Source organism: Streptomyces sp. NBC_01089, assembly GCF_045162975.1.
Taxonomy (GTDB): Bacteria; Actinomycetota; Actinomycetes; order Streptomycetales; family Streptomycetaceae; genus Streptomyces.
The window spans coordinates 5,933,583-5,990,143 of record NZ_CP108660.1 but is presented as its reverse complement, the minus strand read 5'-3'; the positions used below and the strand labels follow the sequence as shown (position 1 = coordinate 5,990,143).

The following is a 56,561-nucleotide window of genomic DNA, read 5'->3' as shown; positions in this document are numbered from 1 at the left end:
GGGTGCCTGGCGTGTGCGTGCACCACCACGGTCCACGGGGCGGCCTGCGGATGGGCGGGGTTCTTCACGTACATGGTCGCCGCCATCTCCCAGGCGCCGGAGTCCCGTTGGTAGATGTTGGTGTTGATGACGGCCGTCGTCCGTGACCCGTACCGCTTCGCGGCCCGCACCAGGGCGGGCCCCGGCGTCACCCTGACCTTCTTGCCGGCCGTGCAGTGCGCGGTGGTCCCGGTCGGGCAGTCGAGCAGTGCCTTGGTGGTCCCGGAGAAGTACTGGCTGCCGCCGCGGTAGGGCGCGGCCCGGTGGATGGGATAGGGGTCGGAGAAGTAGACCCCCTTGTCCTTCGACCCGGGGTCCGTCAGGGGCCGGATGCCGCCGTCCGTGGCCGGGGCCGTCGATGTCCCCTTCGGGGCGCCGGACGAGGTGTGGTGCGGGGTGCCGGACGAGGTGCATCCGATGGCGGCCAGCGCGACGGCCGCGAGTACGGCGGTCAGCCGGAGCCGCGGGCCGGACCGGCCGCAGGTGCGGGCGGTCGCTGGGGGTAGGTGCTGCACTGTGTGCGCCTCCTGGTGTCGGCGGGCGTCGACCGCCCGGGGCGTGCGCCGTGACCGCCCGCGAGCCGCTCGCTCACACCAGGGCCCCGGGTCAGTCCTTCGCCCGGTGTGCTGCGCTGAGACCGCTGAACAGCCAGTGCACGGCGTCGCCGTAGAGATTCTCGGGGACCAGCTCCGGATCCATCCGGCGGAGCTGGACAAGTCCTTGGAACAGAGCCATCACGACCGTGGCGACGCCGTCGAACGGGACATCGCCGGACTGGCCGCGCTCCTTGGCCCGGTCGGCCAGGACCGTGCTCAACGCGTCCCGGTTGGCGCGGAACTGCGCGGCCATGCGCTCCTGGAACTCGGGGCGGCGGATCGCGTACAGCCAGAACTCCGCCTGGAGCGGGGCCAGATCCATGTCCTCGCCCGCGACGTCGACCAGCAGACGGGACAGCAGTGCCTGCTCGTCCTCGACACTGCCGCTCCGGTCGGACACGATCTCGGCGGCCTCGGCGAGACGGCTGCCGCTTCGCTTCGAGAGCAGCTCGACGAACAACTCGTCCTTACTGGCGAAGTTCGAGTACAGCGCCCCGGTGGAGAAGCCCGCGCTCTCCGCGATGTCGTCGACCGACGCTCCCGCGAAGCCCTTGCGGGCGAACACCTGCGCGGCGGCCTCCAGCAGCAGGGCCCTGGTACGCGCCTTGGTCTCCGCCCGGGTCAGGCGTCTCGGACGCTCGTCTTCGTCTCTCATATAGCGAACTCTATCGAAATAGCAAGAATTACGTCAATTGTCCCGGCGTGGACCTCGCGGGCGCGGACGGCGCAAGGCGAGTGAAGTAGTGCCGGTCCCCCAGCGGGCCGAGCAGCATGACCGCGAGCCCGAGGCCGGCCGCGACGACGAGCGAGGCGTTGCCGACCGTATCCATCAGCTGATCCTCGACCACGGCCGCGATCACGACCAGGACGGCCTTCGAGGCAACCAGGGGCACCAGGTGCACCTCGACGCCCCTGCGCTTGAGCCGGGACCTGAGCAGGAACATCACCACGGCGAAGACGGCGATGGTACGCAGCGCCTCCTCCCATACCGGCCTGCCCCGGTTGAGGTACCAGAACCCGCCGATCAGCAGACCGCCGAGCACATAGCGGATGACTTTCGACGAAGACGTCATTTCTTCACTCCGAGAGAGGTGTGGAGCCGCAGCGGCTTTCATATAGGCAACGCTATTCGGATAGCGACTCCTATGTCAAACGCCGGGCGCCGGGCGCCGGGGCGGGCAACGGGCGGGGCGGGCAACGCAGAGACCCCGGCCGCGGGGCCGGGGTCTCTGCGGTCGGGGTGGGGCTGCTGGGTGGGGCTGTTGGGTGGCGCTAGACCTCGACCAAGGTGATCTCGGTGGCCTTGACGCTGGTCCACACCGGTACGCCGTCCGCGAGGCCGAGTTCGAGCGCGGCCTGCGGGGTGATCTCCGCGACCAGGTCGGGCGCTTCGGCCGAGGTGATGAGGACGCGGAGCCTGCTGCCGGCCGAGGTGATCTCGCGTACGGTGCCGGGCCAGACGTTGCGCGGGCTGCCCGACGGCCGGTCCCGGTGCACGGACACGGCTTCGGGCGCGATGATCGCCAGCGCCTTCGCGCCCTCGTCGAGCCGGTCGGCGACGACGAGCCGGCCACCGCCGGTGAGGGTGAGGCCGTCGCCCGACGCGGTGCCGGTCCAGGCGTTGCGGCCGAGCATCCGGGCCACCCACGGCGACCGCGGGTGCAGGGTGACCTCGGCGGGCGGGGCGTCCTGGAGCGTACGGCCGTCGTCCAGTACGAGGACCCGGTCGGCCAGCGAGACCGCCTCCACCGGGTCGTGGGTGACGATCAGACAGACACCGGCGAAACCGCTGAGATGCGAGCGCAGGGTGTGCCGTACATGGGCCCGGGTGGTCTGGTCGAGGGCGGCGAGCGGCTCGTCGAGAAGCAGCAGCCGGGGGCGGGCGGCCAGCGCCCTGGCGAGGGCGACGCGCTGGGCCTGGCCGCCGGAGAGCTGGGAGGGCTTGCGGGCGGCGAGGTGACCGACGCCGAGCCGCTCCAGCCACTGGGCCGCCTCCCGGCGTGCCTCGGCGCGCGGCACCCGGCGCGAGCGCAGCCCGTAGGCGGTGTTGGTGAGCGCGCTGAGGTGCGGGAAGAGCGCCCCGTCCTGCGGGACCCAGGCCACCCCGCGGCGGTGCGGCGGCAGCGGGCTGACGTCGGTGTCGCCCAGGCGCAGGTCGGCGTGGGCGCGCGGGGTCAGGCCGAGGAGGGCGCGCAGCAGGGTGGTCTTGCCCGCGCCGTTGGGGCCGACGACCGCGATGGTGGTGCCGGGCTCCGCTTCGAGGGTCAGCTCGTTGAAACCGGTGACCACCGCGTGCAGCGGCCAGCGCTCCTGCGGGGCCGGGGACTTGGGCGCGCGGCCGGTCCCGTCCGCGTCGGGTGCGCCGTCGGCCGGGGAGTCGGCGGGACCGAAGCCGGGGCCCGGCTGGTCGGTGTCGTCGGCCGGTGGCGCGGGTTTCGCGGTGCGCTCGGCCGTCCCGCCGGTCCAGCGCCCGCGCAGGGCCACCAGGACCGCCATCGCGATGACGAGGAGCAGGAGCGAGACGGACGTCGCCGCCTCGGGTGAGTCCTGGAGCAGGAGATAGACCTGGAGCGGCAGCGTCTGGGTGGTGCCGGGCAGATTCCCGGCGAAGGTGATGGTCGCCCCGAACTCACCGAGCGCACGCGCCCAGGTCAGCGCGGCACCCGCGGCGAGACCCGGCGCGACCATGGGCAGCGTGACGGTGCAGAACACCCGGACCGGCGAGGCCCCGAGCGAGGCCGCTGTCTCCTCGTAGCGGGGGCGCAGCCCGGCGAGGGTGCCCTCCAGGCTGATGACCAGGAACGGCATCGCCACGAAGGTCGCCGCGACGACCGCCCCCGAGGTGTGGAAGGGCAGGACGATGCCGAAGGTGTTCTCCAGCCAGGGCCCGAGCAGCCCCCGCCGCCCGAACCCGAGCAGCAGCGCCACACCCCCGACGGTGGGCGGCAGGACCATCGGCAGCAGCACGAGGGAGCGTACGAGCGTCTTGCCGGGGAAGTCGACCCGCGCCAGCAGCCAGGCCAGCGGCACCCCCAGGAGGAGTGAGAGGCCCAGCGCCCAGAAGGAGACCAGCAGCGAGAGCCGCAGCGCCTGGGTCGTGTCCGGACTGGTCAGATGGGTCCCCAGCTCGCCCCACGAGGTGCGGGCCAGGATGCCGATCAGCGGCATCAGCAGGAACGCGATCGCGATCAGCGCGGGCAGCGCGAGGGCGAAGGGGGCGCCGGTGCGCGGCGTACGGGCGCGTATGCGGATGCTTCTCATCGGGGTTCCTGTGATCGGGGTTCCTGTGATCGGCATGCCGGCGGCCGGGGTGCCGGAGCCGTGGCCGCGGAGCCGTACAAGGCGAAACCGTACGGGGCTGTCCACCGTCAGCATGGCAAGGACAGCCCCGTACGGGGAAGTTGGCCCGTGTTACGGCGAACGTCTCGCTTAACACGGGAGGTTGGGCCGCGTTACGGCTTCTGGAAGCCCGCGCCCTGAAGGATCTTCTGCGCCTCGGGGCTGTCCAGCCACTTCACGAACGCGGCGGCCGCAACCGCGTGCTTCGAGCCCTTGACGGTCGCCGCCGGGTAGGAGGCGACGGCGTTCTGCGCGTCGGGGATGTCGACCGCCTGGACCTTGCCGGGCGCGGTGGCCGCGTCCGTCTTGTAGACGATGCCCGCGTCGGCCTCGCCCAGCTCGACCTTGGACAGGACGGCGCGGACGTTGACCTCCTGCGAGACCGGCTTCACCTTGATCTTCTGGGCGTCGAGCACCTGCTTGCTGTAGTTGCCGACGGGCACCTGGGGCGCCGCGAGGACGACCTTCAGCTTGCTGTTGGCGAGGTCCTTCAGGGTGTGGACCTTGTCCGGGTTGCCCTTGCCGGTGACGATGACGAGGCGGTTCTTGGCGATGATCTCCGGCGTGCCGACGTCGGACTTCAGACCGTCCATGGTCTTGGTGTCCGCCGTGACCAGCGCGTCGGCCGGGGAGCCCTGCTTCACCTGGGTGGCCAGCTCCTGGGACCCGGCGAACGAGTAGGTGATCTTCGTGCCCGGGTGCTCCTTCTCGTACACCTTCTTCGCGGCGCCGAACACATCGGTCAGCGAGGAGGCCGCGAGGACCGTCAGATCGGCCTTCGGCGTGCCCGATGCCGAAGCCTGGGCGCCGGTGTCCTTCTTGCTGTCGTCCTTGCCGCCACAGGCGGCCAGCGGCAGCAGCAGGGCTGCGGTCACGATCGCGGTGGCGGTACGGCGGCGGGTGAGGATACGAGACATGAGGGTGGAACTCCTTGAGGGACGGGCGGCACTGTTGCTGCCCGAGCGGATGGGGACGAGCCACGCCGAATGGGGGCCTCCCGGCTCGGGTTGGTCCGAGGGTGCGGGGAAGGGCGACGCCGCTGGGTTGGGGAGCTGCTTGCGGGAGCGGGCACCCGACGGGCTCTGGGCCGGCACGGGGCTCAGGTCCGGTCGATGTGCACGCTGGTCGACTTGACGCGGGCGGTGGCCTGCATGCCGACCTCCAGGCCGAGCTCTTCGACGGCCTCCCTGGTGAGGAGGGAGACCAGCCGGTGCGGGCCTGCCTGGATTTCCACCTGGGCCGCCACATCGCCGAGTTTCACGGCGGTGACGATGCCGGGGAAAGCGTTGCGCGCCGAGGTGTAGGACGCGTCGTCCTCGCCTGCCGCGCTCTGTCCGATCTCGATCGAGAAGGCGGCCAGATCACGTCCGTCGATGAGCCGGCGGCCGGCTTCGTCGCGGTGGGTCGCGACCCTGCCGGCGTCCGCCCAACGGCGAGCGGTGTCGGGGCTGACGCCGAGCAGACGAGCCGCCTGACCGATCGTGTAGGACTGCATATGCGGAAAGATATGCCCAGTTGGCTCGCATTTGCAATTCATCAGTCGAAGCTATATGGCAGATGCCGCTCCCCTTGGAGGAAGACCCGAAGCACCGTCCGGTGACAGCGGGCGCGCACGCGGGACTTGGGACGTAATATCGCAAACCCGACATCCCACTCCGTGTGCGAGGTTCCTCCATGTCTCTGAGCATCCGCAACCAGCTCCCCGGCACCGTCACCGGCGTCACCGACGGAGCGGTCATGGCGACCGTCAAGGTCCACCTCGGCGGCGGCCAGGAGGTCACCGCCGCGATCACCCTGGAGGCCGCGCGGGAGCTAGGCATCACCGAAGGCGTCGCCGTACGGGCCCTGATCAAGTCCACCGAGATCTCCCTGGCGACCGGCGCGGTCGCCGGGCTGAGCATCCGCAACCGGCTTCCGGGCACGGTCACCGACGTCACGACGGGCGGAGCCATGGCGAGCGTCAAGGTCTCCGTCGAGGGAGCGGAGCTGACGGCGGCCATCACCAAGGAGTCGGCCACCGAGCTGGGTCTCGCGCCCGGCGTGTCCGTCGTCGCACTCATCAAGTCCACCGAGGTCTCCCTCGCCACCGTCTGACGGCGGACCGGTCCGCCGCCGCGACGGCGGCGGACCCGGCGGCCCAGCCGTGCGGGAAAGCCCCTAGGCCCCGGCGAAGGCGCAGGTGCCGACCCAGACGCTTGTGATCGCGCTGATGTAGCGCGCCCCGCAGCGGTCGGACGGGACCACCAGCTGACTGCCCGCCATGTCCAGACCGCGCCCGTCCAGAGCGGTGGCCAGCAGGATCGGCGAGTCCGCGAAGTCCGCGTCGATCTCCGCCCAGGACAGCACCGTGCGGTGCCCGTCCCCGCCGGTGACGGCCAGCAGATAGCGGGAGCGGTCCTTGCGCCGCGCCGGGTCGAAGGCCGGCCGCGCGTCGCTGAGGACATCGCGCAGCAGCGGCCCTTCGAAGGTGTGGTGCTGCGGCCCGTTCTTCGCGCAGTCGAAGACCACCTCCGCACGGCGCTGCCGCCACCTGGCCCGCAGATCCGCGACCGTCAGCGCGACGGGCCGGATCAACTCGCCCTTGAGCACGAGGCTTCTGGGCGCCGGAGAGACCGCACGGACGGTACGGGACGGTGCGCTGACTCCACTCACAGGGTTCCCCCTCCAGGCGGGCCACTCGGCGTCCGCCGTTGCCTGGAGCCCATGATGCCCACCGGATCAGCGCCTGAACCACACATGCGGGTCGATTCGGCCCATCATGCTCGCTGATAGGAGTGAAAAGAACTGCCGAAGGCGGCATACGCGAGATTCCCGGCGGACCTGCGCTGCCTGCGGTGCCCGCGGTGCCTGCGGTGCCCGCGGTGCTACGCATCCACGCCCCTCGCCCGCCGGTCCATGGCGCGCCATACGCGGTCGCGGGTGACGGGGAGTTCGGTGAAGCGGATACCGGTGGCGTCCCGCAGCGCGTTCGCCAGGGCCGGGGCCACCGGGTTGAACGGGGACTCGCTCATGGACTTCGCCCCCAGCGGCCCGATCGTGTCCTCGGTCTCCATGAAGTGCACCTCGGTACGGGGCACATCGGCGTAGGCGGGCAGCCGGTACATACGGAAGGCCGGCGTGGTCACCTGGCCGCGGTCACCGACCCGTACGTTCTCGAAGAGCGTCGCCCCCAGCGCCTGCGCCACTCCCCCCTCGACCTGGCCGCGGCACTGCATCGGGTTCATCACCTTGCCCGCGTCCGCCGCGTGCACACTGCGCAGGATGCGGATCTCGCCGCTGCCCGGGTCGACGGCGATACGGAACCACTGCGCGTTGAAGGCCACCGAGCGTGGGGTGCCGCCGAAGTACCCGTCCTCGGCGAGTTCCCGGCCCGCCGTCCGCGCGGCGGCGTACACCTCCTTGAGCAACAGTCTGCGGTCGCCGCACTCGACGGCCTCCTCGACCAGTCGGCAGTCGTCGGGCGGCACACCGAGATGGGCGGCGGCGAAGCTCAGCAGCGATGCCGCGAGGGCCGCCGCCGCCCGCAGCGTCGCCTTGCCCGCCACCACGGTGCCGGTCGAGCCGAAGGCGCCCGTGTCGTGGCGTACCACGTCCGTGTCCGACTGCCGGACGGTGATCCGGCCGACGGTGGTGCCGAGTTCGCCCGCCGCGACCTGGCGGTGCACGGTGGTGGTGCCGTTGCCGAACTCGGCCGTACCGACGGCGAGGTCGAAGGTGCCGTCCTCCAGCAGCGAGATACGGGCGTCGGCGACGTGGCCGCCGGGCGGCCCGGTGGCGATCATCGACAGGGCCGAGCCCTCGCCGACGAGCCAGCCTTCGGGCACGTCCAGGGACGCGGCCGCCGGGTTCCGCTCCGCCTTCTCGCTCTCCTCCTGCTGGGCGTCGCGGACGATCCCGAGGCACTGGTCGAGCCCGTAGCTCGCGATGTGCAGGTCCTCCTCCTCACCGTCGGCGGTGAGCATGGGCTCGCCCGCCTTGATGATGTTGCGGGCCTTCAGCTCCATCGGGTCCATGTCCAGCTGCCTGGCCAGCTCGTCGAGCACGGACTCCATGCCGAAGACGACCTGCCCGAGCCCGTACCCGCGGAACGCGCCCGCCGGGACGGTATGGGTGTAGACCGAGTAGCCGTCCGCCTTCTTGTTGGGGCAGCGGTACACCGACAGGGACTCGCCGCAGGCGTGGAACATCACCGCGGGGCCGTGGTTCCCGTACGCGCCGGTGTTGGAGACCACCCGCAGCTGGAGCGCGGTGAGCGTGCCGTCCCGGCGGGCGCCCGCCTTGATACGGATACGGAACGGGTGGCGGGTGGTGGCGCCGTAGAACTGCTCGGCCCGGGTGTACTCCAGCTTGACCGGGCGGCCCGTCCGCATCGCGGCGAGCGCGACGATGTCCTCGACGATCATCTCCTGCTTGCCGCCGAACCCGCCGCCGACCCGGCCCGCGACCACGCGCACCTTCTCCAGGGGCAGTTCGAAGAGAACGCAGAGGGCGCGCCGGGTCAGGAACGGGGTCTGGCTGCTCGTCCGTACAAGCAGCCGTTGCCCCTCGGGCGGAGCGGGAATCCCGTCGGTGCGGCGGACGTTGCCCGGCGCTTCTCCCTCCGGCGCATCTCCCCCCGGCCCTGCCGGCTTTTCTGCCTCTGCCGGCTTCTGCGCCTCTTCCGTCCCGTCCGTCTCGCCGGCCCTGCTCACGCGGTCGACCCCGACGGCGGAGCCCACCTCGCCGCCCAGGCCCTCGTCCATGTCCTCGAACCAGGCGACCGCGCCGTGCGTCTCCAGGCTGGCGTGCTGCACCCGCTGGGTCTGGAAGTCCTGCTCGTAGACCACATCGGCCTCGGCGAAACCGGCCTCGACGTCGCCGATCTCCCCGTGCGTCTCACCGACCACGTTGTCCTGCGGGCGGCTGATCCTGGCCTGCTTCCCGTCCTTGGCGTGGACGACGGGAGCGCCCGGGAGCATCGCCTCCTCGGGGTCGAGCACGGCGGGCAGTACGTCGTACGTGACCTCGATCCGGCGGCAGCCCTCCTCGGCCGCCCCCTCGCTGTCGGCGACGACCGCGGCGACGCGCTGGCCGACGTAGCGCACCGTGTCGTCGAGCAGCCGGGTGTCGTCCGGGTCCTCCTCCGGGTGTTCGTGGCGCGCCGTCGAGTAGAGCCGTTCCGGTGCGTCGTAGTGGGTCAGGACCAGGTGCACGCCGGGCACCCGCAGCGCGGCCGCGGTGTCGATGGAGACGATCCGGGCGTGCGCGTGCGGGGAGCGCAGCAGCTTCATGTGCAGCAGGCCCGGCACATTGATGTCGAAGGTGTAGCGCGCGGTGCCGGTGACCACCTGCGGCCCGGCCGGGGCGGGCAGGCTGCGGCCGACGGCCTGGCCCGCGCCGGGCTCCTCGGCGTGCTTGACCCCGCGGATGGAGTCCTCGATCGCCCGGTAGCCCGTGCAGCGGCACAGGTTTCCCTTGAGGGACCTGGGCAGGTCGGTCAGCTGGTCGTCGTCGAGCGCCGCGGTGGTCATCAGGAACCCTGCGGTGCAGAAGCCGCACTGGAAGCCCTGGGCGTCGAGGAACTTCTGCTGTACGGGGTGGAGTTCGCCGTCCTGCGCCGCCAGACCCTCCACCGTGGTGACCGAACGGCCGTCGGCCCGTACGGCGGGGTAGAGACAGCTGTGCACGGGCTCACCGTCCACATGCACCGTGCAGGCTCCGCAGTCCCCCGCGTCGCACCCCTTCTTCACACCGAACCAGCCGCGGTCCCGCAGATAGGTGCGCAGACACTGCCCCGGGCGGGGCTCCGTGTCGAGCTTCCGCTGGTTCACTTCGATCTCGTAGCTCATCGGGCACCGCCATCGGTGAGTTCGGAACGGATCTCTTCGGCGAGCCGCAGCGCCATGTGGCGGCGCCACTCGGGGAGTCCGTGGATGTCGTCGAACCAGTCGTCGTCCTCGACCTCCCGCAGGATCGCGGCGCGCAGTTCGGCCGCCGACGGCGGCAGCGGGAACCAGAACCGGAAGGGCCGTACGGTCGCGGCCGTCACCGTGATCGCCATCGAGCCGTCCAGCGGGTCGAGCGTGCCGATGACCAGGGCGCCCGAGCGGCCGAGCCCGTAGAGGGACGCCTGGCGGAATGCCGTACGACAGGCGAGCGCGCGGGCGGGCAGGGTGACCGAGCGCAGCAGCTCACCCTGGCCAAGGTTCTTGACGCCGGCCCCGAGGATGAAGTCCGTGACCGGGAGCCGGCGCAGCGATCCGTCCTGCGCCCGGAGCAGGCAGACGCCGTCGAGCGCGGCGGTGAGCGAGATCATCGGGCCGGCCGGCAGGCCGTTGCAGAGGTTCCCGCCGATGGTCGCCATGTTCCAGATCTTGAACGAGGCGAGGAACGCGCGGCAGCACTGTTCGACGAGGGGCGCAGCCGGGACCCGCCATGCCTTGCCGAACCGGGAGAGCTGCGCGACCGTGCAGGTCGCCGCGATCTCCAGTGCGCCGTCGGGCAGCTCCGTCAGCGGCTCCCAGCCCATCCGGCTGAGGTCGATCAGCCGCCGCAGCTGGGGCTGGGGCTCGGAGAAGAGGTAGGTGCCGCCGCCCAGCCAGTAGTCGCCGGGGCGCCAGACCGGCCCGGTGCGCGGATCGCACACCTCGGCCACCGTATTGAGATCCATACCGCTCCCCCTTGTTCCTTCTCCGGGCGCTGCGCGCTCCCGGCTCGTGCCGCTCGGGGTTTCCGCTGCTCGGGGCTCCACCGGCCGGGGATTCCGCCGCCCGGGGTTCCGCTGGCTCCGCTTACTTCCGCTGGTTTCCCTTGCTCCGCTTGCTCCGCTTGCTCCGCTGGTCTGCGCTCGCTCCGCTGGTTTCCGCTGGCTCCGCGCCGTCGTCGGTGCGGGTGCTGCCGGCCCGGCGGCCGCCGACCCCCGTCCGGCGCCCGCACGGCCGGCATGTGCTCCGCCAGTGAAGCAACGCGCCCCGGCCCGGCACGACTGGTTCCAGCCACGGAAATCAACCAGCCGCCAGGCCCGATGGTTGGACGATCAACCAAAGGGCATTCCGCCATCGCCCCCTGGCATTTACGATGGTTCCACTCGCACTCGCCTAGTGAATGTGAGAAGCCGGATCTTCAGGTCGGGCGCCGTACAAGGAGCCAGAGCATGCACGTCGAACAACTTCTCCAGCTCGAATCGCTCGATCTGGCCCTGCTCTGGGGGGAGCGTCCGCTCCTCACCCGGGAAATCAGCGGTGTCACCGCCACCGACCTGGAGGACCCGGCCCGCTTCCTCCAGCAGGGCGAGATCGTGCTGAGCGGGCTGGTCTGGTGGAGCCCCGAGGCCGGCCCGGCCAAGACCGACCACTTCGTCTCGGCGCTCCGCTCGGCCGGGGCGACGGCGCTCCTCGCGGGCGAGGAGACCCACGGCGCCGTCCCCGGCGCCCTGGTCGACTCCTGCCGCGAACACGGTGTGCCGCTGCTCTCCGTGCCCGCGCAGACCAGCTTCCGCGCCATCACGGAGGCGGTCTATCTGCGCCAGTGGGGCGACCTCAGCCGCCGCCCCGCGCACCACTACGCACTGCCCGAGAACGTCCGTACGGAGCTGGCCCGGCTCCTCGCGGACGGCGCGGGCCCCACCGAGCTGCTGGACCGCGCCTTCGCGCACCTCGGCCGGCTGCCCTGCTATCTGCTGGCGGCCGGCGGCCGCACCATCGGCCGTACGCCGTCCGCACCCGAGCTGCCCGTGCAGCGCGCCGCCGCGCTGCTCAGGGACACCGCGCGGGACACCACCCGGGTCGCGCTGCGGATCGAGGCGGACTCGGGGCCCTACGACACCTGGTACCTCTATCTGCCCGACCCGGCGGAGGCACCGCCGCGGGTGCTCCACGAGATCGCCGATGTGATGGCCCAGTACCGCCACGCCCTCGACCGCGACCGGGCGGCGCGGCTGCGGGCCGCGGACGAACTGCTGGCGCTGGTCGACTCCCCGGTCTCCGACGCGACGGCCCTGGACTCCGCGCTGACCGCCTGCGGCCTCCCGGCGCGCGGCCACTACCGCGTGATCGTGGCAGCGCTGGGCGCCCACAGCGCACAGCAGAACGAGGGGGCCGCGGCGCGGGCCGCACTGACCGAGGCGCTGAGCCATGCGGCGGCCGGCCCGTTCGCGGTGGGGCTGCGGCCCGGCGGCACGGCGGTGGCCGTACTGCACACGGGCCGGGACGAGGACTCCGGGCGGCCCGCTGTCGACCAGGCGTGGTCGCTGCTGCACGCCTGCTCCCCCGACACCCCGCTGCACGCGGGCATCAGCGACAGCACCCCGGGGCCCGGCGGCCTCAACTCGGCTCTCGGGCAGGCCCGTTACGCGCTGGCCGCGGCGGCCACCACATCGGCGGGGGCCGACCGGGTCACCGCGGTCGACGACCTCACCTCACTGGACGCGCTGCTGGCCGGTATCCCCACGGACGTACGCACGGCCTTCAGCGCCAACGCCCTGGGCCCCCTGGCCGACAGCTCCAGCAGTTCGCACCGTGTGCTCCTGGAGACGCTGGAGTCCTTCCTCGACCACAACTGCTCCTGGACCCGCACCGCGGAGGCCCTGCATCTGCACGTCAATACGGTGCACTACCGCATCCAGCGCGTGGAGGCCCTGACCGGCCGCGGGCTCTCCAACCTGGACGACAAACTCGATCTGCACGCCGCGCTGAAGTGCCGCTGACGCCTGCCACGCCCCCGGTCCGCCGGCCTACTGCCGGTCGATATGGACATTGGTCGACTTCACGCGGGCCGTCGCGGTGACGCCGACCACGATCCCCAGTTCGTCGACGGCCTCCCGGCTCACCAGGGAGACCAGCCGGTGCGGCCCCGACTGGATCTCGACCTGGGCGACCACATCGTCGACGGTGACCCGGGTGACGATCCCGGCGAACGAGTTCCGTACGGAGGTGTAGACCTCCCCCGGCACCGGATGCAGGCCCTCGGCCCGCCCCTTGGCGAAGGCCGCGAGGCTCACCCCGTCGATGACGCGGTTGCCCGAACCGTCCCGGTCCATGGCGATCTGCCCCCCGTCGGCCCAGCGGCGGACGGTCTCAGGGCTCACACCGAGCAGTCCCGCTGCCTGGCCAATGCTGTACGACGGCATTCCAGCACCCTAGAGCCTGCCCGCCGGAACAGAACGGGCGGATCGCGGTAGCCCGGCCGTCGGGGCGGGCCCGTACGGGACGGCGGGTCCAGAACCCTGACGCCGCCCGGGTACCGGTTCGTCCCCGCGGCCGACGAGAGGACGGCAGCCCGGGCCAGACCATGGAACAGCGCCATGACCGGCAACAGCGCCGCGGACGACAGCAGATGAACGACACCGCCGGTGGACAACAGCAGAGAGGACCGCCATGAACGCCCGGAGCCCGCACCCGGCCGCGCTCTCCCAGGAGCGCCTGAACGACCCCCGCAGCCTCGCCGCCTTCCGCAGTACGAAACTGCTGGCCGCGGGCTACCTCGCGATCAGTATCGCCACCCTGGCGGTCATCGCCCTGCTGCACGACAACACCTCCGCGGTGAACGACGCCGTCTGGATCCGCGGCGCCTTCGTCGTCCTCAGCGCATCGGTCACCTATCTCTGCGCCGTACGCGCGGCACGCGGCTCCCGCGGCGCGTACCGCAGGCTCCGGATCCTCTCCGGGGTCATGGTGCCGGTCATCGCACTGATCATCGCGCTGCCCGGCACGTTCCCCCTGTGGATGAAGACGGACCAGGGCCTCTGCGGGCTGGTGCTCCTGGGCATCGTCGCGACGGTCAACGGCAAACACCTGCGCGAGCTGTTCGCCGGACGGTAGCCGACGGGGTCGTGCGCCACTGAGCACCCCCGCACCGTAGGTTGACCGGATGACCGCTACCGCATCCTCCACCGCATCGCAGGAGGCATTCCTGCTGGCCTTCCACGCCGGGCATCCGGCCGTGACCGCGGAGGCGTTCGGCGGCGGCCGGGCCCCCGACGGCCGGTCCAGCTACGAGATCCTGTGCGACCAAGTGGCCGGAAACAGGCGGGTGCTGGACCTCGGTTGCGGCGACGGTCTGCTGCTGGAGCTCCTGGCCCGCACCGACGGCAGAGAGCTGGCCGGGGTGGACCTGTCTCCGGATTCCCTGGCGCTGGCACGGCGCCGGCCGGCGCTGTCCGGGGCGAGGCTGGCGGAGGGCCGCGCCCAGGAGCTGCCCTTCGCCGACGGAAGCTTCGACGCCTGCGTCTCGCACATGGCGCTCATGCTGATGGGCGAGATCGACCGCGTGGCGGCCGAGGTGGCCCGTGTGCTGTCTCCCGGCGGGGTGCTCGCGTGTGTACTGGGACACGGCGCCCTCGGTGGCGAGGCTTACGAGCGCTTCATCGGGCTGCTCCGTTCCACCATCGGGGAGTTGCCCGCATCGCAGCGCGTTCCGTCGCTGGGCGACCGCAGGACGCGCAGGCGTGAGGGGTTCGACGAGATCCTTGGAGCGGTAGGCTTCGCGGCGGCGGAGTGGGAGAGCGTTCCCATCGATCTGAGCGGCCCCGCGGAGCAGGTATGGGCCTCCGTGTCCGGCCTCTACGACCTCGGCCCCCTCGACCGGGCCACCGTGGAGCGCTTGCGTACGGCCTTCTTCGCCGAGGTACGGGAGATGACGGCACCGGACGGACAGGTCCCGTGCGTCTTCAGGATCCACGTCGCCACGGCACGGCTGCGCGAGGGCCTCAGCTGACGGCCCGTCCGACGGGCGCCGCAGCCCGACCCGGCGCCCGGACGGCTCGGAAACGGTGGAATCCGGGCCATATTCCGGAGGATGAGCCCGGCGAACCGGCCCCGTACGCCTACCATCCGGAACGCCCGGAACATCCGGAGCGGTCCGGAACCAGAGCTGCGCCGACTCAGGAGTCACAGATGGACGCGTGGGACCGTGCGAAAGTGAACCGTCGCGGGTTGTTCACCGCCGCGGGAGCCCTGGCCGTCGGCGGTGCTGTCACGGCCACCGGCGGGACCGCGGGCCCCGCCGCCGCGGCCGGGCGGACAGCCCCGGCCACTCCTGCCGCCCCCGCCACCCCGGCCGCCGTACCGGTGTCGGTCCGGCCTGCGGATTCCCGGTACGACAGTCTGCTGCGCGGGAACAACTGGCGTTTCGTCGGGCGGCCGGACGAGATCCGGGTCGCCGCATCGGCGGACGACGTGGTGCACGCGGTGTCGGAGGCCGTACGGTCCGGCCGCAGGCTCGCGGTGCGCAGTGGCGGGCACTGTTTCGAAGGGTTCACCGCCGACCGGGCCGTGCGTCTGCTGCTGGATCTGTCGCGGCTGAACAGCGTCGGATACGACGGCGACCGGGGCGCGTTCGCGATCGGGCCCGGAGCGACACTGGGCGAGGTCTACCGGACGCTGTTCACCGGCTGGGGAGTGACGATCCCCGCGGGCGGCTGCCCGGAGGTCGGGGCGGGCGGACACTTCTGCGGCGGCGGGTACGGGCCGCTCTCCCGCACGTACGGCTCGGTGGTGGACCATCTTCACGCGGTGGAGGTCGTGGTCGTCGACGGCGACGGGAGCGTACGTACGGTGGTCGCCACCCGTGACCCGGACGACCCGCACCACGACCTCTGGTGGGCGCACACCGGCGGCGGTGGCGGCAACTTCGGGGTGGTCACCCGGTACTGGCTGCGCGCTCCGGGCGCCACCGGCACCGATCCCGCCACGCTGCTGCCGGCCGCACCCGCGCGGCTCCTGGAATGCGTGGTCGCCTGGGCGTGGGACGAGCGGATGACCGAGAAGGCGTTCACCGGGCTGCTGCGCAACTTCGCGGTCTGGCACGAACAGAACAGTAAGGCCGGCACCCCGCAGGCCGGTCTGTACGCGATCATGCAGGCGGCGCACCGCAGCGCGGGGAGCTTTCGCATGATCGTCCAGATCGACGCTGACGCCCCGGACGCAGACGGCCTGGTGACCCGGTTCGTCTCCGCGGTCACCGCGGGAACCGGAACCGCGCCGACCGTCAACGCCCGGCGGACCATGCCGTGGCTGCATCCGAACACCTGGCCGGGCGCGGGCGAAGCGGGCGATGTGATCACCCGCCGGTACAAGATCAAGGCCGCCTATCTGCGCCGTTCGTTCTCCGACCCCCAACTCGCCACCGTTCACCGGCATCTGACGAACTCCACCGGAACCGCGGCCGGTTCGCTGGAACTGATCGGGTACGGGGGCCAGGTCAACACCGTCCGGCCGACGGCGACCGCGGTCGCCCAGCGCGACGCGGTCCTCAAGGCCGACTTCCACACCGTCTGGGCCGACGAGGCCGACGACGCGGCCGGGCTCGCCTGGGTACGGGACTTCTACCGCGACGTGTTCAGGGAGACCGGCGGCGTCCCCGTACCCGGCGGGATCAGCGACGGGACGTACATCAACTACCCCGACGTCGACCTGGCCGACCCGGCCTGGAACACCTCGGGCGTCCCCTGGCACACGCTGTACTACAAGGACAACTACTCGCGGCTCCAGCGGGTGAAGGCACGCTGGGACCCCCGCGACGTCTTCCACCACGCCCTCGCGGTCCAGCGCCCCTGACGGACGGGGTGCCCGGCTCCGTTCGTGCGGTGTCGGCGCGCTGTCGGTGCCGCATCGGGGCTGTGTCGGCGGCCTGTCGGTGACCGCGCCGATGGTGGTCGTACGGCACCGAATCCGGGAGGTCCACCATGCCGAACAGCACTCGCCCGCACCGCTCACGCACCACCTCCGTCCTGATCTCCGGCGCGGGTATCGCGGGGGCGGCCCTCGCGTACTGGCTGGATCGCTACGGTTTCCGCGTCACCGTCGTCGAACGCGCACCGGACCTCCGCGGTGGCGGGCAGGCGGTGGACGTACGGGGCAGCGCCCTCCGTGTCATCGAGCGGATGGGCCTGCTGGAGGACGTCAGGGCCGGGGCGACCGGCCTGCGCGGCATGTCCCAGGTCGACGGGGACGGCCGCGAGTTGCGCCGTACCACCGAGCGGACAGCCAGCGGCGGCCCCGTCGACAGCCCCGACGTGGAGATACTCCGCGACGAGCTGGCCGGACTGCTGGTACGGGCGGCCGGGTCCGGCGTCGAGTACCTGTTCGGCGACTCGCTCACCACCCTCGTCCAGCACGAGGACGGCGTACAGGGCCGCTTCGCGAGCGGCGAGGAGCGGGCGTACGACCTGGTCGTGGGCGCCGACGGCCTGCACTCGGCCACCCGCCGCCTGGTCTTCGGTCCCGAGACCGACTACCTGCACCCGGTCGGCACCTACATCGCCTCGTGGAGCGCCCCCAACCACATCGGCCTCGACCGCTGGGAGGTCATCCACCGGACCGGCGGCAGCGAGAGCGCCTGGGGCTGCATGGCCATGACCGTGCGGGACAACAAGGAGCTGCGGGTCTTCGTCGGCTTCAACTCCGACGAGCCGCTCGAACGGCTGCTGCCGCGCGACACCGGCCAGCAGAAGCAGCTGGTGGCCGAGTACTGCGCCGGGCTGCGCTGGGAAGTACCGCGTTTCCTCGAGGCCATGAGGGAGACGGACACCTTCCACTACGACGTGGTCGCGCAGATCCGCATGGACCGCTGGACCCGCGGCCGAGTCGCCCTGCTCGGCGACGCCGGATACTGCTGCTCCCCGGCCACCGGGCAGGGTACGAGTGTGGCGCTGACCGCGGCCTACGTCCTCGCAGGGGAACTGCACAGGGCCGACGGCGACCACCGGGCCGCCTTCCCCGCCTACGAGGGGCGGCTGCGGGGGCATGTGACGGCCAATCAGGCATTGCTGGAACTGGGCATGCGCGAAGCAGGCAGGGAAGCGGGCGCGGATGCGGGCCTGGAAGCGGGCGCGGGCGCGGATGCGGGCGTGGATGCCGGTGCGGCCGAGGGCGAACCGGCCGATGGGACGCCTGCCCCGGCCCCGGACGCCGGCCCACAGAACGTGTCGTCCTTCGATGAACCCCCCTTCGAGGAGATGGCCGCCTTCCGCGCCGCCACACTCTTCGACCTGCCCGACTACTGACAGGGTCGCCTACCGACAGAGCGGCCTACTGACAGGCCCGGCTGCCACAGGCGGCCGGGGCCGGGCTCCTCCCGGCGTCACTTGCCGGTGCGGCCGCGTGTCCACGGGCCGGAACGCGCCGCGGCAGGGAGGCTGCACGGATGCAAGCCGTACTGCACGCACTGTCGATCGCCGGTTCCATGACCTGGGAGATCACCTGGGCCCTGATTCTCGGGTTCACCCTGTCCGCCGTCGTCCAGGCGGTGGTACGCAAGTCCACCGTCATCTCCCTCCTCGGAGACGACCGCCCCCGCACCCTCGCCGTGGCGGCCGGACTCGGTGTGGCCTCGTCCTCGTGCTCCTACGCGGCGGTGGCACTCGCCCGCTCGCTGTTCCGTAAAGGCGCGAACTTCACCGCGGCGATGGCCTTCGAGATCGCCTCGACCAACATGGTGGTCGAACTCGGCGTCATCCTGGCCCTGTTGATGGGCTGGCAGTTCACCGCCGCCGAGTTCACCGGCGGCCCCCTCATGATCATCGCGCTGGCCCTGCTCTTCCGGCTGTTCCTGCGCGACAGGCTGCTGCGCCAGGCGCGTGAGCAGGCCGGGCGCGGTCTGGCCGGGTCGATGGAGGGGCACGCCGCGATGGACATGTCTGTCCGGGCGGAGGGCTCCTTCGGGCGGCGGCTGTTCTCCCGGGAAGCCTTCACGGCGACCTCGCACGTCTTCGTCATGGAGTGGATGGCGATCCTGCGCGACCTGGTGATCGGCCTGCTGATCGCCGGAGCGATCGCCGCCTGGGTCCCGGACTCCTTCTGGCGCACCTTCTTCTTCGACGGCCACCCGCTGGCGTCCAAACTGTGGGGCCCGGTCATCGGCCCGCTGGTCGCCATGGCCTCGTTCGTGTGCTCCATCGGGAACGTGCCGCTCGCGGTCGTGCTGTGGAAGGGCGGCATCAGCTTCGGCGGTGTCCTGGCGTTCATCTTCGCCGACCTGCTGATCCTGCCGATCCTCACCATCTACCGGAAGTACTACGGCACGCGGATGACGGCCTTCCTGTTCGCCACCTTCTACGCGGCCATGGTCGTCGCCGGGTACATCGTCGAATTCGCCTTCGGCGGCCTGGGCCTCGTCCCCGACCGGGCCGACGCGACGGTCCCGGCGGGCGGTGTCAGCTGGAACTACACGACCTGGCTGAACATCGCCTTCCTGATCCTCGGCGGCACCCTGCTGGTGCGGTTCTTCCGGACGGGCGGCAGGGACATGCTCCGCATGATGGGCGACGCGGATACGCAGGGCGATCAGCGCGGGCAGGGCGGGCAGGGCAGGAAGGGCTGACGCCCACACCAACCGGCCTGCCCGGGACGCTTGCTGAACCTGCATCACGTACGACACCGCGCCCCGGACGCGTACCGGGCCGAGCTCCCCGGCAGACCGGCGCCCCCACCCGTACCTCGTACCTACCCGGCGGTGAAGTCCAGTACGAGGCGCCCCCGCAGCCCGCCATCGGCCAGCCGCCGGTGGGCCCGGGGCGCCTGGTCGGCGGGCAGCACGTCGGCCACGCGCAGGGTCAGTTCGCCCGCCTCGGCCTGGTCCCGCAGCCGGAGCAGGCGGGTGTGGTCGGTGGCTGCCTCGTTGACCCAGACCGGGTGCACCCGGATACCGCGGTCGACCGGGCCGTCCCAGCCGCGGATGACCGCGATCCCGCCGCGGTCCCGGATCGCGGGGACGACCCGTTCGTGCAGCATCGCCCCGTCGAGCACACCGTCCACCCCGTCGGAGGTGAGCGCGCGGAACCGGTCGGCGACGTCGTCACCGCGTGGCACCACCTCGTCGGCGCCCAGACCGGCCACCAGCTGGGTGTCGGCCGGTGAGGCGTCGGCCAGCACCCGCAGCCCGTCGCTCCTGGCCAGCTGCACCGCGTACCCGCCGAAGGCCCCGGCCGCCCCGGTCACCGCGACAGTGCCACCGGCAGGCACGGCGAGCAGGTCGAGCGCGAGGCGGGCGGTGAGGGCGTTCATCAGCAGCGTCGAGGCGGCCGGGAAGTCCACGCCGGACGGCATCGGGACCACCGAATCGGCGGGCACCACGACCAACTCGGCGTAGGCGCCACCGCGCGGCCCGTAAGGACGGACGATCGCGACCACCGGGTCCCCGGGCCGCAGCGGGGTGTCGGTGTCCGGCCCGATCGCGTCGACCACGCCCGCCGCGTCCATGCCGGGCACGTACGGCCCGGGGCGGCCGTCGAACCGCGCGCTCGTGGCGCCGGAACGGAGCAGCGTGTCCGTGGGGTTGACCGAGGCGGCGTGCACACGGATGCGCACCTCACCGCTGCCCGGCACCGGATCGGGCAGCTCGATCGCCCGCAGCACATCGGGTCCGCCGAACTCGGTCAGGCCGATCGCTCGCACAGTCCTCGCCTCCTTGTACAACAGTCCTACGACCGTCCCACGACAGTCTTTGTACGACAGGTATCAAACTAGCGACCACCGTACACGCATCCGCCGGGCCGTGGCTGTGCTCCCTCACATCACGACAGCCAGCCAACCGCTCACGGCCGCACCGGCGATGAGCCCGGCGTTGAGTACGATCCGGCGGTCTTCGCCGGTCAGGTGGACGGCGACCGCACCGATCTGCAGGAGTACGAAGCCGACGGCGGCGGCCGGTGCCAGCCAGGGGGCGATGCCGGTCAGCGGCGGCAGGATCAGTCCGGCCGCGCCGAGTATCTCGACCGCCCCCAGCGCTCTCACGCCGGGCAGCGGTACGCGGTCGACCCAGGCCATCATCGGGCGGAGCTGATCACGGCTGCGGGCCACCTTCATCGCGCCCGAGTAGAAGTAAAAGAGAGCGAGAAGTCCCGCGACGGTCCAGTAGGCGATGTTCATGGTGTCCGCTCATCGTTGCCGTGCATCGTTTCGGTGGCGGGCTCGGTCGCGTACTCGCGCATCGCTTCGCCGGTGGCCCGGGGTGTCAGCGGCCGGCCGTCGGCGAGCGCGCCCTGAAGGTCCCGGAAGTACTGCACGTACAGGTCCGGGGTGAACGTGCTGAGCATGACGGCGGGTTGGCCGGTCGGGTTGGCGAAGGTGTGCGGGGTCCCGGGCGGGACCATCACGAGTGTGCCCGCGGTGACGTCGTACTCCTCGGCCCCGACCGTGAACCGGACGGTGCCGGAAAGGACGTAGAAGCCCTCGTCGTGCAGGGCATGACGGTGCTGCGGCGGTCCCTGGGTGTGCGGGGCGAGGACGGACTCGGCGATCGCGAGACGGTGCCCGGTGCGGCTGCCGTCCTCCAGCACCCGCATGCGCGTGGTGCCCAGCACGATCGTCTCGCCGTCGCCGGGACCCACCACCGATACGCCGGATCCGGCCTGCGGCTCACTGGTCTTCGCTTCTTCTTCGGTCATGCTCACGAGTGGACCGCCGGGGCCCGGCCGGTGTCCAAGACTCATCCTGCGGCGCCGATACCCCGTAGGTATCGTTACAGCGTGGAGCTACGGACCTTGGGCTATTTCGTGGCGGTCGCCGAGGAACTCCACTTCGGCCGGGCCGCCACCCGGCTGCATATGAGCCAGCCGCCGCTGAGCCGGGCGATCAAACAGCTGGAGTCCGACGTCGGCGCCCCGCTGTTCGTCCGCTCCCCCGCCGGCGTCACGCTCACCTCGGTGGGCACGGTGCTGCTCGACGAGGCGCGGGCCCTGCTCGGCCATGCCGACCGCGTCCGGGTACGGGTGAGCGCGGCGGCGGGCGTGGCGACCCTCACCGTCGGCATCCTGGGTGACGGCACCGACCCGGGAATGACCCGGCTGGCCGCCGCCTACCGCGGGCGCCATCCCGGCATCGACATCCGTGTCCGCGACACCGATCTGACCGACCCGACGTGCGGGCTGCGCGCCGGACTGGTCGATGTCGCGCTGACACGGGCGCCGTTCGACGAGACCGCCCTGACGGTGCGTACGCTGCGGGCGGACCCGGTCGGCGTGGTCCTGCGCGCCGATGATCCACTGGCCCGCCGCGACCGGCTGGGGCCGGCCGAGCTGAGCGACCGCCGCTGGTTCCAGTTCCCGCCGGGGACCGATCCCGTCTGGCAGTCGTACTGGAACGGCGGCAGCCCGCGCGAGGGCCCCGTGGTGCGCGCCGTCCAGGAGTGCCTGCAGGCCGTGCTGTGGAACGGCACGGTCGGCCTGGCGCCGATGGGACACGACCTGCCCGCGGAGCTGGCCGTGGTACCGCTGGCCGGCATGGCGCCGAGCCGGGTGGTGGTGGCGTGGAACGAAGGGGACAGCAACCCGTTGATCCGCTCCTTCACCGAAATCGCCACCACCGCGTACCGCCGCAGCTGAGCGGCGCCAGTGACGGGTGGGGAGGGGGCCGGTGGGGCCGCCCGCGAAGGCCGGGAGCCGTCCACGGTGTGCGGTCGTGGGCCACGCGGAGCCCTCTACGGCGTGGTGCGGTCCTGTGCCGCGGACCCGGCCCCGTCCGGCCGTTGGGTCGCGAGCCAGGCGTCGAAGGTGACGGTGCCGCGTGGCCCGGGGCCGGTCGGCAGGAGGCCGCCGCCGGCCAGGCCCTTGCCGACCTTGCCCGGCATCGCCAGCCGGATCACCGGCCGCCGCTCCTGACGCACCCGGGCCAGTCGCCGCACCATGTCCTGCATCCACAAGTGCTCCTCAGGACCGGCGAGTTCGGGCGCCATGCCCAGCGGCCGCCCGTGCGCGAGCCCGACCAGATGTGCGGCGACCTCCGTCAGCGCGACGGGCTGGCTGAGCATCTTCGGCGCGATCACCACCGGCCCCCCGCGGTCGAGCATCTGCGCGGCGAACTCGTGGAACTGGGTGGCCCGCAGGACCGTACCGGGGACGGGCCCGTCCAGCACCAGCTCCTCCTGGCGGCGCTTGCCCCGGTAGTAGCCGAGGCCGACCCGGTCGACGCCGACGATCGAGAGCGCGACGTGATGGGCCACGCCTGCCCTCCGCCCGGCAGCGAGCAGCTGGGCGGTGGCGGTCTCGAAGAAGGACACGGCGGCCTTGGCCCTGGTCGTCGTGATGTTGCTGACGTCGATCACGGACTCGACGCCTTCGAGCTTCCGGTCGAGACCCTCGCCGGTGATGAGGTCGACACCGGCCGAGCGGGCCAGCACCACCGGCTCGTCGCCCCGGGCCCGGAGCGCCGCGGCCACCCGCCTGCCGGTCCAGCCGGTGCCACCGGCAATCGCGATACGCATCAGTGCTGCGCTGCCCTTCTTCCGTCCGGAGTTCCCTCTGGAGGCCGCGTGGAGCTGGAGGCCGCGTGGAGGACCGAGAACCGGCCCCGGCCTTCCCCGTCTGTCCCCTCCACGATGCCGGAGATGCCGGTGGGGCGCAGAGGGAAAGCCGATGCGGTACGGCCGGCGGGCGAACTCCGCGCCGTGGGTGACGGCGATCGCGATGGCCGAGCCGAGCCCGGGCGCTGCGCCCCGCCGACGCACCGAGCTACGGGGTGCCGGGCGACGTGTGACGGGCGGGGGTGGACGTGCGGCGGGCGCCAGCGGTGAGGGGCGGGGCGGCGGGCACGTGTGTCCGTGCGGCCACGGGTGCGCGCCGCTAGGGTGGGCCGATGACGTCTGTCAGGCAGGTCCAAGTCACCTTCGACTGCGCGGAACCTGAGCGCGTCGCCCGCTTCTGGTGCGAGGTGCTGGGGTACGTCGTACCGCCGCCCCCGGAGGGGTTCGCCACGTGGGACGACTTCGACCGCTCGCTGCCGCCCGAGCGTCAGGGCGCCGCGTTCGCCTGCGGTGATCCCTCGGGGGTGGGCCCGCGGCTGTTCTTCCAGCGCGTCCCCGAAGGCAAGGTCGTCAAGAACCGGGTGCACCTCGACGTACGCGTCGGCACCGGGCTCGTGGGAGACGAGCGCGTCGCCGCGCTGGAGGCCGAGTGCGCACGGCTGGTCCCGCTCGGCGCGGTACGGGTGCGACTGCTGCGCGCCGATGGCTTCGACGAGTCATGCCTGTTGATGCAGGACGTCGAGGGCAACGAGTTCTGTCTCGACTGACGGGGTCTTGATCGCCGCTGGGCCTGCTGATTGGCTGGCCACATGACCGACCTCGGACCCGTCGCCTGGCCGCCTGCCCCGATACGGACGGACAGGCTCGTGCTCCGTGCGCCCGAGGCCCGGGACCGCGCGGCGTTCATCGAGCTGCTGGCCTCACCGGAGGTGGGCACCTACCAGGGTGGCCCCCGGCCGCGTGACGAGCTCGAACGTGAGATGCCCGCGGCGCCCGAGCGGCCCCCCGGTCTTTTCACGGTCGATCTCGACGGAGCCGCGATCGGCCAGGTCATTCTCCGGAGAGCAGCGGGACACCACGCTCCGGCAGCCTCTGCCGGGAAAGCCGAACTCGGCTACCAGTTCCTGCCGCAGGCGTGGGGATTCGGTTACGCCACCGAGGCATGCACAGCGGCACTCGACTGGCTCGCCGGCGAGCTTCCCGGCGAGCCGGTGGTGCTCTTCACCCAGACCGCCAACGCCCGCTCGATACGCCTCGCGGCGAAGCTGGGGTTCATCGAGGCGGAGCGGTTCGAAGCGTACGGCGCCGAGCAGTGGCTCGGCAGACGGCCGCCGGTCACCCCGTCCGGCTGAGCGGACGCGGCCCGCACGGGAAACTTCGTACGGGAGACTTCGACCGCGAAGTACCGCGAAGTGCTGGGCAGTACTGGGAAGTACCGGGGAGTATCACGTCTGGGCAAAGAATTCCTCTGCGGGCCCGGAAACAGACAGGACCCCGGTCCTTTCTTTTTTAGGCATGGCTTACCTTACTGTCTATGACTTGGGCTGATGCGTTCCCCAATCTCTTGATCGGATTGCGGGAGGGACTGGAAGCAGGGCTGGTGATCAGCATCCTGCTGGCCGCGCTGCGCCGTACCGGGGACGAGGGACGCCGGGTGTCCTCCGCCCCGGTGTGGCTGGGCGTGGTCGGGGCGGTCGCCGTCTCGGCGAGCTTCGCCACGATCCTGACCTTCTCCGTCGACGTCCTCTCCAGCAGCGGCCAGGAAATGCTGGGCGGCTTGCTCAGCGTATTCACCGTGGTCCTCGTCACCGGCATGGTCTTCTGGATGCGGAAGACCGCGGCGAGTCTGTCCGGGGAACTGCGCTCCAAGGTGGCGGCCGCCACCCAGCTGGGCGCCGGCGCGCTCGCCGCCACGGCGTTCCTCGCGGTGGGCCGCGAAGGGCTCGAAACCACCCTGTTCCTGTGGACGGCGGCCAAAGCCTCAGGCGAGACGGTGTCCCCGCTGATCGGCGCCGGGCTGGGGCTGGCCCTCGCCTCCCTGGCGTGCTGGCTGCTGTTCCGCCGGGCGATCCGCATCAACCTGGGCGTCTTCTTCTCGCGTACGGCTCTGGCGCTCCTGGTGATCACCGCGGGAGTACTGGCGTACGGACTCGGCGAACTCCAGAACGCCGGCCTGCTGCCCGGACACACCTGGCTCGCGTTCGACGTCAGCGGGACCGTTCCGACCAGCTCCTGGTGGGCGACGCTCATCACCGGTGTGACCGAGCTGACCACGCGGATGACCGTGCTCCAAGTCGTGGCGTGGGCGGTCTACCTGGGCGTGACCGTCATCCTGTTCGTCCGCGCCGCCCGTACGCCTGCCCGTACGCCTGCGCCTGCCTCGGCACCTGCACCTGCACCTGCGGCAGAGGCAGAGGCTTCGACTGCCCCTGCGGCCGTACCAGAGGCAGGGGCTGCGGCAGAGACAGCGACAGCCGGAAGCAGCACTTCCGGTTCCACCGCGCGGGCCACCCGGCCGGGCCTCCTGGCCGGACGCAGTCCCTGGACGGTCGGCGCTGTCATCGTGGTCGTACCGGCCCTCGTGGCCACGGCGGTGGTCGTGTTCCTGCCCTCGGGCGGCAGTACGGCGGCCGGCACGCAGGTCGACGTCACCGCGTCGGGCTGCGCCACCGGGTGGACGTCCGGGCACGCGGGCGCGCAGACCTTCCAGGTGGTCAACAAGTCCGGGCGGGCCGGGGAGATCAACCTGGACAACGCATCGGGCGCCATAGTCGCCGAGATAGAGACGCTGGGCCCGGCCACCACCGGGACGATGGCCGCCACGCTCGGCGCGGGTGAGTACACCTTCAAGTGCCTGATATCCGGCCGCGGCACCACAAGCTCCAAGACCGTCACCATCAGCGGCGGTTCGGGGCCGGGCTCGGGGGCCAAGGCCCCGGTCGCCGTCAAGCGCGTGTCCGTGGCCGACCTCAAGCCGGCGACGGCCGAGTACCGGGCCTACGTGGCGCCCCAACTCGCCACCCTCGGCCGGACGGTCACCGCACTCCGGGGCGACATCGCCCATCACCACCTGGACACCGCCCGCAAGGACTGGCTGTCCGCCCAGCTCACCTGGGACAAGGTCGGCGCCGCTTACGGCAGCTTCGGGGACCTCGGGGACGCCATCGACGGACTGCCGCAGGGCCTGCCCGGCGGTGTCCACGACAAGGACTTCACCGGTCTGCACCGCCTGGAGTACGGCCTGTGGCACGGAGCGAGCACCGGCGACCTGCTGCCCGTGGCCGACCAGCTGCGGACCGACGTCGCGACCCTGCGCCGCAAGCTGCCGCAGGTGACGGTCGACCCCACCGACCTTCCGCTGCGTTCCCACGAGATCCTGGAGGACGCCCTGCGGGACCGGCTGACCGGCGCGGCCGACCAGGGTTCCGGCGCCATGTACGCGGAGACCGAGGCCGATGTGGCGGGGACCCGGGTGGTCCTCGACGAACTGGCACCCCTCATCCGTGCCCGCTCCCCCAAGCTGCTGCCCACGGCGGCCAAGCAGCTCGACTCCCTGGTCACGGCGCTGCGGGCGACCCGGAAACACGGCGACTGGGAGCCCTTCGAGGACGTCCCGCCGGCCCAGCGCCAGCAGGTGGACGCCCGGATCGGCAGCGTCCTGGAGACCCTCGCCTCGGTACCCGACCTGCTCGAGGTGCCACTCTCCCGCTGACGGCGACGCCCGGTACGGACACGTCGTCCGCACCGGGCTCACGCCGCACCCGCCCAGCCCGACCTGACCACCCAGACCAACAGACCCGACCAGACCAGACCTGACCTGACCTGACCTGACCTGACCTGACCCGACCAAGGAGATCTGCCATGGGCGTCAGCCGACGCGCGTTCATACAGGGCGGTGCCGCGGGCGCCGCCGGCACCGCCCTGACTGGCGGGCTCCTCGCCGCGGGGGCCCGAGCCGACGCGAGCAGCGGCGGCGACACCACCCACGAGGCGTCGTCCTACCCCTTCCACGGGACCCACCAGTCGGGCATTCTCACCCCGGGCCCGCCGCATCAGCAGCGGTTCTCCGCCTTCGCCGCGTTCGACGTGACGGCGGCCAAGCGGGCCGATCTGGCCGACCTCATGCACACCCTCACCGAGCGGGCCCGCTTCCTCGCCTCCGGCGGCACCCCGCCCGACCTGGGCGTCAGCCAGCCGCCGTCGGACAGCGACGTCCTGGGCCCCGACGTCCCCGCCGACGGCCTCACCCTCACCCTGGGCGTCGGGTCCAGCCTCTTCGACGACCGGTACGGGCTGTCGCATCTCAAGCCGCTGCACCTGACGCCGATGCGGACCTTCCCCAACGACGCGCCCGAGGCCCGCTGGAGCCACGGGGACCTGCTCGTACAGCTGTGCGCGAACCACCCCGACACCCTCCACCACGCCATCCGCGACCTGGCCAAGCACACCCGCGGGGGCATGCAGCTGCGCTGGAAGATGGAGGGGTACGGCTCACCCCCGCGCCCCTCGGGCACCCCGCGCAATCTGCTCGGGTTCAAGGACGGCACGGCCAACCCCACCCACAAGACGGCGCAGGACCTGGTGTGGGTGGACGACCCGGCCGAGCCGGCCTGGACACACGGCGGCACCTACCAGGTGGTCCGGCTGATCCGCATGCTCGTGGAGTTCTGGGACCGGGTGTCCATCAACGAGCAGGAGATGATGTTCGGCCGCCGCCGGGACAGCGGCGCCCCGCTGGACGGCAACGCGGAGACCGACACCCCCGACTACGCGAAGGACCCCGAGGGCAAGGTCATCCCTCTGGACTCGCACATCCGCCTGGCCAACCCGCGTACCCACGCCACCGGCAACCAGCGCCTCCTGCGCCGCTCGTACAACTACGACCTCGGCATGGACGAGAACGGCAACCTGCAGTGCGGGCACATCTTCGCCTGCTACCAGCAGGACCTGCACCGCCAGTTCGAGAAGGTCCAGCAGCGCCTGATCGACGAACCCCTCGTGGACTACGTCCAGCCGTTCGGCGGCGGCTACTTCTTCGCCCTCCCCGGAGTCGCCAACTCCAGGGACTGGTTCGGGCGCCGGATCCTCAGCTGACTCGGCTCTCCCCCGCTGAGCGCGGGGATCTCCCGTCCTTCGCGTGTCACCGGGCTGTCCCGCGGGGCTGCGGGAAGTCGGTGGAGAGAGTGGCCTCTTCCCAGGTGTCGAGGTCGCGGTCGACCGCTTCGCGTCCGGCGCGTACCAGGCGCAGGGCGTCGGAGCCGAGGACCAGATGGGCGGGCGGACCGGGTGTGCCGAGCACACGCAGGAGCGCGGCGGCCGCGCGGGCCGGGTCGCCGGGCTGTTGTCCGTCGGCCTTCTGGCGGGCGGCGCGGACGGGTTCGAAGAGGTCGTCGTAATCGGGGATGGTGCGCGGTGCGCGGATCATCGAGCGCCCGGCCCAGTCGGTACGGAAGGAACCCGGCTCGACGGCGGTGACATGGATGCCGAAGGCGGCGACCTCCTTGCCGATGGCTTCGAGGATGCCTTCGAGTGCGTATTTGCTGCCGCAATAGGCGGAGACGCCGGGGAAGCCGACCAGGCCGCCCATGGAGGTGACGGCCAGGATGTGCCCGCGGCGCCGTCGGCGCATGAAGGGCAGGACGGCCTGGATGGTGGCAGCGGCGCCGAAGACATTGACGTCGAACTGGGCGCGCAGGTCGGCCAGGGAGGTCTCCTCGAAGGTCCCCTCCAGGCCGTAGCCGGCGTTCGCGATCAGTACGTCGACGGGGCCGATGGCCTCCTCCACCTCGCCGGTCACGGCGAACACGGCTTCGTCGTCGGTCACGTCGAGGACGCGGGCGTGGGCGCGTTCCGGGTGGAGGGCGGTGAAGGCCGCCGCGTCGGCGTCGTTGCGGACGGTCCCGACGACGGTGTGGCCGGCCTCCAGGGCGGCGGTGGCGAAGGCCCGGCCGAGGCCGCCACTGACGCCGGTGATCAATAGGGTCTTGGCTGGGTGTGCCGTGGCTGTTTGTGTCGTGCCTGGGTGCGCCGTGGCTGGGTGTGCCGTGGCTGTGTGTGCCGTGGCTGTGTGTGTCGTGGCTGGTACGGCCGATGCTTCCGGCTGCCGGCTCATCGTGCTCCCCTTCGTTCGCAGGTCCCTCATTCGCGGGTGGGGCAAGCCTGTGCCGCGGCGGAAGCGGGGGCCAGGACAGGCTGTGCCGGGGTACGGCATGCCCAGGCACACCGCCGGAGATCGGCTTAACCTTGCATGGGTGAACAGCAACGATCTCGGAGATTTCCTGCGCGCCCACCGTGCACGCCTGCAGCCGGACGACGTCGGCCTCGCCTCCTACGGCGCACGCCGGGTGGCGGGGCTGCGGCGGGAGGAGGTCGCCGTCCTGGCCGGAATGAACAGCGACTACTACGCCCGGCTGGAACAGGGCCGCGAGCGCAGCCCGTCCCCGCAGATCCTCGACGCGATCAGCTCAGCCCTGCGCATGGACGACGCCGCGCGGGAGCATCTGTACCGGCTGGCGGGCGCGGTACGGGACGACAACCGGGACCTGCCGAGGGAAACGGTCGGTACACCGCTGAAGCAGCTCCTCGACGGCTACACGAACGCCCCGGCGTTCGTCCTGAACCCGGCGAAGGACTTCCTGGCGGCCAACGCCCTGGCCGAGGCGCTGTTCTTCCCGTTCGACGCGGTGGACAACCTCGCCCGCATGACGTTCCTCGACCCGGCGGCACGGGGGTTCTTCACCCGGTGGGACAGTTGGGCCGAAACGGTCGTCGCCGGGCTGCGCCACGCTACAGGCCCGGGCCCCCACTACCCGCGTCTGTACGAGCTGATCGACTCCCTGACCGGGGCGAGCGAGGACTTCGCCGCGCTCTGGGCATCACACACCGTCTACGGAAAGACCCAGGACGCCAAGGAACTCGACCATCCCGACGTCGGACTCCTCTCGCTCACCTACCAGTCCTTCGACGTCCGCGGAGCGCCGGGACAGCTGCTGGTGATCTACCACGCGGAGCCGGGCAGCGCCGATGCCGAGGCGCTCACCCTGCTCGGAAGCCTGCACGCCACCCGCCGCCGGCAGTCCGCCCGGGAGCGGTAGTCCCGGCGCGCCCCCGCTCCGGACACTCGACGGACTGCGCGCCCCGGGCCCTCGACGGACTGCGCGCCCCGGGACCCGGTCCGCGGGGCGCACCGGGCGTCAGTTCCCCGTGGTCGGCACCTCCGGCGCGAGCGAGTTGCCCGCGGGGATCCGGCCGCAGTCCGACGGAGCCGTCTTGCCGGCGAACCTGTCGTTGAGCCAGCCCAGAGCGGTCGGCGCCCACGGCACGGCGGCGCCGACGTGGCTGAGCAGGTCGTACTGCTGGTACTTGATCGATGTGTTGCCCTTGTCGCAGTACTGCCGGGCCAGCGCGCGTACGTCTCCCGCGACCATGACCCCGTCGCCCCTGCCGATGCCCGGGAGGTTGCTGGTGGTGCCCTCCAGGACGCCCCCGCCGCCCTGCGCGATGAAGCCGGGGGCGTCGGGGGTGGGGGCCGAGCCGAGGTTGAGCTTGTTCACCGCCTCGACGAAGGGGGGCACCGAATTCGGGTCCGCGTACTGCGGCTTCACCATCTTCTTCCACGTCAGTCCCGGGTACTGGCCCAGGGCGTTGATGATCGACGCGTGCTCCAGCTTCTTGAACACCTGCGTGCCATAGTCGTTCAGATAGGGCGTGAAGTCGATGTCGTAGGAGCGCGCGGCCCCGATGACGGCCATGGGCGCGACACCGGCCCAGAGTGAACTGCCGCTGATGTACTTGAGGTTGTGCGCCGGGTCGACGAGCAGCCCGCCTTCGGCGAAGCCCACAAGACGCTTGTCGACGTCCGGCGCGTAGCTCGGCGCGAGCGCGGCCGCCCAGTGGGTGGCGATGGCTCCGCCCGAGTAGCCGGCCAGACCCACCCGGGTGCGGGAGTTCAGACCGGTCTCCGGGGACTGGCTCGCGGCCCGGATCGAGTCCAGCGTGTTCGTTCCGTACTCAGGTCCGGCCGCGAAGTCGGCGGTCTGGCCCTCGCTGTCGGGGATGACGACGTTGTAGCCCGCCAGCAGCAGTGGGACCAGGAGGAGGGACTCGCCGTTCGCGATCAGCCCGCCGAGGGAGACATCGCCCGCGATCGCCCGGGACGGTGAGTCCGCGGGGTTGAGGGAGTCGTAGAACGACTGGTACGAAATGGCCTTGCCGCCATCGCCGTTGGGGCTGCGTACGACCGAGGTCACCCCGGCGGACGGGCGCCCCTGGGCATCGACGGTGCGGAACAGCAGCTGGATCGCTGTGACCGGCGTCGGGATGCCGATGATGTGGTACTGCAGCGTCCGCGTCTTGAGCACGGCGCCCGGTGCGTACGACGACAGGGGCTTGCTGCCGTCGTAGGTGTAGAACGAATCTCCCGCCGCGACCGCCGACGTGGCGGAAGGGGCGGAAGAGGCGGGCGTGGCGGAAGGAGCGGCCACAGCCGTGGCGGCTGGAACGGCGGTGACGGTCAGAGCGGCGACGACTGCGGTTGCCAGCTTCCCGATGGCGATGCGGTGCATGGTTCCCTCGGATTCGTTTCATGGATCACAGGGATGACAGACGCGTGTTACCTAGCGGTAACAGCGCGCAAATTACCAGCAGGTAAGAAACTTGAACAGAGTCGCGGCACGGCCCTCCGGCCCCGGCGGGTGCGGACGGTCGCGATCTCACGCGCCAGCCATGTCACGGTCCGGTCATCTCACGGCCCGGTCATGGCGTCCCGGTCCGAGGCCCGTCCGGTGCGAGTTGCGTCCGGTGCGAGCTGTGTCCGCACACCGCGCGGCACCCGCACCCCGTGACCGCGCAGATCGCCGATGAACCGTGCGACGAGCGGATCCGGTTCCGCGGACGTCACCGCCGCCAGCTCCCTGACCCACCGCGGAGAGAACGATCGCACCGCTCCCGTGAAGCCGTGGCTGACCGCGCTCACGGGGCACACGGCGATCCCCAGACCGGCAGCCGCGAGCTGTGGTGCCGCCGCGGTCACCGATGTCCTCATCACCGTCTCCGGCTGGACTCCCGCGCGGGCGAAGGACTGGTCGAGCCAGGCGCCGAGGCCGTTGTCCGGTGCGAAGTGAACGAGCGGCACACCATCGAGGTCAGCAAGGCGTACGGCTGACCGCTCAGCCAGCGGGTGGCCGGCCGGTGCCGCCAGCACGATCTCCTCCTCGGCGACGGCGGTGACCGTGAAGCGGCCGGCCGACGGGGTGGTCAGCACCGCCACATCGACCTCGTCGGATTCGACGAGACCCAGCGCCTCGTCCATCGCGGTGGACTCGCGCAGCGTGATCGCGACCTCCGGGTAGCGGCGGTGCCACTGCCGGATCACCGCGGCGAGCAGCGGCACCGTGAGGCTCTGCGCACAGGCCAACCTCAGGACTCCTCCGGCTACTTGACCCACCGCACGCGCCGACCGTACCGCCGAGGCGGCCGCTTCGATCGCCCGTCTGGCATCCGCTACGGCGGCCCGCCCCGCGGGAGTGAGCTTGACCCCCCGGGGCTCGCGGCGCAGCAGGGGCGTTCGGGTCTCGCGTTCCAGCGAGGCGAGCTGATGGGAGACAGCGGGCTGGGACGAATGCAGCAGCAGTGCGGCCTGCGTGATCGATCCCGAGTCCGCGACCGCGACAAGGCACTCCAGTGCCCGCAGAGAAGCCATCCATGAATTTTATCGCAGACCTTCGAAGCATGAGTGTCTTCGAGGGAAGCCCTCCGGGTCGCTGATTGCTCTCCTCCACGACCCCTTCTTGCACAAGGCAGGCGAGGGGGCACATCACACAGAGCGAAGGAGAGACTCCATGGCACAGGCATTCGTCACCGGCGGCTCGGGTTTCATCGGCCGGGTGCTGGTACGCCGGCTCCTCGCTGAGGGGCACTCGGTGAGCGTTCTCGTCCGGAGTGAGGCATCGGCCGCGAAGATCTCGGCGCTGGGCGCGGAGCCCGTACGGGGCGAGTTGACCGACCCGGCCACGTGGCAGGACGAGGTGACGGGCAGTGATGTGGTCTTCCACCTCGCCGCCGAGACGGATATCGCCGCTGACCGTGAGCGCCATACGCGTGTGACGGTCCGCGGCACCCAGGCAGCCGTCGACGCGGCCCGGCACGCGCGGGTCCCACGGTTCGTCCACTGCGGAAGCGAAGCCGCTCTCCTCGCGGGCGCCCCGCTCGTGGACGTCGACGAGACCGCGCCGCTGCGGCCCGACTCGGAAGCCGCCTACAGCGCGGTGAAGGCCGTGGCCGAGAAGATCGTGCTCGACGCCAACGCCCCGGACTTCGCCACGGTTTCGATTCGGCCGAGGCTCGTCTGGGGGCCCGAGAGCTTCCTGGTCGAAGGCTTGGTGGCGGCGGCGGAGTCGGGGCAGTTCGCCTGGATCGGCGGAGGCCGGCACACCACCGACATCACGTTCGTCGAGAACGCCGTCGAGGGGCTCATGCTCGGATGGCAGCGCGGCCGAGCAGGTCAGGCGTACTTCGTGACCGACCGGCACCGCGTCACCCTGCGCGAGTTCCTGGAGACCCAGTTCGAGATCTACGGCGTCGATGTTCCGGTCCCCGACCTGGACGCCGGGACAGCCGCCCGCGAGGTCCCCGTTCCCGCTCGATGGTTCCTGGGGCAGCAGTGCACCCTGCGGACGGACAAGGCCGTGGCCGAGCTCGGCTACGAGCCCGTTGTCTCGTACGCCGCCGGTCTGGACGCCGTCAGGAACTCCGTGGCCGTCAGCCGTGCATCACACGCATCACACGCGTCGCACGCGTCGCACGCGTCGCACGCGTCGCACACGTCCCGCGCATAGAGCGTCATCCGCATTCTTCAACAGGCATACATCAGCGTTCAATTGAGAGAGGACACCCCATGAAGATCGTCACGGTCGGACGAGGAATGATCGGCGGAGGACTGGCGGGCCTGTGGCGGGCCGCGGGCCACGAGGTCGGAGAACTCGGCCGTAACGGCGGGGACGCATCGGACGCGGACGCGGTCCTGGTCGCGGTACCCGGCGCGAAGATCTCGGAAGCCCTGAGCAAGGTGACCGGCATCGAAGGGAAGATCGCGATCGACGCGACCAACATCATGCCCGCACGCCAGGGCGGCTTTCCGTCGTACGCCGATGAGGTGAAGTCCTTCACCCACGCCCCGGTGGCCAAGAGCTTCAACATGAACTTCGCGGCCCTGTTCGGCGAAGTGCACAAGCAGCGCGTGCGGCCGGGCAACTGGTACGTCGCCGACGAGGGAGCCGTCGACATCACCGAGCGTCTCATCCGCGACGCGGGCTACGACCCGGTGCGCGTCGGGGACCTGTCACGGGCCCGCGACTTCGAGAACGCGGTCTGGCTGCTCATGGGCATCCAGCCGGTCGGCGGCGTGTTCTACCGGTTCGCCGTTCCCGGCGAACTCTGAACGAACCGGTCGGGCAAAGGCGGAGGCGGAAGCGGCGGCAGCGCGGCAGCAGCAGGGGCAGCGGGGCAGCCGGGGCAGCGGCAGGCCGTCGAGCGGGCCCGCCCCCTTCAGTCCCCAGGTGCTGATGCCCCGTCGGCGCAGCCCGCGGCCGGGCCCGAGGCCCGGAACGTACGCCGGTACGCCGACGGGGCGACTCCCGCCTCCGCCGCGAGGTGCCGCCGCAGCGAGGTGGCGGTGGCGAAGCCGACCTCGTGGGCGACCCGTTCCACCGGCAGGTCGCTGGACTCCAGCAGGTGCCGCGCCTGGCGCAGCCGCTGCTGGGTCAGCCAGCGGCCGGGGCTCAGACCGGTCTCCTCCCGGAAGCGCCGGGCGAACGTACGGGTGCTCATGGCCGCGTGTGCGGCCAACTCGTCGAGCGGCAGGGGCAGTTCCAGCCGCTGGAGCGCCCATTCGCGGGTCGGCCCGGTGCCGGTTCCGCCGGCCGGCGGCAGAGGCCGCTCGATGTACTGCGCCTGCCCGCCGTCCCGGTACGGCGGCACGACGCAGCAGCGGGCGACGTGGTTGGCCACCTCGCTGCCGTGGTCCTGACGCACCAGATGCAGGCAGACGTCGACGCCGCTCGCCGCCCCCGCCGAGGTCAGTACGTCACCGTGGTCGACGAAGAGCACACCGGCGTCGAGCTCGACCCGGGGGAACAGCTCCTGGAAGTGGTCGGTCAGCGCCCAGTGGGTGGTGGCCCGGCGCCCGTCCAGGAGCCCGGCGGCGGCCAGCAGGAAGGCGCCGGTGCAGATGGACACCAGGCGGGTGCCGGGGCGGACACGGGCAAGAGCGGCGAGCGCCTGCGGGTCCGGCGCCGCGGCAGAGGCCCGGGAGATCGCGTACGGAGGGATGACCACGGTGTCCGCGTCGGCCAGCACCTCCGGGCCGTGCCCGGGGGTGACGGTCAGGTCCGCGCCGTCACCCTGCTCGTCGAGCACGACCAGGCCGGGATGCGCGCCATCGCCGAACTGGTCGACCGAGGCAGGCTCCGCGCCCATGTCTCCGGCACCTTCCCCCTCGCCGAAGGCGCCAGGGCCCACACCCAGGGAGAGACGGGCCGCACCACGGGCAAGCTGGTCATCACGGTGCGCTGAGCCGGAATGCCTCGGGCCGGGGGCGGGGGCGCCGGGGCCGGAGGCCGGGGACCGGGGGCCGGGGGCCGGAGGCCGGGGGCCGGGGACCGGAGGCCGGGGACCGGGGACCGGGGACCGGGGGCCGGAGGCCGGGGACGCCGGGGCCGGGGGCCGGGCTGCGGATCGCCTCTGGGCCGCTCACTCCGGGCCGCAACGGGATTCGTGAGCCTCCCTCCCCCCTCACCATGCTCCTCCCTCACCATGACTCGGGGCGTGAGCGATGACTGGCCTCCGTAGCGGAAGGCCGTCGGGCGGAGGCGTCGGGCGGAGGCGTCGGGCGGAGGCATCGGGCGGAGCCGGCCGTACGCACCGGTCCGGGCCTCAGCCGTAAGGCCGTACGGCCGCCCGCTCCGCCTGCCGGCTCAGCCCTGCGCCCGCTCCGCCACGGACTGCCACTTCTCCCATCCGGCGAGCCGCTGCTCGTAGTCGGCCTTGGCGATGCCCAGCGGCGCGGAGCCGAAGAAGCAGCGCAGCGGCGGCTCGTCGGCGTCGACGATCTCCAGCACGGCCGCGGCGGACGCGGTCGGGTCGCCCGGCGTGCCGACGCGCTTGCGGCGCTGCTCCTGTACCTCCTTGTGGAAGTCGGCGTACGCGGGCAACGGCTCGGACGTGCTCGACGAGGAACCCGCCCAGTCGGTGGCGAACCCGCCGGGCTCGATCAGCGTGACCTTGATGCCGAACGGCGCCACTTCCTGGGCCAGCGCCTGGCTCATGCCTTCGAGCGCCCACTTCGACGCGTGGTAGATCCCCACCAGCGGGAAGGCGCTGACGCCGCCGATGGAGGAGACCTGGAGAATGTGGCCGCTGCCCTGCTCACGCAGGAACGGCAGCGCCGCCTGCGTGATCCACAGGGCGCCGAACAGGTTGGTCTCCAACTGCGCGCGTGCCTCGGCCTCGGTGAGCTCTTCGATCATGCCGAAGTGGCCGTAACCGGCGTTGTTGACCACCACGTCGAGGCGCCCGAACTGCTCGTGCGCCTGCTGCACGGCGGCGAAATCGGCGTCACGGTCCGTCACGTCGAGACGCAGGGGCAGCAGTCGTTCTCCGTACTTCTCGCGCAGGTCGGCCAGCGTGGAGAGGTCACGCGCGGTCGCGGCCACCGAATCGCCGCGTTCGAGGGCGGCGACGGCCCACTCCCTGCCGAAGCCGCGTGAGGCGCCGGTGATGAACCAGATCTTCTGCGTCATGGTGTGCTCCTCAAGGAAACTCGTCATCCGTACGGTCAGCACCTCGCGGTGTCTCTCCCCCAGCCAACACCTTCGAGTGGCCTCGAAGGCAAGCGCAGCACGCTCGGGGAAGACATCGGACGCGGGTTTCCCGGACCCCACCGGATCAGACGGTCGCGTACGGCCCTGGATGTCGTGGGCGAAGAGATGGGCGCTCTTGCGGGACCGGCCAGTACCTGTTGATGGCGGTTGCCCAAGCTTTCCCGGGGGTTGACGCGGGCTCAGGTCGACGGGCGCCGGGCGCCGGGCGCCGGGGCGCACCCCAGTGGTATGGCCGTGGCTCCCGGGGGCCGGCGTGCGGTGGCGGCGCGCCGCCCCTGGACCCCGCGCATCCGGCTCAGGCCGGGTCTTCCAGGGCCTTGATGAGGAGATGAGACAGACGGCGGAACTCCTCGGCGTTGTCCCTGCCGAACTTCTCCAGTACCGGGGCCAGTTGGGCCTCGATCCGGATGAAGGTCTCATCCACCACCTGGTGCCCCTTGGCCGTCAGATGGTTGTCCACCACCCGGCCCCGGGCCGGGGAGCGCTCCACCAGCCCCTCCTCCTGCAGGGTCCGGACGAGACGGCTGACGGCCTGCGGCGTGTGGACCGCGGCGCGCGCGAGCTCCGAAGCGGAGGCGCCGGGTGTCCGCTTCAGCTCCCGCAGCACCGTCCACTGCCCGAGGGTGAGCCCCAGAGGGTGGATGACCTGCTCGATCCGTTCGGCGAAGTGGTGCCGGATGATCCTGGACAGTGCACCGATTTCGATCCCCTGCGGCAGCGGGTCGCCCGAGTTCTTCATGTTTGACACTGTACTCGCCGGGTTCTATATTGAACCAAAGTTCAATGCGGTCCTGATTCCAGACCGGCCGGCCGCTCGCTCCAGCGATCGGGGATCCGTTTCAGACCAGGCACGGGTCCTGGGCAGGCAGATCTGTGGAGTCGACTCGGCTTCCGCCCCTCCCCACGCCCGTATCCGGAGACAGACCATGCCCGTGCCCATAACCGCCCGTGCCACACCGGACGCAAACGCCCGAGAGAAAGCACTGCCCGGCTGGCTGGTCGTACTGCTGGCCACGTCCTGCGGGCTGACCGTGGCCAACCTCTACTACGCCCAGCCGCTCCTGGAGTTGCTGCGCCGGTCCTTCCAGCTCCAGGACTCGACCGCCGGCCTGCTGATCACCCTGACCCAGCTCGGCTACGCCGCCGGGATGGTGTTCCTGGTCCCCCTCGGCGACCGTATCGAGAACTCCCGTCTGGTCTCCGTCCTGCTCACCGTCACGGCCCTGGCCATGGCCGCCGGCGGCCTCGCCCCCACCTTCACCGTCCTGCTCGTCGCCGCGCTCGTCGCGGGCGCCACCTCCGTCGTCGCACAGGTCCTCGTCCCCTACGCCGCCGACCTCGCCCCCGACCACCTGCGGGGCGCCGTGGTGGGCAAGGTCATGAGCGGACTGCTCGCCGGGATCCTGCTCTCCCGCACCATCGGCAGCCTGCTCGCGGACGTCGCAGGCTGGCGCACCGTCTACCTGGTCTCGGCCGTCCTGATGGCGGTCCTGGCCCTTGTCCTGCGCCGCGCGCTGCCCCACCGGGCCCCCACCAGCACCGACTCCTACACCGCGCTGCTGCGTTCCATGGCCCGCCTGATCCGCGTACACCCGCGGCTGCGCCGCCGGTCCCTCTACCACGCCTGCATGTTCGCCGCCTTCAGCGCGTTCTGGACGACCATCTCCTACGTCCTGACCACCGCGCCGTACAACTACTCCCAGCTGCAGGTCGGCCTGTTCGCCCTCGTCGGCGCCGCCGGCGCGCTCGTCGCCCCTCTCGCGGGCCGCCTCGCCGACCGAGGGCTCGCCCACCGGCTCACCCCCGTGACCTGCCTGCTCGCCTCCGCCACCCTCATCTGGGCCGGCCTGGCCGCCCACCAGATCCTCGTCCTCGCCGCCGCAGCAGTCCTCCTGGACTGCGCCGTGCAGTGCTCCCTGATCTTCGGACAGCACACCATCTACCAACTCGACGCAGACGCCCGTGCCCGGATCACCAGCGTCTACATCGCCACCTTCTTCATCGGCGGCGCCATCGGCTCCCAACTCGGCACCCTTGCGTACCACTTGAGCAACTGGCATGCGGTCACCCTCACCGCGGCAGCCTTCCCCGTCATCGCCGCACTCGCCTGGACCACCGACCGCACCCACACCAGCAGGAAGCGCCGGGCAGCAGGCACCACATGAAGCCCGCCCCGCCCGCCCCGGCCTGCCCTCGCCCACTCTCGCCACCTCCGAGGCCGACTGCGCAGCCATCAATCCCCCGTTCGGCACCCGCACCCAGGCCGACGCGGAAAGCGACCTCGACCGGGTCGTCGCGGTCGACTCCACCATCGTCCGTGCCCACCAGCACCCTGCCACCTCGCCGCCATCTTCATCTGGTCAGCCACATGGCCCGGAAGAAACGCCCTACGAAGCGCCGTCCGCCGAGGAACGGGAGGTGCGCCCGCGCAACGCGGGCAGTGCCAGCAGCGGCAGCATCAGCATCGCTGCCGCAATCGCCGCCAGCGCTCCGAATCCCAGGTGATCCAGGATGATGCCGGAGACCGCGGCGCCCCCGGCGGCGGCGAAGTTCATGGCCATGTCCGAGAGGCCCTGGGCGGCGGGGCGTTCGTCGACGGCAACGCTCTCCGACAGCAGAACCGAGGCAGCGACGAGGACCGCCGACCAGCCGAGCCCCAACAGGGCCAGCCCCACCGCGAGTTGTACGGTGCCGCGGCCGTCGGCGGTTCCGGATATCCACAGGGACAGCAGCATGGTCCCCATGCCGCCGAGCAGCAGTCTGCGCGTACCGAACCGGTCGACGGCCCAGCCGAAGACAGTGGAGAAGCCGAACATGCCCACGAAGTGGAAGCTCAGGACCATGCCGATGATGCCGAGGCCCGTGCCGGAGTGATGCATGTGGATGCCCGTCATCGTCATCAGGGCGATCATCACGATGTGGGCCGACACGATGGAAAGGATCGCCAGCTTGGCCGGGCCGTTGTCGCCCAGCGCGCGCAGCATGTCGCGCAGTGGCGGGGACTTCTCCCGTTCACCGGAACCGGAATCCTTGACCTGGGCGCGCGCCAGGAGGAGGGGGTCGGGTCGCAGCCACACCGTGACGGCCGCGAAGGCCAGACCGAAACCGGCGAGCGCGAACAGGTATGTCCCGGACAGCGCGGGCAGGCCGAAGCTCTGGGCCAGGGATGCTCCCGGCCCGGTCAGATTGGGCCCCACGATCGCGCCCACCACGGTCGTGGACAGCACCAGGGACATCGCCTTGCCCCGGCTGCGCGGCGTAGCAAGGTCGGCAGCCGCAAAACGTGCCTGGAGCCCACTGGCTCCGGCCGCGCCGTACAGCAGCATACCGAACAGGAAGAGCGGGAAACTCCGCGTCACCGCTGCCACGATGCAGAGTGCGGAGCCGATCGCGGCAGCCAGATACCCGGTGGACAGACCGAGTCGCCTGCCGTGCACGTGGGTGATGGCCGCGATCCCGGCTGCGGCGAACGCGCCGCCCAGTGTGGTCGCGGTGTTGGCCAGGCCGGCCAGCGTCGCGCTGCCGCCGAGTTTCTCCGCCAGGAGGCTCGTGACCGAGGCTCCGGTAGCTATCCCACTCCCGCTGATGACCTCCGCGACCACAAGGGTGCGGACGGTTCGCCGCTGCACTCCTGCGTGCATGTCCTGCGGCGGGTCCGTGGTTTCGGCCGCTTCCGGCATGGTTCTCCTAGGGTCCTGAATCGGTTGAGTCGAAAGGACGGGCGGCGCGAGAGACCCGGCCGCGGAGCTGGTCCTGACGTGTCCGCGTACTGCCGGCCACGGTGGAGCGAATCCGGCAGCGTACGGAGCCGAAGGGTCGGCGGCCCCACCCCTACCGGCCGGGTGGTGCCGTCAGTTGAGCAAGCCGCGCATCTGTGACTCGACCCCTGCCTCGAACCGGCTCGTCACTCCGAGGCGGCTCATCAGGTCAGCCATCACCCTGCGCAGCGTGCGAGTCGAAATACCTAGCTCCCTGGAGATCCCCTCATCCGTCCGGCCGGTGGCCAACAGCCGCAGAACGGCCTGTTGCTGGGTGCTGAGTTCACCGACGGACGACTCTTCGCACGGGGTGTCAGTCCTGGGTACGGCCGAGACCCAACAGAAGTTGAAGAGCTGCAGCAAGAGCCTGACGGTGTGAGGATCACGCACGATGAGCAGCGCCATCGAGGTCGGATCATCGGGAGCTGGAACCATCGCTACGGACGAGTCGACAATGATCATGCGAAAGGGCAGAGTGGGCATCAAACGCAACCGCACCCCCGCATCCTGGAGCTCCTTCAGGTGCCGGTCGGCATACGGCACCCGGTGCATCGAGAGCAGGTGAATACAGGTCATGGACACTCCCTGGTCCAGGACTTGACGGTTGCGCCGCATTCCCTCCTGGAGCATCTGACGGGACGGCGTGCTTCCCGGGTGCATGGAGATGATCTCTCGTGAGGCGAAAGACGTGACTTCCTCAAGCACCTCCGAGACACGCTCCCTCCCGGTGACGACCGTCGTACCTGCCGCGGACTGCTTCTCCCTGAACAGTTCGTACAGTGTCGTGGCCATCATGTTCATCCGGGAGGAAAACGCCTCGTTCTCTCGCACTCTTCGCAGAAGCGATTCACGTTCCTCATCCACGATGCGCGCAATGAGCGCCTCCGGCGTGGCGCCGGCCACCCGGTATGCACCCCCGGCGGAACTGATCAGCCCCAGTTCCTCCATGGACAGGGCAATCTCGCGGATTCGCTCCGGTCTTACGCTGAATCTTCGGGCCACCTCCTCAGGGACCCACGAATCTTCGTTCAACGCGAGGCCGTACAGATACTGCGTGACGTCCCGCTCGACGTTCTTCGACACTGCCATCCCCCCCGGGCGCATGCCTACCGGTCCCACTCTGACAGACGGAGAGAAGGTCTACACCAGAGATTCGACCGCTGACAAGATCTAATAGCGCTGGGACGGCGCCCGGAGGAGGGAATGCCAATGCTTGCCCCGTGACAGCGGCACCGCTCGATCCGCATTCACCTTGCCCATGAACGAGGCATCTGCGCTCGTGGCAAATCGGCATGAAACAGACTGCATCGGCTACTGCATACCTGCCCCAGCAGGATCCACCGGGTAACGGAACAACCCTTATGTCAGGATCGCGAGCCGACGCCTTCCGCCCGCCGAAGGAGGAAGGTGTCGTCGACAAGCAGAACATCGACAACACCCTCAATAAGCGGAATAAGGGCATCTTCGATCGAAGCAACAATGGGCTCTTCGTGCTTGTTGAAGGACGTGTTCACCAGGGCCGCCTGGCCGGTGTGCCGGTGCCAGGCCAGCAGCAGTTCGTTGAGGAAGGCGTCGTCCTGCTTGCGGACGATCTGCGGGCGGGCCGTGCCGTCGACATGCACCACTGCGGGGCAACGCTCCTTGAAGCCGGGCACGCACTCGTACGTCATGGTCATGAACAAGGCGGCGGCATGATCGGGGCGCCAGCCCACGTAGCACTCCTCCGCCAGTTCCTCCGCCGTGATGGGCGCGAAGGGCATGAATTCCGTTCGTCCCATGCGCTTGTTCAGCCAATCGTTCATGGTGACGTCGTCCGTCGCGCAGATAATGCTGCGCCTCCCCAGGGCGCGCGGACCGAATTCCATACGCCCCCTGTACGTCCCCACCACATCATGGGCTGCCAGTGACTCCACGAGTCGATCCTGAATTCCGTCGTCCACACGCTGGTGCGTAATGCCCGGGTAGTCCTTGAGGATCTCCAGAAGGCGGCCCTCGGAAAGAGCGGCGTCCGGCCCGAGCGCCATGGTGGGAACCCGGTGCCTGATACCAGTCTCGTGGTACTCGGCTACCACTGCCGCGTGCAAGGGAAGTCCACCGTCGCCCATGGGGGGCAGCACATAGACATTCTCGACGCCGGCCACCTCGCGAATTCGCTGATTCAGCTTCACGTTGGCGAATACTCCGCCGGACAAGCACACATGACCGCTCGGAACGGCCCCGATGTGCTGGGCGACCACCGCACACAGCAGGTTTTCCACATGCGCCTGGGCCGCGGCGGCGACATCGGCCGGCTCGTGGCGGGCTATCTCGTCGAGCAGCACCTGCGCGTAACCGTTGTACGAGGGCTGGTAGTCGTCGCCGCAGTTCGCGCGGACAGCGCCGTCCTTGAAGTCGATCATGCGCCGCATCAGCGCCATCGCGGGCTCGGGATCCCCGGAGGCCGCGAGACCCGTGATCTTCCCCTCGTGCCGGTTGGGACGGAAACCGAGAAGCTTGGTGATCCGCCCGTAGAAGTATCCGATGCTGTCGATGGACGTCTCGCGCTGCAACACCTGCTCCCCGTCCGGCGTGCAGTGCGAGACCGTGAGGGACTGGTAGTCGCCCCGGCCGTCGCACGTCACCACAAGCGCCTCGTCGAAGGGCGAGCAGACGAAGGCGCCCAGGCCATGCGCCTCGTGGTGGTCCACGTAGACAGCCTTGGAGGTGAGTCCCTCCGCCCGCAGGAACTCGTCGAACTCAGCCCGCTTCGGCTTGTCGTTCTGCATCTCGTCGGAAATCCGCTTGCGCAGGTGCGGCAGCCCATCGGGCCGTCGCAGCGCTTCTTCGGCGACACGGTCCACATACAGGAGGAGATGCCTGTCCGCGTCGAAACCGGCGCACCACCCGTAAGCGACGCGATCGACATCATGAAGGGATACTCCGCCTTCCTTCAAGACGAAGTCGATCGCCCGCTGAGGCCACACCTTGTCGTCCTTGACACGGGAAAATCTCTCTTCGCTCACTGCCGCGAGCACCTCACCGTCGCGCACCAGACAGGCGCCCGCGAGGTCATTGTTGGTGATGCCCAGGATGAGCATGTGTGGCTCCATTCTCCGCACCCAGTCGCACGGATATGCAGATTCGGTCCTTCATGTGAATCAGGGCCCATGGACGAGCGGAATCCGGGAGCGAATCAGGACATCGAGCGCGCTATGACGACGCGCTGAATCTGATTCGTTCCCTCGACGATCTGCAGCAGCTTCGCCTCACGCATCCAGCGCTCGACAGGAAAGTCCCTCGAATATCCGTAGCCGCCGAGCACCTGGACAGCATCCGTCGTCACGCGCATAGCCATATCGGTGGCAAAGAGCTTCGCTTTCGCTGCCTCCGTCGAGAAACGCTCCCCGGCATCCCCCAGACGCGCCGCCGAGAGGACCAGTGCACGGGCGGCAGCCACCTGCGTGGCCATGTCCGCGAGGAGGAACCCAATTCCCTGGAACGAGATGATCGAATTGCCGAACTGCTCGCGCTTCTTTGCATATTCGATCGCATAGTCCAGGGCGGCTTGACCGAGCCCGACCGCACACGCCCCGATCCCGAGGCGGCCGATGTCCATGGCGCGCATCGCCACAAGGAATCCGCGCCCCGGCCGGCCGATCAGCCGGTCACGGGGAATGGACGCGCCATCGAATACCACCTGTGCCGTGGGCGAGGCCGAGATACCCATCTTGCGTTCGGGCGCCTGCGGCTGGATTCCCGGGGTGTCGGCCGAAGCAAGAAGGCACGAAATACCCGAGGGTCCTGAGCCGCCGGTACGGCAGTAGACGTTGTAGAAGTCCGCGACGCCCGCATGGGACACCCAGGCCTTGATGCCGTCCACCACATAATGACCGTCATCCACGACCGCCCTCGTCGTCATGGCGGCCACGTCGGAACCGGCCCCGGGCTCGGAGATGCAGTTCGCGCCGAGGAGCTCCCCGCCCAGCATGTCCGGCAGCAGCTCCCTGCGCTGGACATCGCTGCCGGTCGAGTACACGGGGTGACATGCGAGGGTGTGGATGTGAACGGACTGGGCCACACAGAGCCAGCGCGAGGCGAGAACCTCAAGAACGTTCAGATAGACCTCCAGGGACTGCCCGCCACCTCCGTACTCCTCCGGATAGGGAAGCCCGAGAAGGCCGGCCCTCCCCAGGGTCCTGAGGAGGTCACGCGGATACTCCGCACGCTCCTCGAATTCGGCTGCACGAGGAGCCAGTTCGGCATCGGCAATATCGGTGGCCAGATCCAGAAGCTGTCTGGCGTCATCGGTCGGCAAGAATCGGTGCACACGCACGAGGTGTCTCTCCCGGGATTAGGACAGGACTATCGAGTCAGCTCACACGGGCGGCAGCCATCCGTTCGAGGACAACGGCAACCCCGTCCTCGTCACAGCTCCTGGCGACCTCGTCGGCGTGCTCGTACAGGTCGGCCGACGCGTTCGCCATGACGACCCCGTGCCCCGCCCACCGCATCATGTCGATGTCGGCGGGCGAGTCACCGAAGGCCACGACCTCCTCCTGGGAGATCCCGCGGCGCTCGCAGAGCCGGCGCAGGGTGTCCACCTTGTTGACGCCGGGTGCGACCAGGTCGACGAACCCAGGGCCGAAGTGTGCGATATCCACCTGCCCGGCGAGCGTGTCGCGGAGGAAATCCGGGAACTCGGATCCGAGCCGGGGGCCCGTGGCGAAGAGTTTGAGTACGGGCTCTTCGACGGCGTCGGGGCTGCCGAAATATGACTCACCGAGCAGCAACGGCTGCGTGTAGCCCGTCTCGTAGCCGAGTGGTCCGCTTTCCAGGGCCCAGGCGAGCTGAAGATCAGGGAAGTCGCGTTTGATGCGCGTCGCGACCGCCGCCACCGTATCGGGGGCTATGGAGCTGCTCCAGGTCAGCTTCCCCGGAGGAAAGCGGTACACAGCCGCGCCCAGACAGCACACCGCCTCACCCACGAGTCCGAGATTCGGGTAGTGATCGAGCGCGGCCAAGTGCCGAGCGGTGACAAAGACTGTTTCGATGCCCGCTTCTCTCGCGGTGTCCAGTGCCGCACGGCTGCGCTCCGAGAGCGTCAGATCCGAGGCAAGGAGTGTCCCGTCCAGGTCAATGGCTGCCAATGTGTACACGGGTGCCGCCCATTCCATTCAGGCAAGGGAGATACAGGGTCATCAGATGCCGTATACGTCGCCACGAATTCGGGCTGATCACGTAGAGGCTTCAGAAAAACGTCAGAAGATCTTGTTCAGCTTGGTCTCGGGGTCCTCACTCACCTGCGCGAGCAGACGGTGCAGATCACCCATGAAGCCCGCGGCCCAGCCGGCCGAGAACCGGTCGTCGCGATAGCGGAGTTCCAGAGTCATTCCGCCGTCCATCTGGTACCCGATGATGCGCAGACCGCCGCGGGGAACTTCCGGATTGGGAATGGTCACCACGCGAGCAGCGAGACCCGGCGGGGGCCTCAACGGTTCCTGGGTGGTCTCCAGGAGGTCGAAGTCGAAGTTCATGTAGGACGGCATGGCCTTCGGGTCCCGATAGCGCGCCCCATAAAGGGGGGAGCCGATTTCCTTCATGATCAAGGAGTGCGGAATCCGCTGGTGCCGCAAGGCATTCCAGAGCGTCCGGGCATCGAGCGCAACCACCTCACGGAAGGTGTTCTCGCCTCTGAATACCGTACGGAGCGTGGTCACGGTCGACAGATATCCGACCAGGCGCTGGGTCTCGGGCCGCGCTCGATTCGCCAGCGAACCGAAGGTGGCGACGTCTCCCGCCTGCTCATCACCCATGGTCGTACGCCGGTGCTTCCACATGGTGGCCTTGACCGCCGCCGACACCACCCCGGTCACGCTCGTACCCTCGGACTGCGCCAACCCCTTGATATCAGCGGCGAGTTGATGACCGAGTGGCCGTGCCAGCTTGACCAGCCTCGGCGGACGGCCCGATCCACCGGCCATGGCCGGGTCCACCAGCCCGGAGGAAGGGATCGCGTCGATTCCGTCGAGCTGCTTCCGCCAGTAGCCCACCAGGCGGTCGAGCGCGGGCCCGCCCAAATACCCCCGCTCCCATGCCACATAGTCGGGAAACTGCACGGGCAACGCGGGCAGATCCGGCTCGCGGCCGGCGGCATGGGCCGTGTACGCGGCCAGCATGTCGTCGATCATGACGCGAACGGACCAGGCGTCGATGATGATGTGGTCCATGGCCAGACAGAGCACGTGGACGTTCTCGTCGACCCGTGCGACCGCCGCCCGGAACAGCGGGCCCGCCGACAGGTCGTAATCACGGCAAGCGTCATCGGACAGGACGCGCAGGGCGTCGGCGAGCCTGAGCTCCCGCGTGGCGCCCCGTGCGGTGAAGACCCGCAGCGCTACGCCGGTATCGGCGCCGATCCGCAGAACATAGCCCTCGTCCGTCACGGGGAACGTCGTCCGCAGCGACTCGTGACGCGAGCCCACGAACGAGACACACTTCTCCAGCAGACCGATGTCGAGAGGCCCGTCGAAGCGCACCCCGACCGCGATCTTGTTGTTCACCAGTTGGGTGTCCCGCCCGGTCTCCAGCCGTTCCTGCTGCATGAAGGAGACCGGCATCAACGGCGTACGCGGCACTCGGGTGATCGCCAGCGCAGTCGCCGGAGCCGTCGTGGCCGTCGCAGGGTCAGTCATCGCATCCTCCATGTTGGTTCATGGGTTCGTGTCCGCCCATGTCATGCCGTCGCACCGGGCGCAGGGGCCCGAACGAGAAGGCCCGTTCGGCGCGTACGCCACCAGGGAGGGGCACGATCCGGATCCGCCGGGGCGGCGAAGGGGCCGCGGAGACCGCCACGGCCGCCGCCTCGCCGACGAGACGCGGGAGGCTGCGCCAGACGTAACCGGCCCAACGCCCCTGGCGTTGGCCCACTGTCACGGGAACTCTCCCCGGTCTGCCCCGCACTCCGTCTCCCGTGGCCTTGAGGCAGGACTCCTGTACGGTCCAGATCACCCCGAACGCCCTGGCCCGCTGCGACGGGCTCAGCGTGTCCATCCGTCCGCGGTCGTCCGGGCCGCAACAACGCCGGATCAGTCCCGGGCCCGGGCAGACCGGTGGTTCCACGTCGAGCCCCACAGCACGTCCCCGCGCAAGGGCGACGGCGAACAGTTTCCGGGTGTGGGAGACGCTGATGCCGAGCCATGGGGCCTCGGCGAGTTCGGGTTTGCCGCCCGGGCGCCTGACAACGGTGACGTTCTCGTCGAGCCCCACGGCCTGCCCCAGCACCCAGCGGAGCAGAGTGCGTCCCTCCAGAAATTCCGTGGCCCGCAGCACCGGCAGCCGGTGCGCCTCGGCGTGGTCCTGAGGGGTGAGATGCCGATCCGGCCGGGGGCCGTGGCCGCGCTCCGCCACCACGATCAGGATGTCGTCGCGATCCTGCCGTGCCCGGCCCGCACATGCCGTCGCCCGTCGGTGGACCGGCGAGGGTCGGATCATGACGACAACCAGGACGACGACTCGGGCCACACCCGGTTGACCCGTCGCACCGCGTAGTCCCAGTAGGAGCGCACAGACAGGTCCGCATAGATGAAGTCCTGCTTGAGCGCAACGTCCCGCTCGCTGCTGTGATGGTAGGAAACACCGCTGCCCTGTGCCAGGAGTTGCAGTCTGCAGGCTCTCTCCAGCACCTGTGCGAACACCGAGGCATGCCGCACGCTCTTGCCGGTCACCACACCACCGTGGTTGCGCATCAGCGCGCCGTGCCCGTCGCCGAGCGCCTTGGCGATTCGGTCTCCGGTCTCGATGTCGAGGACGGTGTTGCTCGTCTCGGTGAACAGGCCCAGGCGTTCCACGAAGTAGGCACCGTCGTGCGACACGGGGCGCAGGTCGAGATCGGTGGCACCGAAGACCAGGGTGTACGGGGCGTGGCTGTGGACGATCGCGTTGACGTCCGGACGCCGCTGGTATATCGCCTGGTGCAGGGGCAGTTCGGGCGGGGCTTCGCGGGGCGCCGGCAGCGTGTCGTCGACCGCGGCGAGCACCGTGTCACCGGGGGTCATCTCGTCGAATCCGCAGAGCGCGCTCTTGATGCAGAAGGTGTCGCTGCCGGGCAGCCGCGCGGATATCTGCCCCTGATTGAAGTCGTCGTGCCCGTCCAGCGAGAGCATCCGCGCGCCGAGCGCAATCTGCGCCCGCAGACGTGAATGCGGCTGAGAGGTACTCGGCTCTGGCATGGCTGCGCTCCTAGACCCTTCCGATAATTTCGTCAAAGACAGTTCGTATGTCAGTCAGCCCCGGAGCACGGCCGTCGGCCCAGCGGACCGCGGCGAGGGCGCCGGATGCCGCCGCGGCCAGCGACCCGACCGAGTGGCGCACGGTGAGACTCTCGGCCTGCCAGGTGAGGAGCACTTCGTGGTCGCTGACCGGCATGCCGGCCCGCTGTGAGTCGATGGACTCGGTCTCGTGTCCGGTCGTTTCGCGCCAGATGTCCGCGAGATGGAGCGCCGAAGCACTCGGACGGTGTGCCTTCATCGCAGGGTGGCGCTCCCACACCGCGGCCTCGGGCAGTACCTGCTGAGCTGCGCCCAGGAGCTTCCCGATGAGGCGCACCGCCTCACCCTGCAGATGGTGGCCCATGGAAAGGTTGGTCGCCCGGATGACGGGCACCTCGTCGGCCAGGGCCCGCAACGCCTCCCACTGCCGGGCATCGAGGCTGGATACGCACTCCACCAGAGCGCTGCCCTGCCGCTTGCAGTAGTCGAGCAGGGCGGGCTGCGCGCTCGGAGAGCTCGCGTCGACCACGACAGAAGGGCCGCGGGCGCCCAGGGGCCATTCCCCCCAGCGTCCGATCGTGACCATCCGCAGGCCCTGGTCGCGCCCCGCCTGCACCACGGCCCGGCCCAGGCGGCCCAGTCCCACCACTCCGACGCAGCGAACTGCATCGTCAGTCATGCCGTGACGCCTCCGCTGTCCGCTATCAGGCCGAGGATTCCGTCAACGGTCGCGAAGCGGTCGGTGTCCGCCTCGGGATCGAGATAGACACCCAAGTCGTTCTCCACCGCATCGATCAGCCGCATGTACGAGAGCGATGAGTAGTTGAGCGCGAGAAGCGAGTAATCGGCTTTGGCAAGGTCGCCGTTGGTCAGTTCACCGTCGGCCGATTCGATGACGATCCGAATCAGCCGGCTTCGCAGATCAGTGGCAGAAGTCATCAGTGAGCACTTTCCTTGTGTGCGAGCAGGTCCAGGACCCCGGTCAGGGAGGGCTTTCCGGTGGATCCGCGAGGTACGGCGGGCACGGCCCGAAGCAGCGCTGGAACCTTGTAGCGAGCCAGCCGTGCGGCCACGTGGTGTCGGAGATCGGCGCTGGTCACTCCCGCATCGCCGACGAAAACCGCAGCCAGCGCCGGATCTCCCCGCCGGTCGGGCGCTTCGAGCACGAACGCGTCCCGCACGCCGGGGAACTCCTGCAGGACAGCGGCTACTTCAAGGGGATCGATCTTCCTTCCGGCGACATTGATCATCCGGTTGGTCCGGCCGACCAGCACGAGGCCGTGTTCTCCCAGATAGCCGCTGTCGCCCGTGCGGTAGAAGCCGTCCGCGTCGATCCGCGCGGCGAACTGATCGTTCTCGTTGAGATACCGGGAGCCCATGGATGCGCTGCGTACCGTGATCGGCCCTGGTGCGTCCGCCGAGGTTCCCGCTCTCACCTGCACGCCCGGCAACGGCTCACCGAGCGCACCGCCGGTACGGTCAGTCACCGAGTAGGTGAGCGGTCCCGTCTCCGCAGTGCCGTAGTAGTCACTCACCGGTACTCCGGTCAGTTCGGTGAACCGGGCACGGATCTCGGGCCTCAGCGGGGCCGCGGAGGAGATCGCCACCTTCACCCTTCGGAAGGCCCGCGCCAGGTCGGCGCCGGCGTCGGGCCCGCTCCCGCGGTGGCGGGCCACGGATTCGTACAGAGCGGGAAACGCGACAAGCCGGGTGGCGCCGGTGTCATCGACGAGCCTTCGGACCCGTCCGGCCGTGGGCAGGCCCTGGCTGAGGTGCAATCGGGCGCCGACGAGAAAGGCGGCAAGCAGTGAGGTGTTGAAGGCCAGGCCATTGGACAGCGCGGCGAAGCAGGCGATCCCGTCGTCGGCACCCAGACCTGTTCCCTCTGCCCAGTTACGGGCCGCGTTCTCCACCGCGGTCGCCGAAAACTCGATGCAGGTGGGTCGCCCGGTGGACCCGGACGTGAACCGGCACACCGCGGTGCTGTCGAGGAGTTCCGGCCGGGGAGTAGTACGTATCAGGCGGTGAACCTGCAGATGCTCGACGCTCCCCACGCGGATCGCCTCGCCGTCCGGCAGGTCCAGATCACCGTCCGTCAGGATCAGTTCGAGAGCGCAGTCCTTTATGATCATCGAAATCTCGGAGCTGCCGAGTGACGCGTCGATCAGAAAGGGGACACATCCCGCACGGAGCAGCGCACAGTACACCGTCACATAACTGACGGAATTACTGGCTCTGATGCCTACATGGGTCCCCCTTTCCGCACCGAACGGCCGGACAGCCTCCTCCGCGACGCGGGCTCGACCGTCCAGTTGCGTATACGTGACGGACGTCAGAGAGTCAGCGACTGCCACACGATCCGCGTGGCGGCGCAACGTTGCGGTGAAGAGTTCGCCGAGCACCTTCTCTACCCTTCATTGTGCGCATAGGCAATATTCAACCGGTCCAACTTCTGGCTCGCAGAACCGGAATTACCGAGAACCAGAATGTAAAGAACTTCGTGATCCACGGGCAGCCCCGCCAGTTCACGCCAGCGCCGGGAGTCGAATCCACCGATCGCGGTAATTCCGATGTGCGCGTCCGTCGCGCCCAGATAGAGCAGGTGCCCCAGCACCCCGGCCCGGAACAACGCCCGATCGATGCCCCCGATCGGATCGCCCAGCAGATCGCGGCGCGAGGTGTGCAGCAGCACCAGGGCCGCGGCGTGACGCAGATGGGCCTGGCCCATGCAGACCTCCACCAGCTCCTCGTCGGACACCGTCGCCGGGGTCGACGGCAGCTGCGCCGCCGGCATGCCCCGTGTCAGGTGCACGCTGCCGGGCTCCAGCCCCTCGACATGCCGGACCATCAGCGTGGCCTGGACGGAGGTCTCGTCCGGCACATCAGTGCGCAGTTCTGTGTGGAGGGCTCCCAGAGCGGCCCAGACATCCTCCGCCGCCAGAGCGCCGGGAACGAACTTCTTGGCGGACTCCCGCCGCAGGGCCAGCTCGGCCAGCCTCGCCCCGGAGGCCAAGGCGGATCGCGGGTTCGCCACCAGGCCGGCGGCGGGCGTCAGGGGCCCCGGTGTGGCGGGCAGCGCCGTTTCGTGGTTCGGTTCGGCGCGGCGTTTGACCGATGCCCAGCAGGCGGCCTCCAACCAGGTGACGGGACCCCCCCAAGACGGCGCCGAGTTCCCGGCCTGGCGCTCGGCGAAGACCCACTCCGCGGAGTCGACGGGGACTCCATCGGCGGGGGCTCCCGGACACGATTCCGCCGACGGCCGAGTCCGGCACCCCAGCGAGATGACGGAGTGGATGAACCGGCACCGCCGGTCCAGGTCGAGGAGCTCGGCCAGCGGGGCGGTGTCCAACCGGACCCGCAGTGCGGCCTGGTCGTCCCGGTCGGGCGTGAGGCTGAGCAGATGCATCGCAAAGTGTGCGGTGTCGAGCTGGGTGTACACGTAGCCGCGGTCCCCGTACTTGCGCATCGAAAGCCAGGGCCGCGCCACCACGATCAGCAGCGCCCCTCCTCCGGGAACCGCGATGCCCGACTTGTCGAGAGCCCAGGCAACCGGGCGGCCCCTGCTGAGCAGGGAGCACGAACGGCGCAGCGGGTCCGCGGCGTACACCGCCGCGCTTTCCTCCTCTCCGACAGCCACCAGGCATTCGTACGGGTGGAGGGCACCCGCGGAGGGCGCTGCCGGAGCACCTTCGCGGGCGCCGCCCCAAGCAGCGTCGAGCAGCCGCAGCGCCGCATCGATGCCTGGTGGTGCGGTCTGCCGCTCGGGGGCAGCGCCGCCGGGCGCGGTGAGTGTCATGCGACCCCAGAAAGCCTCGGCCGACGAAGCCTCGTGGGTTCCGTCGCGGTCGGCTTCCCGTTTCTCCATGCCGTCCGGCAGAAACGTCTTCACAGAATTCAACCTTTAATCCTATACCGTCAGCGAATTCCGCCGTCTTCGGTCGGTGGGGACGCTTGAGGTCACCCCCAGATGAGGTCGTCCGGCTGCTCACCCGCGACCTGGCGGACAACTGCGTGGACGCTCGACGCAGCGTCTTCATGCACCTGAACAGAGAACCCGGCTGAAGCCGCAGGTGCCGCCGCCAGAAGAAGCGCAACAACAGGTTTCAGAGCCGTGCGAAAGCTGCTCATTCGTATATCCCCCGTACGAATCATGGACAGAATGGAAGTTGCGAGCCCGACTGTTCGATGTGCAAACCGCTGCCCGGCTCGGCACATGTGAATGCTTGCAGTCGTTTTCGGCCAGGCGAAGGGGTCTTGGAGGCCTCATCCGGCCATGTCCCAGCGCGGCCAATGGGCTTGCCCGGTTGTGACCGATTCGCGAAGCGCTTTTCGCCGTATTCCGGCGACAGCGGTCTTCGACCTTGTCCACGATCTGGGATGCGCCCGATGATCCCCTGCCGGGGGCGTAGGCCAGGACGGGGCGTAGGCCAGGACGGGGCGTAGGCCGGTGGGCTGAGCCGACCAGGGAACGGGCGGTGGCCGGCTCCGGCCGGAGAGCGGGCGGCTCCCGTCCCGTCACTCTCCCCTCCTGATGCCCGCCCCGCCTCGGCGCACACCTTCAGACTGCGGGACGTCACCGAACTCCCGCCGGACGGAACGCTGCTGGGCGACGGCTCGCGGGAGGTCGGACGACAGTCGGTCAGTCGGCCAGAGAATGCCACCTGTGCGCGAGCCGCGCGCCGGCACCGCGCCCCGTCAGCTCGGTCCGCCGACTTATTTGGTGCAGCGCTCCAAACGTGTCATATTTGGGACATGCCAACACGAGCACGCCGGACACAGCGGCGTAACCAGGTGCTCTCCCGGGAGCAGATCATCGGCACCGCGATCGACCTGCTCGATACAGGTGGCGAGGGCGCCCTGACCGTCCGGGCGCTGACCGAGCGCCTGGCCACCGGGTCGGGGGCGGTCTATTACCACGTCGGCAACCGGGACGAGCTGCTGGACACGGCGACGGAAACCGTCATCACCGCGGCTCTGGCGACCAGGCCCGCGCGCGCCGGGGCCACGCCCGAGGACGAGATCCGCGTTGTCGCACTGGCCTTGTTCGATGCCATCGCCGAACACCACTGGCTCGCCACGCGGTTGACCCTCCAGATCATCCGCAACCCCGCCGGCCCCGTGACGGTGGGGATCTTCGAAAGGCTCGGACGGCAGGTGGGCGCCCTGGGTGTCCCGCAGGCCCGCTGGTTCGACGCGGCCTCGACGCTCGTGCACTACATCCTCGGCGCGGTCAGCCAGAACGCCCGCATCGAGGGAGACGCGTCGGGAATCGACCTCGAAACGGACCGCGAGGAGTTCTTCGACGCGACCTCGCAGGCCTGGCAGGACCTCGACGCCGAGTCCTATCCGTTCATGCACGCCATCCTCGGCCAGGTAGGAGAGCACGACGACCGCGAGCAGTTCCTCACCGGCATCGCCGTCGTCCTCGACGGCCTCGCTCACCTGCGCTGACCCGTCCCACCCGGCCGGGCTGCCAACTGGGCTTCCTCGAAGGGAAATCTCTCATGCACGACGTAGTAATCGTGGGCGGCGGCCCGGTCGGCCTGTTCCTGGCCGGCGAACTGGCCCTGTCCGGCTGCTCGGTACTCGTACTCGAACGGGAGCAGGACCTCACCTCGCCGCTCAAGGCGCTCCCGCTCGGGATGCGGGGCCTGAACGCCGGCTCGGCCGAGACGTTCCACCGCCGCGGCCTGCTCGAAGCGGTGATGGACGCCTCCGGCGCCGACAGGAAGGAGGTCGGCGCGGACCCCGACGCGAGTGAGGCACCCGCCCCGCGCGACGTGTCCCACTTCGCGGGCATGGGCCTGGACGCGGGCGCCATCGACGCGTCCGCTCTGCCGTTCCGGCTGCCCGGCCCGGCGATGGAAGGGTTCATGACGAGCCTGGAAGCCGTCTCGGTGGTGCTGGCCCGACGGGCCGCCTCGCTCGGCGTGGAGTTCATCCGGGGTGTTCCCGTCACCGCCGTGGTCCAGGACGACGACGGCGTCACCGCCACCGCCGGCGGCCAGGAGTACCGGGGACGCTGGCTGGTGGGCTGCGACGGCGGGCGCAGCGCGGTGCGCGAGCTCGTGGGCTTCGACTTCGTGGGCACCGAGCCGCTGTTCACCGGCTACGTCGCCGAGGTCACCTTCGCCGACCCCCAGCAACTGCCCCTCGGCTTCAATCTGACGCCGACCGGCATGTACCTGCGCACGCCCTTCGAGGGCCACCTGGGTATGAACGACTTCGACGCCGGGACCTTCGACCGCTCCCGGCCGCTGACCCGCGAGCACCTCCAGGCGGTCCTGCGCCGCGTCTCCGGCACCGACGTGACGCTGACCGACGTCCGGCTGGCCTCCAGCTTCACCGATCGAGCCATGCAGGTGACCAGCTACAAGAAGGGCCGCGTTCTCCTCGCGGGTGACGCCGCGCACATCCACTCACCGCTCGGCGGCCAGGGCCTCAACCTCGGCATCGGCGACGCCGTCAACCTCGGCTGGAAGCTCTCCGCCACCGTGCACAACACCGCACCCGATGGCCTCCTCGACACCTACACCGATGAGCGCCACCCTGTCGGCGCCGCCATTCTCGACTGGTCCCGCGCCCAGGTCGCCACCATGAAGCCGGGCCCCAACGCCCCCGCCCTGCGCAAGCTGGTCCTCGACCTGATGAGTACGCCCGACGGGGCCACCCACGTGTACCGGCAGACCTCGGGACTGTTCCACCGCTACGACCTGGGCAGCGAACAGCCACTCGTCGGCCGCAGCGGCCCCGACTTCCGCTTCACCGACGGCACCAGCCTCGGCGACCTGCTGCGCCAGGGCCAGGGCGTGCTCCTCGATTTCAGCCGCGACCGCGCGCTGCGGACCGTGGCCAAGAGCTGGGCGGGCCGCATCCACTACGCGGGCGGGCCGGTACGCAACGACCTGGGATTCGCTGCCCTGTTCGTCCGGCCGGACGGCATCGTGGCGTGGGCAGATGATCACGCCGACGCCGAAGCGTTCCAGCAGGCCGCGACCCGCTGGCTCGGCCACCCGCAGAACTAGCACTTCGCCGCAGGGGGAGAGCAGCGGCTTCGGCGCGGGGTGAAAACACCCTCGCTCGCGCAGCGGTGGGCCGGCTTGAGCGTGCCGTGGACTGCAGCGGGGCGTGAAGCCACCGAGCGCGAGGAGGTTACGTAGGGGATGGGCACGGCCCTGCCCCCGTTATTACCGCCGGGCGTCGCGCATCACCCCCGTCATGCATCACCTCCGTCGTGCATCACCCCCGTAACGAAATGATCTGCTTCCTTGTGCAGGCCGCCCCCACGCCCCTGGAGTGGGCTGATGCACTTCCCGACAGCCGGCGGCCCGTTCTTCCGCCACCTGCGCATATGGCACGCCGTGCTGGTCTCCCTCGTAGTGGTGACGGTGGTGGCCTTTCTCGTCCTCCTCCCGTCCGGCGGCGCGCGCCCGGTGCCCAACAGCCCCTGCCGGCCGTCCGATTCGGCGCGCGAGGACCGGCCCGCGACCT

51 protein-coding genes and 1 pseudogene (2 of these 52 cut by a window edge) are annotated in these 56,561 nt (G+C 70.2%); 20 read left to right on the top strand and 32 right to left on the bottom strand.

The annotated features are described in order from the left end of the window. The 6 genes from OG510_RS26895 to OG510_RS26870 form a co-directional block, all read right to left on the bottom strand. Nucleotides 1-554 carry the start of a hypothetical protein gene (locus tag OG510_RS26895; protein ID WP_406140177.1) on the bottom strand. 775 nt of this gene lie to the left of the window's left edge, so 554 of the gene's 1,329 nt are visible here — the first part of the coding sequence; the start codon lies at nt 552-554; the stop codon falls past the left edge of the window. Between the two features lie 91 nt (nt 555-645). Next, nucleotides 646-1,290, bottom strand: a complete 645-nt coding sequence (locus tag OG510_RS26890; protein ID WP_406140176.1) for a TetR/AcrR family transcriptional regulator — start codon at nt 1,288-1,290, stop codon at nt 646-648. Between the two features lie 28 nt (nt 1,291-1,318). Then, entirely contained in the window at nt 1,319-1,708 is a 390-nt protein-coding gene (locus OG510_RS26885) for a hypothetical protein (protein WP_406140174.1), read from the bottom strand. Between the two features lie 199 nt (nt 1,709-1,907). Next, entirely contained in the window at nt 1,908-3,896 is a 1,989-nt protein-coding gene (locus tag OG510_RS26880; RefSeq protein ID WP_406140173.1) for an ABC transporter permease, read from the bottom strand. A gap of 191 nt (nt 3,897-4,087) precedes the next feature. Beyond that, nucleotides 4,088-4,891: a molybdate ABC transporter substrate-binding protein gene (gene modA, locus OG510_RS26875; protein WP_406140171.1), complete on the bottom strand. Its 804-nt coding sequence runs from the start codon at nt 4,889-4,891 to the stop codon at nt 4,088-4,090. A 182-nt stretch (nt 4,892-5,073) separates the two neighbouring features. Beyond that, on the bottom strand, nt 5,074-5,469 hold the full coding sequence (locus OG510_RS26870; RefSeq protein WP_164267157.1) for a molybdopterin-binding protein: 396 nt from the start codon (nt 5,467-5,469) through the stop codon (nt 5,074-5,076). A gap of 179 nt (nt 5,470-5,648) precedes the next feature. Here OG510_RS26870 and OG510_RS26865 point away from each other — a divergent pair, with 179 nt between their 5' ends. Beyond that, a complete protein-coding gene (locus OG510_RS26865; protein WP_406140169.1) occupies nt 5,649-6,068 on the top strand; it encodes a molybdopterin-binding protein in 420 nt (139 codons plus the stop codon). Nucleotides 6,069-6,131: 63 nt separating this feature from the next. Here OG510_RS26865 and OG510_RS26860 read toward each other — a convergent pair whose 3' ends face one another. From OG510_RS26860 to OG510_RS26850, 3 genes are all read right to left on the bottom strand, one after another. Beyond that, the gene (locus tag OG510_RS26860; RefSeq protein ID WP_406140167.1) at nt 6,132-6,626 is read right to left on the bottom strand and encodes a molybdopterin-dependent oxidoreductase; all 495 of its coding nucleotides are present in this window, start codon (nt 6,624-6,626) and stop codon (nt 6,132-6,134) included. A 212-nt stretch (nt 6,627-6,838) separates the two neighbouring features. Then, a complete protein-coding gene (locus tag OG510_RS26855; RefSeq protein ID WP_406140166.1) occupies nt 6,839-9,802 on the bottom strand; it encodes a molybdopterin-dependent oxidoreductase in 2,964 nt (987 codons plus the stop codon). Then, entirely contained in the window at nt 9,799-10,623 is an 825-nt protein-coding gene (locus OG510_RS26850; protein ID WP_406140164.1) for an FAD binding domain-containing protein, read from the bottom strand. Before OG510_RS26850 ends, OG510_RS26855 begins: the two co-directional genes overlap by 4 nt. 483 nt (nt 10,624-11,106) lie before the next feature. Between OG510_RS26850 and OG510_RS26845 the strand changes: the two genes are divergently transcribed. Then, nucleotides 11,107-12,657 carry a PucR family transcriptional regulator gene (locus OG510_RS26845; protein ID WP_406140162.1) on the top strand — a complete coding sequence of 517 codons (1,551 nt, stop codon included), beginning with the start codon at nt 11,107-11,109 and terminating at the stop codon, nt 12,655-12,657. Nucleotides 12,658-12,684: 27 nt separating this feature from the next. Here OG510_RS26845 and OG510_RS26840 read toward each other — a convergent pair whose 3' ends face one another. Then, nucleotides 12,685-13,080 (bottom strand): molybdopterin-binding protein, encoded by a 396-nt coding sequence (locus tag OG510_RS26840; protein WP_406140161.1) that lies wholly within the window; start codon nt 13,078-13,080, stop codon nt 12,685-12,687. A 247-nt stretch (nt 13,081-13,327) separates the two neighbouring features. Between OG510_RS26840 and OG510_RS26835 the strand changes: the two genes are divergently transcribed. The 5 genes from OG510_RS26835 to OG510_RS26815 all read left to right on the top strand — a co-directional run bounded on the left by OG510_RS26835 (nt 13,328) and on the right by OG510_RS26815 (nt 19,271). Beyond that, a complete protein-coding gene (locus OG510_RS26835; protein ID WP_406140159.1) occupies nt 13,328-13,771 on the top strand; it encodes a hypothetical protein in 444 nt (147 codons plus the stop codon). A gap of 49 nt (nt 13,772-13,820) precedes the next feature. Next, nucleotides 13,821-14,666, top strand: coding sequence for a class I SAM-dependent methyltransferase (locus OG510_RS26830; RefSeq protein WP_406140158.1), 846 nt, complete (start codon nt 13,821-13,823; stop codon nt 14,664-14,666). Between the two features lie 179 nt (nt 14,667-14,845). Beyond that, nucleotides 14,846-16,507: an FAD-binding protein gene (locus tag OG510_RS26825; RefSeq protein ID WP_406140157.1), complete on the top strand. Its 1,662-nt coding sequence runs from the start codon at nt 14,846-14,848 to the stop codon at nt 16,505-16,507. Nucleotides 16,508-16,635: 128 nt separating this feature from the next. Next, on the top strand, nt 16,636-17,955 hold the full coding sequence (locus tag OG510_RS26820) for an FAD-dependent monooxygenase (RefSeq protein ID WP_406140156.1): 1,320 nt from the start codon (nt 16,636-16,638) through the stop codon (nt 17,953-17,955). Between the two features lie 140 nt (nt 17,956-18,095). Beyond that, nucleotides 18,096-19,271, top strand: coding sequence for a permease (locus tag OG510_RS26815; RefSeq protein ID WP_406140155.1), 1,176 nt, complete (start codon nt 18,096-18,098; stop codon nt 19,269-19,271). A gap of 122 nt (nt 19,272-19,393) precedes the next feature. Here OG510_RS26815 and OG510_RS26810 read toward each other — a convergent pair whose 3' ends face one another. The 3 genes from OG510_RS26810 to OG510_RS26800 form a co-directional block, all read right to left on the bottom strand. Then, nucleotides 19,394-20,344 (bottom strand): zinc-binding alcohol dehydrogenase family protein, encoded by a 951-nt coding sequence (locus OG510_RS26810; RefSeq protein ID WP_406140154.1) that lies wholly within the window; start codon nt 20,342-20,344, stop codon nt 19,394-19,396. A 114-nt stretch (nt 20,345-20,458) separates the two neighbouring features. Further along, nucleotides 20,459-20,818: a DoxX family protein gene (locus OG510_RS26805; RefSeq protein WP_406140152.1), complete on the bottom strand. Its 360-nt coding sequence runs from the start codon at nt 20,816-20,818 to the stop codon at nt 20,459-20,461. After that, nucleotides 20,815-21,336, bottom strand: coding sequence for a cupin domain-containing protein (locus OG510_RS26800; protein WP_406140151.1), 522 nt, complete (start codon nt 21,334-21,336; stop codon nt 20,815-20,817). The genes OG510_RS26805 and OG510_RS26800 overlap by 4 nt, the downstream gene beginning before the upstream one ends. 81 nt (nt 21,337-21,417) lie before the next feature. Between OG510_RS26800 and OG510_RS26795 the strand changes: the two genes are divergently transcribed. Beyond that, nucleotides 21,418-22,272, top strand: a complete 855-nt coding sequence (locus OG510_RS26795) for a LysR family transcriptional regulator (RefSeq protein WP_406140149.1) — start codon at nt 21,418-21,420, stop codon at nt 22,270-22,272. A 95-nt stretch (nt 22,273-22,367) separates the two neighbouring features. Here the strand turns inward: OG510_RS26795 and OG510_RS26790 are convergent, their stop codons facing one another. After that, nucleotides 22,368-23,150, bottom strand: coding sequence for an SDR family oxidoreductase (locus tag OG510_RS26790; RefSeq protein WP_406140147.1), 783 nt, complete (start codon nt 23,148-23,150; stop codon nt 22,368-22,370). 371 nt (nt 23,151-23,521) lie between these two features. Here OG510_RS26790 and OG510_RS26785 point away from each other — a divergent pair, with 371 nt between their 5' ends. The 4 genes from OG510_RS26785 (at nt 23,522) to efeB (ending at nt 28,283) form a co-directional block, all read left to right on the top strand. Beyond that, complete coding sequence (locus tag OG510_RS26785; RefSeq protein WP_406140145.1) at nt 23,522-23,956, top strand: VOC family protein; 435 nt, start codon at nt 23,522-23,524, stop codon at nt 23,954-23,956. Nucleotides 23,957-23,998: 42 nt separating this feature from the next. Then, nucleotides 23,999-24,541: a GNAT family N-acetyltransferase gene (locus OG510_RS26780; RefSeq protein ID WP_406140144.1), complete on the top strand. Its 543-nt coding sequence runs from the start codon at nt 23,999-24,001 to the stop codon at nt 24,539-24,541. 182 nt (nt 24,542-24,723) lie between these two features. Continuing rightward, a complete protein-coding gene (gene efeU, locus OG510_RS26775; protein ID WP_406140142.1) occupies nt 24,724-26,901 on the top strand; it encodes an iron uptake transporter permease EfeU in 2,178 nt (725 codons plus the stop codon). A 149-nt stretch (nt 26,902-27,050) separates the two neighbouring features. Then, nucleotides 27,051-28,283 carry an iron uptake transporter deferrochelatase/peroxidase subunit gene (efeB, locus tag OG510_RS26770; protein ID WP_406140141.1) on the top strand — a complete coding sequence of 411 codons (1,233 nt, stop codon included), beginning with the start codon at nt 27,051-27,053 and terminating at the stop codon, nt 28,281-28,283. A gap of 46 nt (nt 28,284-28,329) precedes the next feature. Here efeB and OG510_RS26765 read toward each other — a convergent pair whose 3' ends face one another. Then, on the bottom strand, nt 28,330-29,166 hold the full coding sequence (locus OG510_RS26765) for an oxidoreductase (protein ID WP_406140140.1): 837 nt from the start codon (nt 29,164-29,166) through the stop codon (nt 28,330-28,332). Between the two features lie 274 nt (nt 29,167-29,440). Here OG510_RS26765 and OG510_RS26760 point away from each other — a divergent pair, with 274 nt between their 5' ends. Then, on the top strand, nt 29,441-30,283 hold the full coding sequence (locus OG510_RS26760; RefSeq protein ID WP_406140139.1) for a helix-turn-helix transcriptional regulator: 843 nt from the start codon (nt 29,441-29,443) through the stop codon (nt 30,281-30,283). Between the two features lie 99 nt (nt 30,284-30,382). Here the strand turns inward: OG510_RS26760 and OG510_RS26755 are convergent, their stop codons facing one another. Both OG510_RS26755 and OG510_RS26750 read right to left on the bottom strand, forming a co-directional pair. Beyond that, a complete protein-coding gene (locus OG510_RS26755; protein ID WP_406140137.1) occupies nt 30,383-31,753 on the bottom strand; it encodes a lipase family protein in 1,371 nt (456 codons plus the stop codon). 179 nt (nt 31,754-31,932) lie between these two features. Continuing rightward, nucleotides 31,933-32,889, bottom strand: coding sequence for a LysR substrate-binding domain-containing protein (locus OG510_RS26750; RefSeq protein WP_406140135.1), 957 nt, complete (start codon nt 32,887-32,889; stop codon nt 31,933-31,935). A gap of 139 nt (nt 32,890-33,028) precedes the next feature. Between OG510_RS26750 and OG510_RS26745 the strand changes: the two genes are divergently transcribed. Continuing rightward, nucleotides 33,029-34,024: an NAD-dependent epimerase/dehydratase family protein gene (locus tag OG510_RS26745; protein WP_406140134.1), complete on the top strand. Its 996-nt coding sequence runs from the start codon at nt 33,029-33,031 to the stop codon at nt 34,022-34,024. Between the two features lie 59 nt (nt 34,025-34,083). Next, nucleotides 34,084-34,626, top strand: coding sequence for an NADPH-dependent F420 reductase (locus tag OG510_RS26740; protein WP_406140132.1), 543 nt, complete (start codon nt 34,084-34,086; stop codon nt 34,624-34,626). Nucleotides 34,627-34,733: 107 nt separating this feature from the next. Here the strand turns inward: OG510_RS26740 and OG510_RS26735 are convergent, their stop codons facing one another. Beyond that, on the bottom strand, nt 34,734-35,663 hold the full coding sequence (locus OG510_RS26735) for a GlxA family transcriptional regulator (RefSeq protein WP_406140131.1): 930 nt from the start codon (nt 35,661-35,663) through the stop codon (nt 34,734-34,736). Here OG510_RS26735 and OG510_RS26730 point away from each other — a divergent pair. Further along, a pseudogene (locus tag OG510_RS26730) lies at nt 35,574-35,759 on the top strand (zinc-binding dehydrogenase); the annotation flags it as partial. The gene OG510_RS26735 and the pseudogene OG510_RS26730 sit on opposite strands and share 90 nt — an antisense overlap. Before the next feature lie 401 nt (nt 35,760-36,160). On the opposite strand, the gene OG510_RS26725 reads toward OG510_RS26730, so the two are convergent. Together OG510_RS26725 and OG510_RS26720 are read right to left on the bottom strand one after the other, a co-directional pair. Further along, nucleotides 36,161-36,985: an SDR family oxidoreductase gene (locus OG510_RS26725; RefSeq protein ID WP_406140129.1), complete on the bottom strand. Its 825-nt coding sequence runs from the start codon at nt 36,983-36,985 to the stop codon at nt 36,161-36,163. Nucleotides 36,986-37,361: 376 nt separating this feature from the next. Then, nucleotides 37,362-37,805: a MarR family winged helix-turn-helix transcriptional regulator gene (locus OG510_RS26720; RefSeq protein WP_406140128.1), complete on the bottom strand. Its 444-nt coding sequence runs from the start codon at nt 37,803-37,805 to the stop codon at nt 37,362-37,364. 187 nt (nt 37,806-37,992) lie between these two features. Here OG510_RS26720 and OG510_RS26715 point away from each other — a divergent pair, with 187 nt between their 5' ends. Next, nucleotides 37,993-39,231: an MFS transporter gene (locus OG510_RS26715; RefSeq protein WP_406140126.1), complete on the top strand. Its 1,239-nt coding sequence runs from the start codon at nt 37,993-37,995 to the stop codon at nt 39,229-39,231. A gap of 222 nt (nt 39,232-39,453) precedes the next feature. On the opposite strand, the gene OG510_RS26710 is transcribed toward OG510_RS26715, so the two are convergent. The 12 genes from OG510_RS26710 to OG510_RS26655 all read right to left on the bottom strand — a co-directional run bounded on the left by OG510_RS26710 (nt 39,454) and on the right by OG510_RS26655 (nt 52,959). Beyond that, nucleotides 39,454-40,746: an MFS transporter gene (locus OG510_RS26710; protein ID WP_406140124.1), complete on the bottom strand. Its 1,293-nt coding sequence runs from the start codon at nt 40,744-40,746 to the stop codon at nt 39,454-39,456. 171 nt (nt 40,747-40,917) lie between these two features. Then, a complete protein-coding gene (locus tag OG510_RS26705) occupies nt 40,918-41,907 on the bottom strand; it encodes a LuxR C-terminal-related transcriptional regulator (protein WP_406140123.1) in 990 nt (329 codons plus the stop codon). 281 nt (nt 41,908-42,188) lie between these two features. Beyond that, complete coding sequence (locus OG510_RS26700; protein WP_406140121.1) at nt 42,189-43,901, bottom strand: carbamoyltransferase C-terminal domain-containing protein; 1,713 nt, start codon at nt 43,899-43,901, stop codon at nt 42,189-42,191. Nucleotides 43,902-43,996: 95 nt separating this feature from the next. Beyond that, nucleotides 43,997-45,118: an acyl-CoA dehydrogenase family protein gene (locus tag OG510_RS26695; RefSeq protein ID WP_406140120.1), complete on the bottom strand. Its 1,122-nt coding sequence runs from the start codon at nt 45,116-45,118 to the stop codon at nt 43,997-43,999. Nucleotides 45,119-45,173: 55 nt separating this feature from the next. Next, nucleotides 45,174-45,950, bottom strand: a complete 777-nt coding sequence (locus OG510_RS26690) for an HAD family hydrolase (RefSeq protein WP_406140118.1) — start codon at nt 45,948-45,950, stop codon at nt 45,174-45,176. A gap of 111 nt (nt 45,951-46,061) precedes the next feature. Beyond that, nucleotides 46,062-47,495 carry a condensation domain-containing protein gene (locus OG510_RS26685; RefSeq protein WP_406140116.1) on the bottom strand — a complete coding sequence of 478 codons (1,434 nt, stop codon included), beginning with the start codon at nt 47,493-47,495 and terminating at the stop codon, nt 46,062-46,064. Next, nucleotides 47,488-48,294: a 4'-phosphopantetheinyl transferase family protein gene (locus OG510_RS26680; RefSeq protein WP_406140114.1), complete on the bottom strand. Its 807-nt coding sequence runs from the start codon at nt 48,292-48,294 to the stop codon at nt 47,488-47,490. The genes OG510_RS26685 and OG510_RS26680 overlap by 8 nt, the downstream gene beginning before the upstream one ends. Then, nucleotides 48,291-49,031, bottom strand: a complete 741-nt coding sequence (locus tag OG510_RS26675; RefSeq protein ID WP_406140113.1) for a class II aldolase/adducin family protein — start codon at nt 49,029-49,031, stop codon at nt 48,291-48,293. Before OG510_RS26675 ends, OG510_RS26680 begins: the two co-directional genes overlap by 4 nt. A gap of 10 nt (nt 49,032-49,041) precedes the next feature. Then, on the bottom strand, nt 49,042-49,749 hold the full coding sequence (locus tag OG510_RS26670; protein WP_406140111.1) for a dihydrodipicolinate reductase C-terminal domain-containing protein: 708 nt from the start codon (nt 49,747-49,749) through the stop codon (nt 49,042-49,044). Next, nucleotides 49,746-50,009: a hypothetical protein gene (locus OG510_RS26665; RefSeq protein WP_406140109.1), complete on the bottom strand. Its 264-nt coding sequence runs from the start codon at nt 50,007-50,009 to the stop codon at nt 49,746-49,748. Before OG510_RS26665 ends, OG510_RS26670 begins: the two co-directional genes overlap by 4 nt. Then, nucleotides 50,009-51,472, bottom strand: a complete 1,464-nt coding sequence (locus OG510_RS26660) for a class I adenylate-forming enzyme family protein (RefSeq protein ID WP_406140107.1) — start codon at nt 51,470-51,472, stop codon at nt 50,009-50,011. Before OG510_RS26660 ends, OG510_RS26665 begins: the two co-directional genes overlap by 1 nt. Nucleotides 51,473-51,477: 5 nt before the next feature. Beyond that, on the bottom strand, nt 51,478-52,959 hold the full coding sequence (locus OG510_RS26655; RefSeq protein WP_406142571.1) for a nitroreductase family protein: 1,482 nt from the start codon (nt 52,957-52,959) through the stop codon (nt 51,478-51,480). An 863-nt stretch (nt 52,960-53,822) separates the two neighbouring features. On the opposite strand from OG510_RS26655, the gene OG510_RS26650 reads away from it, so the two are divergent. The 3 genes from OG510_RS26650 to OG510_RS26640 all read left to right on the top strand — a co-directional run. After that, nucleotides 53,823-54,521 (top strand): TetR/AcrR family transcriptional regulator, encoded by a 699-nt coding sequence (locus tag OG510_RS26650; protein ID WP_406140105.1) that lies wholly within the window; start codon nt 53,823-53,825, stop codon nt 54,519-54,521. A 53-nt stretch (nt 54,522-54,574) separates the two neighbouring features. Further along, nucleotides 54,575-56,095: an FAD-dependent oxidoreductase gene (locus tag OG510_RS26645; RefSeq protein WP_406140103.1), complete on the top strand. Its 1,521-nt coding sequence runs from the start codon at nt 54,575-54,577 to the stop codon at nt 56,093-56,095. Nucleotides 56,096-56,374: 279 nt separating this feature from the next. Further along, nucleotides 56,375-56,561, top strand: the start of a protein-coding gene (locus OG510_RS26640) for an FG-GAP and VCBS repeat-containing protein (RefSeq protein ID WP_406140101.1). The gene runs 1,157 nt beyond the window's last position; the window shows 187 of its 1,344 coding nt (coding positions 1-187); its start codon is at nt 56,375-56,377; its stop codon lies off the right edge, out of view.

Excerpts from the sequence above, each read along its gene's own strand:
- OG510_RS26650 (WP_406140105.1), top strand. The coding sequence starts at position 53,823 with ATGCCAACACGAGCACGCCGGACACAGCGGCGTAACCAGGTGCTCTCC.
- OG510_RS26815 (WP_406140155.1), top strand. The coding sequence starts at position 18,096 with ATGCAAGCCGTACTGCACGCACTGTCGATCGCCGGTTCCATGACCTGG.
- OG510_RS26740 (WP_406140132.1), top strand. The coding sequence starts at position 34,084 with ATGAAGATCGTCACGGTCGGACGAGGAATGATCGGCGGAGGACTGGCG.
- OG510_RS26835 (WP_406140159.1), top strand. The coding sequence starts at position 13,328 with ATGAACGCCCGGAGCCCGCACCCGGCCGCGCTCTCCCAGGAGCGCCTG.
- OG510_RS26790 (WP_406140147.1), bottom strand. The coding sequence starts at position 23,150 with ATGCGTATCGCGATTGCCGGTGGCACCGGCTGGACCGGCAGGCGGGTG.
- OG510_RS26710 (WP_406140124.1), bottom strand. The coding sequence starts at position 40,746 with ATGCCGGAAGCGGCCGAAACCACGGACCCGCCGCAGGACATGCACGCA.
- OG510_RS26750 (WP_406140135.1), bottom strand. The coding sequence starts at position 32,889 with ATGGCTTCTCTGCGGGCACTGGAGTGCCTTGTCGCGGTCGCGGACTCG.
- OG510_RS26870 (WP_164267157.1), bottom strand. The coding sequence starts at position 5,469 with ATGCAGTCCTACACGATCGGTCAGGCGGCTCGTCTGCTCGGCGTCAGC.
- OG510_RS26840 (WP_406140161.1), bottom strand. The coding sequence starts at position 13,080 with ATGCCGTCGTACAGCATTGGCCAGGCAGCGGGACTGCTCGGTGTGAGC.
- OG510_RS26670 (WP_406140111.1), bottom strand. The coding sequence starts at position 49,749 with ATGACTGACGATGCAGTTCGCTGCGTCGGAGTGGTGGGACTGGGCCGC.
- efeB (WP_406140141.1), top strand. The coding sequence starts at position 27,051 with ATGGGCGTCAGCCGACGCGCGTTCATACAGGGCGGTGCCGCGGGCGCC.
- OG510_RS26825 (WP_406140157.1), top strand. The coding sequence starts at position 14,846 with ATGGACGCGTGGGACCGTGCGAAAGTGAACCGTCGCGGGTTGTTCACC.
- OG510_RS26885 (WP_406140174.1), bottom strand. The coding sequence starts at position 1,708 with ATGACGTCTTCGTCGAAAGTCATCCGCTATGTGCTCGGCGGTCTGCTG.
- OG510_RS26685 (WP_406140116.1), bottom strand. The coding sequence starts at position 47,495 with ATGACTGACCCTGCGACGGCCACGACGGCTCCGGCGACTGCGCTGGCG.
- OG510_RS26855 (WP_406140166.1), bottom strand. The coding sequence starts at position 9,802 with ATGAGCTACGAGATCGAAGTGAACCAGCGGAAGCTCGACACGGAGCCC.
- OG510_RS26720 (WP_406140128.1), bottom strand. The coding sequence starts at position 37,805 with ATGAAGAACTCGGGCGACCCGCTGCCGCAGGGGATCGAAATCGGTGCA.
- OG510_RS26820 (WP_406140156.1), top strand. The coding sequence starts at position 16,636 with ATGCCGAACAGCACTCGCCCGCACCGCTCACGCACCACCTCCGTCCTG.
- OG510_RS26880 (WP_406140173.1), bottom strand. The coding sequence starts at position 3,896 with ATGAGAAGCATCCGCATACGCGCCCGTACGCCGCGCACCGGCGCCCCC.
- OG510_RS26755 (WP_406140137.1), bottom strand. The coding sequence starts at position 31,753 with ATGCACCGCATCGCCATCGGGAAGCTGGCAACCGCAGTCGTCGCCGCT.
- OG510_RS26865 (WP_406140169.1), top strand. The coding sequence starts at position 5,649 with ATGTCTCTGAGCATCCGCAACCAGCTCCCCGGCACCGTCACCGGCGTC.
- OG510_RS26675 (WP_406140113.1), bottom strand. The coding sequence starts at position 49,031 with ATGCCAGAGCCGAGTACCTCTCAGCCGCATTCACGTCTGCGGGCGCAG.
- OG510_RS26830 (WP_406140158.1), top strand. The coding sequence starts at position 13,821 with ATGACCGCTACCGCATCCTCCACCGCATCGCAGGAGGCATTCCTGCTG.
- OG510_RS26700 (WP_406140121.1), bottom strand. The coding sequence starts at position 43,901 with ATGCTCATCCTGGGCATCACCAACAATGACCTCGCGGGCGCCTGTCTG.
- OG510_RS26805 (WP_406140152.1), bottom strand. The coding sequence starts at position 20,818 with ATGAACATCGCCTACTGGACCGTCGCGGGACTTCTCGCTCTCTTTTAC.
- OG510_RS26780 (WP_406140144.1), top strand. The coding sequence starts at position 23,999 with ATGACCGACCTCGGACCCGTCGCCTGGCCGCCTGCCCCGATACGGACG.
- OG510_RS26800 (WP_406140151.1), bottom strand. The coding sequence starts at position 21,336 with ATGACCGAAGAAGAAGCGAAGACCAGTGAGCCGCAGGCCGGATCCGGC.
- OG510_RS26725 (WP_406140129.1), bottom strand. The coding sequence starts at position 36,985 with ATGACGCAGAAGATCTGGTTCATCACCGGCGCCTCACGCGGCTTCGGC.
- OG510_RS26645 (WP_406140103.1), top strand. The coding sequence starts at position 54,575 with ATGCACGACGTAGTAATCGTGGGCGGCGGCCCGGTCGGCCTGTTCCTG.
- OG510_RS26745 (WP_406140134.1), top strand. The coding sequence starts at position 33,029 with ATGGCACAGGCATTCGTCACCGGCGGCTCGGGTTTCATCGGCCGGGTG.
- OG510_RS26845 (WP_406140162.1), top strand. The coding sequence starts at position 11,107 with ATGCACGTCGAACAACTTCTCCAGCTCGAATCGCTCGATCTGGCCCTG.
- OG510_RS26890 (WP_406140176.1), bottom strand. The coding sequence starts at position 1,290 with ATGAGAGACGAAGACGAGCGTCCGAGACGCCTGACCCGGGCGGAGACC.
- modA (WP_406140171.1), bottom strand. The coding sequence starts at position 4,891 with ATGTCTCGTATCCTCACCCGCCGCCGTACCGCCACCGCGATCGTGACC.
- OG510_RS26850 (WP_406140164.1), bottom strand. The coding sequence starts at position 10,623 with ATGGATCTCAATACGGTGGCCGAGGTGTGCGATCCGCGCACCGGGCCG.
- OG510_RS26680 (WP_406140114.1), bottom strand. The coding sequence starts at position 48,294 with ATGATCCGACCCTCGCCGGTCCACCGACGGGCGACGGCATGTGCGGGC.
- OG510_RS26735 (WP_406140131.1), bottom strand. The coding sequence starts at position 35,663 with ATGGGCGCGGAGCCTGCCTCGGTCGACCAGTTCGGCGATGGCGCGCAT.
- OG510_RS26715 (WP_406140126.1), top strand. The coding sequence starts at position 37,993 with ATGCCCGTGCCCATAACCGCCCGTGCCACACCGGACGCAAACGCCCGA.
- efeU (WP_406140142.1), top strand. The coding sequence starts at position 24,724 with ATGACTTGGGCTGATGCGTTCCCCAATCTCTTGATCGGATTGCGGGAG.
- OG510_RS26665 (WP_406140109.1), bottom strand. The coding sequence starts at position 50,009 with ATGACTTCTGCCACTGATCTGCGAAGCCGGCTGATTCGGATCGTCATC.
- OG510_RS26785 (WP_406140145.1), top strand. The coding sequence starts at position 23,522 with ATGACGTCTGTCAGGCAGGTCCAAGTCACCTTCGACTGCGCGGAACCT.